The sequence below is a fragment of the Bradyrhizobium sp. USDA 3364 genome, from assembly GCF_054056355.1.
This window is the reverse complement of sequence record NZ_JBSRYG010000002.1, coordinates 165295-221229: the sequence shown is the minus strand read 5'-3', so window position 1 is coordinate 221229 and position 55935 is coordinate 165295. Positions and strand designations below refer to the sequence as shown.

Below are 55935 nucleotides of genomic sequence, written 5' to 3'. Positions count from 1 at the left end.
CGCCGGCAGCTTGGTGTATTTTTTGTCGGCTCGATATGCGGCGACAGCCCAGTCAAACGATCCGACGAGCGCGCGATCGATGACGTCCGGATCGGTTTCGCCGCCGGTTCTCCAGCTGTCGAACAGGGGATTCAGGTAATCGTCGCAACGCGCCTTCGCGGCGGCATAGTCTGTTCCGAGTTTTTCGCTGGTGAGCGGGCAACCGCGCTTGCGTGCCCAGCTCGGCGCATTCCAATAGTAGCGCACGATCCCGTTGGAAGGCCTCGCCTCCATGTATTTGGGCCATCCGAGGGGCTTGCGCTTGCGCATCAGATCAACGCTACTGCGTCCTCCACAATATCGGCGCCGGCGATCGCCAGGCCGTGACGATTTGCGATGACCTGGTCGAGCTTCGCACGATGCCACTTCGGCGAGCATTTCGCCTGACGGCTTGATGCCGGGGGATAGATCCCGAGCTGAACTTTTGCGAGGAAAGCCTCAACGCTCGGCTCATCACAATATGCCGCTGCCGTTGCCGCGCGCATCTCGAGGGGCCACGCGCCCTGGCTGATTTCCGCAGGTCGCCCGCGCGTCATTGCCACCGCTCCTCCCGAAGCGACGTAATCTTTTCCTCATATTCGGCAACCGCCTTTTCGACGTCTGCACGAGCAGATCCAGCGGCGGAGATCATCATCTTTTTCATGCGAGGGAAAACGTGATCGAAGATCGGCCACGCGCGAATCTGGATCGCGGTCTCCTCGTGCGGGCTATCGGCGCCGACCCACCTGCTGCCGTGGAAAGTCAACGTCATGGTGCCGGGATAAAACGAGGTACCAGCGCGATCGTGCAGCATCGCGCCGTATGGACCGGCATAGGGCGCCAGCGCCGCGAAGGCGGCTTTTGGTGGCATGCCGACGTTCTTGATCAGAGATCCTGCTGCGCGCAGGAGCATGAGATCGCGAAGCTGAAAGTGAGTGGGGCGGCCGCGGCCACGCATTTTGTGCGGAAATGGATTATATCGCTTGAGGTAGTTCGCGAGCTCGGCATCGGAGAACAGGCCGACGATCTCGGCGGCTTCAGCCGACGTAAAGCTCCAACCCTCGATATCGACGTAGCCCATTGACAAAATCCAATTCGGTCACAGTGACTAATTGATAGGACAATGTGACCGAACCTGCAAGGGAGGCATGGGGGGTTAGCTGGGGATTTTCCACTGCATCCGGACGCCCCGTGCGTCATGCCGATATGGCTCTCGAGTTCAAGGAATTCTCCGCGCTCAATCTCGCCGACCTGGCGCGCGAGATGGCTTGTGGCAGCTATGTCGAGGGCGCGCCGCACCAGTTCCGTCATGGTCTCATGCTCTCCAGGTTGGCCGGGACATCCCTCCCCACGAGCCCGATCGACGCTGGCCGTGCCGACGTTGAGCATCGCAGCGGCCGCTCTCGCGGAAATTCCATCAATTGATGGAATATGCGGCTCGACCGGATCATCCCGGCGCGAAGCTCCTTAGAAAACCATTTTCGGCAGCCCTGGCTGCTGGCAAGGGCTAAATCATTGAACGCCAAGGTGCCGGCGCGCTCGAGCAATCAGGTCCTCGTATTTTCGCAGATCGGCCAGCTCCGCGCTCCCCAGCCCGATCGAGCAGCGGCGCATATTTTGCTCCGTGCAGCAGGATCACCTCCGAAACCAGCTTGATCGCGCCGAGTAGGCGATCGAGGCTGCGCAGATTCTGCGCAGCCTCGACTCGGACGGCCGGTCATGTGCGTCACAACCAGCATCGCGGCAAGGGTGTCCAAATTGAGATACCCTCGTCTTGCGAGGTTTAGACTAGTTCACGAGCCGCCGTCGGCTCGCGATAGACGTCGCCCTCCCACGCGCCGGCGAGATCGCGGCTGCCGATCAGGTCTCCGACCAGGCTTAAGATGAATTTGGAGTCCATGGTGTCGCTCAACTCGTCCAGGGCGTCGCCCTGCCAAAGTACGTTGAACAGCACTACAGCCTTTGCGCGGAGTCCCTCGATGGTCGTGGCTTGCAGCTCCAGCATTTCTTCCTGAAGGGATGAAAGCTGCTCAAGGAGAGCTTCGGATTTTTCTTGTAGCCTCGGTATCCCGAGCTTCCGCTGCAGCTTGGCATCTCTGCGCTCCCAGTGTTCGAGCGCTCGCTCCCAACGTTCGAGCGCGGCCATCAATTCGTCAGCCCGCGCCTGCTGTTTGGTGTCCCGCACTCGCGTCCAGAAGCGAGCCGCTTCGGACGCAGGCCCCCTGTTCGCATGGTCCCAGGCGTGGCTCTCCTCGCGCTGCCAATCTTCGTCGGTACCGACGAATTCCCACCGCATCAGCGGGTTGTCGCGGAGCTGCTCGATGTCGCTATTCAGGCACCAGACGCGCCCGGGAGGTCCGAGCGGGACATCATCGCCCCTGTCGTAAGTTACTGGATCACCAGGCTGCCAAATCAGCGCTGCCGGGCGCATGGGCTTCCGTTCCGGCGTGTAGGCTTGCTGGGCCTCATTTTCCTGCTCGACAGCTGCGTCGTAGAGTGCCTGGATCTCTGCGATCCGCGGGGCGAGCTCAAGGAGTCGCCGGTCGGCATTGGTGACGCTCGCCGAATGGGCGATCGACGAAGTAGCAACGATCGGAAGCGTGGCAACTGAACGCATAACAACTCTCCTGGTTACGCCCGACACGGACTGTGCGGGTGCGCAAATTTGCGCACCCGATGCGACGTTCTTTTGATGTGCCATGGATGGGTTCTCGGTTTCGGCTTTCTAGGGCCGCAGCCGGTGGCGGACCGGCAGCCGGGAGCTAGAAACCAGCCGAGAGACTGGCGGCGACGCTTTTAAGGGTTTCCCCTCTGGACATGGCGCGGCCCTCCCGGCCATATTGGCCAGGTCGAGGCGCACGCCAATGCGCCACCACTTCAGCCGCCGTCATCCCGACGCCAATCGGGACGCATGCTGACCAGGCATGGTGCGGCTATATCTCGGTCCGGGTTTCTAGGCCCACGGACAGATTCGTTGATTTGCAGCCGATTGCCAAGCCCCTCCGGGGAGGCTTTCGCGCGCAAAGTCTCACGTGAGACTTTGGGTTTTGTGACCCACCAGAACAGACGTTCCGGGAAAGTGGGTCAATCAGAGGCGAATTGTGAAGCGATTTCAGCGAGCGACCCGCCGCGGTGCCGATCCACGGCGGATTCGAAGGTCCCGGATTGTTCTCCGAACCAGCGCCTTCTAGAGTTGTGGGGGAGGAGATTGAACGTGGACATGCGTGCAGAATGGACCGTCGCCCTTCAGCGCTGGGCTGCGAACAACGACAACGTCAGCGAGCTATGGCTGTTCGGAAGCCGCACGAAGGGGACTGCAAGCGCGACGAGCGATATCGATATTGCGCTGCGCCTGATGCCAGCCGACGGCAAGCACGATTGGGCACTCGGCATTTTGACCCGTCCTGGTCGGTTCGACCGCACCATGACCCGAAGGGCATGATCGCTCTTTGCCAGCCGCACCATTCTCAGGCTGATGCGGGCGCCTTCACCACCGCGCAGCTCCGCGAAATGAAGCGACCGCGCCCGGCCGGCGTTCGCAGGGGTGTGTTTAACTGGAAGCGGGAAAGTACGACCGTTAGAATTGGCGGTGGCAGTTTCTTCAGTGTCGAGACACGGTTCTTCGCGTCGTGAGTTGGGACGTTATCTGGTTCACCCGGTCGAGTGACGGGTATGATTTAATCAATTTCGATCTCTTCGACCGAGACGGATGGCCAATCTTCCAAATGCGCGACAACGACTGGATCGTATTTCCGCGCTATTCCGACCTAGAGGCTCCGCCCTCCGGCCGCCGTCTACAAATCAGATCGCGCGATAATGAGGTGGCGCTCGATCTGGAGTTCCGGGCGGCTGGAGAAAGCGGCGCAACGTGCGAGATCTCCGGCAAACTCGTTTGGCCTCGGCAGTTCTCGTTCGATGCCAGGGGCATACATTTGCCCGGTGGTAACACGATCTCCGGCAGCACCGCATATGCAGTTCCGGTGGCCGTCCATCTCTTCGGCAACCCGCTGCCGATGCCACCGATGCCGCTGATCCCGTGAGCGGACCGGGCTGGGCTCACAGCCCACCGCCGCCGACGCCGCCGAGCGCCGGCGCAGCCGCATCAGGGCTGCTCTTGCCCGTCGAACCGGGCCCGGAGGTATTGAGCTGGCCTGCCAGCTTGATTGCCTGCTTGGCCTCCTGGACGATGCTGAGGAGTTCCGAGCCGGCCTCGACGATCAGCTTCGCCTCGCCGTGCACCTCGGCAGATCCGGTCAGCGTGGCGGTGACCTGGCCGCGATCGTTGCCGACGCCCGTGCCATAGGTCATGGTGGGCGTCAGCTCGGGCGCGGCGTAACTGTCGCCACCAATTCCCCAACGGCGATCATCTTCGAGGAAGCGGTCCCGGTAGGCTTGCCGAATGGTTTCGCCGTGCCGGCGCCTGCGCTTCGCAGTTTCGGGATCGCTCGGCGCCCACCAGGTGCCGCGGCCTTGGTCGCCGCCCGTTAACCACCATGCGCCGGCGGCCGCCGCGCTCGGCACGAGCAAAGGCAACGGAATCGCGCGCGCACCTGCGGCCCAGATGCTGGCGCGCGCGCCGGTACCGACGCCGGCGCCCGTGGCGACGGCCGCAGGCACTGCAGCGGCGTTGGCGACCTTGCCGCCCAGCGCGGCAGCCGACAGTTCGGCCGCCGCAGCTGATAGCGCGCCCGCCGAGGTATCGAGCGCGACAGCTGACGCAGGCAGCCCGAAACCCGTCGTGAGGTTGTAGAGCAGGCTTCCGGTCGCGAGCGCACCGCCGCCAAAGCCCGCCGCCAACGCGCCGCCGCCGATCCATTTGGCAGCCTCCGGGTGCTCCTTCTGAAAGCTCGCCAGGCTCTCGCCCCAAGAGCCGAACGACGACGCAAGGCCCGACAGCACGCCGGCGGCATCCTGCATCACCGGACTGGTCAACGTGCCGCTGAAATTGGCGAGCGAGGTCGTCAGCGAATTCAGCGCAACGAACGGATCTGACTGGTTATTGCCGGTGGCGCTGAGCCCCTGCGCCTTATCGTAGAGCTGGGCGTGGTTCTGAAAACTTTGTCGCTGCGTGATCAGCTTCGACACAAGGTCCGCAGCGCGGCCGCTCGGGAACATGCGCCGCACCTGCGCGATCTGCGCATCCTGATCGGTGATTCCCGCCTTCTCGAGCGCAGGCAACAGGTGCTCATAGACGTAGCGGTCGGGATCGGTCTGCGCCAGCCGCGCTCCGGCGACGTGCCGGCCGGGCTTCATGCCCTTGATCTCGCCGGTCTTGGTGGTCTCGAAATCATCCTTGTTAGCGAGCCCGAGGTTGACGAATTCCTTGGCCGCCGAATGCAGATTGCCCTGGAAGCCGCCGGTGATCTGCTTGACGAACTGGTCGATCGAGACGCCGGTGGTCGAGCCGCCGAGCTCCTGCGCCAGCGACATTGCGGACGTGTTCAGGAAACGATCCGACAACGTCGAGCCCGACGCCTTGGTGTACTTCGCGAACTCGTAGATCTGTTCGGGAGTGATGGTCTTGCCCATCACCTGCTGCGCCTTGATGAAGCTGTCGAGGTAATGCTCGAACTTTGCAGGATCCTGCGCGCGGCCGAGCACCTCGGCGCCCTTGAACGCGAAGCCCAGACCTTCAGCCATATGGCCGCTGCGATCGAGCGCATTGACCGCGGAGTTCGCCTTGATCGCGGTCGGCAGCAGCTCGTGCGCTTCCTCGGGATGCAGCACGATCGAGCGCAGCTCCTTGAACCGCACGCGCAGCGCCGTATCTGTCGATCGCCGCCATCTGCTTCTGCACGCTGTCCATCGACTTCGCGAGACGGTCGACCGCTGCTGACGCTTTCGCCGATTTGGCGATGTTCTCGACCTTCTTCGCGATCTTGTCGAAGACGGCGCCGGTCTTGTCCTCGGCGGAGATGACGGCTTTGGCTTCGATGATCTTGGCCATGATGAAATCCTTAACCGACCATGCCGTAGAGATTGCCTCCGGGGGATGGCGCGGTGATTGTGATGCCGCTATTGCCACCGCAGTCGAAGCTATTCGACGCGGTCGGAGATCCCGTGCAAGAAATGCCGACCAGGGCGCAATAGGTGCCGATCGATCCACTGTGCGTGAGAGAGGCGGCCGATCCCACGCTGGAAGGCTGGATCAGAATTTGCGAGCTGGACGTGCCCGCGCAGTTCATCGCGGTGATCGTATTGGTACCGGATGTTGGGAGCGAAATGTAGTTCGGCGGACTGACCGAAAGCGTTCCGATCGTGTTGGCCCCCGAGATCGTCAGGCCACCGCCGCTGGTCCCCGCGCTAACCGATATCGTCCCATAGGTGAGGCCGCCACCGGTTAAGGTTCTCGCTCCATTACCGGCGAACACGATCGTTGCGGATGACCCGATGAACGTGAGATTAGTCGTTGTTCCCGCGTTCCACACCCCGTTCCCGTTGATCGTGTAGGTTGCAGAACCAAGCTTGATCGTGCGCGCACCGCTGCCGCTGATGTTGAACGTCTGGGACGTGTTGCTGCATGTGACGTTGTTGTTGTTGACGCTGTTGTCCCATGTTCCGGTGAACGCTCCCATAGCGATCGCCTGAAGCGTGATGGTGCCGCCGAAGTTGAGCGTTACCGTGCCGCCGCCGCTCAAAGCGTCGAAGGTCACGAAGTCGGCCGAACCAGGGACCGACTGCCCGCCGGTGCCGTTGCTCGAGGCCGCCCAATTGGTGGTGGTCGATGAATCCCATGTTCCGGTGCCGCCGACCCAGAACCGCGACGCGTTGTGGACGGTCAGCCCATCGACGATGTAGGAGTGGTCGCCGGAGATGTCGAACCGGTACCAGATCAGCGAGTGATCCTCGACCGGTTCGACGCTCGCGATCCGGACCGCGTTGTCCGCGTCGTCATAGATCTCGTCGCCAACGACGAGGTCACGCGCGTGGCAGACATTGATGCCGTTGCGCCAGACGCTCTGCTCCCGGAACAGCAGCAGCGAGCCGTTGATCCGATACCAGGTGAACGGTGGCACCTCGTCCTCGACCTGCCACCAGCGGCACCATTCGGCGTAGTCGACAGGCTCGATATTTTCGATGGCGTTGACAATCGGCGTACCGGTCGAGAGATCGAAGGCGCAGACATCATCGCCGTTTGCCAGGGCAACCGGGCTCTTGTATCCGTCCGGCGTTAGAATCAAGGTCATGTTCATGGCCCCGGCGTGAACGAGCGGATTGCCGAGGCGGCCCGTGCCTTCACGGCAGCATAGTCAACCGAGTTGACGTACCAGAACGTCGCGAGCGCTGGCATTACAGCCCTCCGAGAGCAAGCCGCGCGTGCACGAGCCCGTCACGCTTCGGACCAGGCAATGAGCTCGCCAGGCCGAGCACGGCGCGAGGATCCGCGTCAGCGCGGCGTATGACCTGGAAGGTCGCCGCGCTGACCGCCGCCTCCTCATGGCGCTCGGCCTCGAGCAGATCAGCAAACAGCGTCTTGAATTGCTCGCCGCGCGCATCGTCGGTTAGCGCGTGGCCGTCGTCGGCGATCGCGTCGATCCGGCTTTCGGCAAGCGCGATCAGCTGATCCTTCAGCAGCAGCGCGACCAGGCAGAACCCGTCAGGGATCTTCACGTCCGCCTCGCGCATCAGCCGGATGTTCCGCATCGGCCAATCGATCTCACGGTCAATGTGCTCGATCACGGCGTCAAATCCCGGCTCGCCACGCTGCGCGAGCGCCTCGATCCGCTGCCGCACCTGCTCCTTCACGACACTGGACGGATATGGCGCAGCGTCGGCACGGCGGATATCGGCCTGCAGCTCGCGAATGCGCCGCCGGCGCTGCTCGATCACCTCGGACGTGACGTCGCGCAGCTTGCCAAGGGTCCCGGCATACTCGCCTATCACGATCGCTGGCGGCAGGGCGCTCAGCCAGGCGCCGATCGAGGCCTGGACAGTGCTGATGGCGTTGCGACGTGCGTTGTAAAGTTGCTGACGTTCGTCGAGCTGCCGGCGTTCTTCAGTCAGCGCGGCGAACTCGTTCTCAAGGGCCTTGATCTCGGCTTCGCTGGAACGCGGCGGTGCTGTCGACACAATCTCGCCGGTCCGCAGCAAGGAACTGGATCTTTCGGCTGCCACCAGCTTTTCGGTCATGTTGAGTTCGATGGCCGAAACACGGCGACCCATCTGCGAATTTTGCCGCAAATCCAACAATTGAGGTTCGATCTGCTGGAGGCGCAATCTGATACGCGGAAATCGCTCGGTGATGTCGCGGCTGAGCACCCAGACTTCCTCTCGCTCCTGGTCGAGCGCCAACCACTTTGCCCGCGCGCGCTCCGGCAGTCGGTTCAGCAATTCCCGCGAAATGTCCATGTTCAATCTCCTTCTGTGCTGCTTGCCGGGTGGCACGCCGGATCCTGATTCTTGGCTCGCACTTTCGCTGCCGCGGCCATATCCTTGATCGCCTGGACGACGGCCTCCCGTTGGCCGCGTACGATGCGCTTCAGTTCTTGAAGCATTCCGCGCTGACCCTCTCGATTTCCGATGGCGGTGAGACTCTCGGACTGGCCGATCAACCCATCAAACACCTCGACGAGCCGCGTCGCGGTCTCGCCAATGACTTCATCGATGTCATGGAGCGAGATTAAATTGCCGCGGGCCCGCTCGAGCTCGATGAACTTGAGATCCGCGGCATAAGCCTTCTCGCGAGTCTGTTCGTCGCGAAACCGAGCGCCGGCCTGGCCGCGCGCCGGCGACGTCGTTGCTCTTGCTGTCGCTGCACCGGCCTCACGCGCGGCGTTACCGACTTGACCGATCGCCAGGTCATATTGCGCCAGGTTGATCAGCTTCGCGTTGCCTTTGCCGGGCTTCACCGCGAGCCGACCATCCGCGACCAGCGGCGCAATGCGCGCCGAGATTGCCTGCTTGGAAACACCCTTGCGCTCGGCAATCTCCGAGACGCTGAGCCAAAGGCCATCTTCCGGCGGCTGAGGTGGAGGAGCGTCAAGTGTCACAGCGTCAACCCGTCAAGTGCGTCAATGCAGATTTCGAGCCCGTTCAACTGGCGGACCCCCGGCCCCGGCTCGGGTCGCGGTGGGTGGGGGCTTTGGAAGGACCCGCGGGCGGCCCAGGGAGGAACGGCGAAACTCCCCAGACCGCTCCGCGTCCGGCGGAGGGCTCGCTGATCAGCCCTCGACGCCAAGCTACTGCCCCTGCCTCAGCAGGCGATCGACTGCTGCATTCAGGCCATCGCTTGTCGAGATTGGCGGCCGGTGAGAGCTGGCCTGAGTGGCCTGCTGTTCGCGGCGAGCGGCCAGTCGATCCACGGCAGCATTCAATCGGTCACTTGGCGAGAGGGCGGCCGAAGCAGCTTCGGCCGGCGCCGGTGCGAGCATGAGACCGCGTTTGGCTAAGGCGCGGTCAATCGCGGCGTTGAGCCTGTCGCTCGATGTCTCGGTCATCAGATCGTATCCTTGGGTTTGCGTAGTGCCAGCTGACGGTCAATCGCGGCGTTGAGGCCTGTCGATCGAAGGTCTTCACCCGCGCGCATTACGTCGGCGGGGTCGAACCCGACCTCGATCATCGGGTTGGGAATGTTGCCGTCGAGGCGTGAGCGCCGTGGCGTGATGACCGCGGGTACGATCTTGAGCGCTGCGATCGCGATCGAGGCCGGCATGTCTGTCTCGAAGGCCAGTTTCATCGCGAGATCTCTCCGCCCCACGGCCTCGGGGCTGGAGAGGATCGCGCTCTGCCGCTCTCTGGCCGCAGCAACTGCTTCTTCGGCCGCGGCCTCGGCCGCTGCCTTGGCCTGCTCAGCGCCGATTTCCTGCCCCAGCGCGAAAGCGATTTCGCGCGCCCGCTCGAGCTGCTCGCCTGAAACTCGCGTTGCATCCTGCGAGATGCCAGCAAGCTCGAGAACCCTTGCAACTGCCGTCGACATGCACCGCTCCTCGTTTCGATGGGATCAATCGGGACGTGATTCGGTTGGCCACGAATACCCGGAGCTCGTGGCCAACACTCTCCGGATTGTTCGATCGCTCGGCACGTAGTCCCGCACTTTCAGGATCGCCCAGCATGCGGCGCGGAGCGTGCCGGTCTGCGCCGGGCAGCGCTCTTCGGTGCGCTCTCGTAGCCACGCAGAGGCCGAGTACCGTGACAGCGCTGCATGGAGCTGCTCGGCCTGCGAAGAAGGGCTCGCCGATGGGTAGAACTGAACAGCCGCAAGCCAAATGAGGCGGTTGCGCTGCTCCTCGATCAACTGCGTCGGGACGCGTCGCTGGCCAGGCTGCGGCTTAGCACCGATCAGCTTCTCGAATTCGCCGTCACCCTTGAGCCACGCGGCCAGAACGTCCGCGAGTGCGGCCGCATCGGGATTACCGCTGCGACGCAGCTCCGCCAATCCGGCCCTGACGATCGTTGCAACGCGCGCGGTGCTCATGGTTCAGGCGAGGCTCAGCGAGCCGAGAACGCTCGCGATCCGTTCTTGCGTCAGGGTGCCGGCTCGCTCCTGGGCGCTCAGCTGATCGCGAGCGCTGTCGCTGAGCGAACCGAACGCCAGCCAACCCGCGGCGCGATCGCCGCGACCGAGCTTTTCGGCCACCCGTGCCTGGACCACGGACGCGTGCTCGGCGCTGGCCGAGGAGGGGCGTGGCTTCGCCTGCTGGAAACCCCTCGCTTCCTTGCCAAGCCCTGCCGGACTTTCCACACGACGGCTTGAAGAGGGTAAGGGAGAAGTGATGGTTGTATGATGGTTCTTATGGGTGACTACAGAGTCACACCCCCCTGTGACTGGCAGACGCACCCTTCGCACCCTCGCGGCGGGCCGTTTCCGCTCAGGGGGGTGTGTCTGCGGGTCACACCCCGGCATCAGCAATTGGTAGTGGTGTTTGTCGCCTGGAGCACCCGGAACGATGCGCACGTAGCCGGCTGCGACGAGTGCCGGCAGGCGTCGCAGAACGGTTCTGCGATCGCAGGACGCCTCGCGCGCAATCTGCTTCATCGACGGCCAGCAGAAGCCGGTGACGTGGTCCGCATGGTTTGCGAGCGAGATCAAGATCAGTTTCGCGTAAGGGTCGTCCCGGAATTGGCAGTCCAATGCCCAGGCGACTGCTTGAATGCTCACGACTACGCAGCTCCCTCGTCGGGCGCCGACGCGGTACAAGCTGGTGCGAAAACTTCGGTGATGAAACGCTGCCGCGCCACGGCCCCGGCAGCCAGCCAGGCCGCGCGCAGTAAGACGATCTGCCCGGCGATCGGGGAAGCAGCTGCCATGCCGGCGCGAGTGCGTTCAGAGATCTTCGCGCGGATCGATGGATCGGCCATCGCCGCTTTGGTGGCGGCGGAAATCTGCGCCCGCCGCTCCTCCGAAAGGGGCCCGCGGGGCTTGCCCGGGATTTTTGACATTTCCAAATTCTCCTTTCCGTTCAATCCGGGAACGAAAGGAGGATTTGTCAGAAAGTGCCTTGTAAGACCTGCTGTCTCAGCGGCCTCTTAATCAGCGGGTCCCAGGTTCGAGCCCTGGTGCGCCCACCATTGGAAAATCCTTATTTTCCAAGCCCTTCGTGGAGAAGTCGCCGAGAACAAAATGGGTCTCGTGTGCGACGTTTCGGTGGCCGAGGCCGGCTGCGCGACTTGTCCCTTGTTTTCTGAATCTTCATGCCATTCGTATGGCGCACTGATCCGATGGTAAAGGCCGATTACGTGCTCGTCGTAGAATAGGATCCTGGGGCGAGCAAATCGGACATCCGCACCATGAGAGTAGGTCATACCGCGTGTTCATCGCCAGCAGGATATGGATGCCCTCACGATGCTGCGGATCGACCGAGCGAGGCGGTGATCGTCGAACCCCAGTGAGCCGCGGCCACTCGGCATGAAGTTGGTCGATCACGAAGGTATGTGTGTGCTGATAACCACCGGCGGCCCGCTCGGCCCCGGCTACGTGCGGGTCGTCCGCCGGCAATGCGCCGTGCACATGTTCGAGAGCGTCGGGGTCGTATGACGGCCACAGACACGCCGCCATCGCCACGGCTAGACCGGCGATCACAGCCAAGGCAATGAACGTCGCCGGCATCCCGATCTTGGCGCCGAACCAGCCGGCGACCGGATATGTGACCAGCCAGCAGACGTGGGACAGCGCAAACTGAGCGGCGAAGACGGATGGTCTGTCCTGAGGCTGCGACGATCGCCGAAGCAGACGCCCCGACGGCGTCTGCGTCAGCGAGTAGCCAAACCCCATGGCGAACCAGACCGGCAGCAGGATCGCGTAGCCTGGCACGATCGCGCCGAGGAACAGGCACGCGGTCAGCAGACTGGCGCCGGCCATCATCGCCCGCCGGTCCGGAATGTCGTCGAGCAGGCGCGGCAGCCCGAGCGCGGCCACCATGGAACCCAGGCCGAACGCGGCCAGCGCGAGAGCGGTTGCGCGCTGCGTCAAGCCAAATCCCGCCTGGACGAGGACGACGGTGTTGACGATCACCATGGAGCTTGCCGCTGCGGCTGCGAGGTTGAGCGCGAGCAGACCGCGCAGGCGCGGCGTGGCGAGATAGATGCGCAAGCCGCGCGTCGTCCGGTCGTAGATGCCCCGCCGTTCCACCGCCTGCGGGCTGGGCAACTGCACCGAGACGACGAGTGCCGCCGAAGCAAGGAACCCGACAACGGTGCCGGCGAACAGCGCATGGAAGCTCACGACGCTCAGCAGCGCCGCCGCGAGCATCGGGCTGACGACGCTTTCGAGGTCATAGGCGAGACGCGAGAGCGACAGGGCGCGGGTATAGTCGCGCTCCTGCGGAAGCACGTCCGGTATGGTCGCCTGAAAGGTCGGCGTGAACGACGCCGAGGCGGATTGCAGGATGAAGATCAGGACATAGACTTGCCAGACCTGGTTTACGAACGGCAAGGCGAGCGCGACCGCCGCCCTGACCAGGTCCAGCGCCACCAGCATGCCCCGACGCGGAAGGCGCTCGGCGAAGGCGGTCGCGATCGGCGAGACGCCGACATAGGCGACCATCTTGATCGCCAGAGCCGTCCCGAGAACCGCACCGGCTTCGGCGCCGGCGAGGTCGTAGGCGAGCAGCCCAAGAGCGACCGTGGCAAGGCCGGTGCCGATCAAGGCGATGACCTGTGCTGCGAACAGATGGCGATAGGTTCGGTTTGCAAGGACTGCCAGCATGCCTGCTACTCCGCGGCGTGATCGCGCGTGAAGGGATGGGCGGGAGTAACGACCGGTACCGGCGCCTTGCGGGCAGCAAACCGCGCATAAAGTGCCGGCAGGACGACGAGGGTCAGCAGCGTGGCGGTCAGGAGGCCGCCGATCACAACCGTGGCGAGCGGCTTCTGGACCTCGGCGCCGGTCCCGGTCGCAAGCGCCATCGGCACGAAGCCGAGGGAGGCAACGAGCGCGGTCATCGCAACCGGACGGAAGCGCGTCAGCGCGCCTTCGGTTATGGCGTGCTTCGTATCGTCCCCCTGCTCGATCGCGTGACGGATCTGCGTCAGCATGACGAGGCCGTTGAGCACAGCGACGCCGGACAGCGCGATGAATCCGACGGCGGCGGAGATCGAGAACGGCATGCCGCGCAGCCAGAGCGCCGCGATGCCGCCGGTGAGCGCCAGCGGCACCGCGCTGAAGACCAGCGCCGCGTCCCGCGCCGAGCCGAGAGCCCCGAACAGCAACATGTAGATCAGGACGAAGACGCCTGGCACGACGAAGACGAGCCGCTGCCGCGCGACTGCGAAGTTCTCGAACTGGCCACCCCAGGCGAGATAGCTTCCGGCCGGCAGCTTCACTTGTTCGGCGACCTTGGCTTGCGCTTCGGTCACCAGCGATCCGATATCACGGCCCCGGACCTCCGCCGTCGCCACCACCCGCCGCTTGCCGTTCTCCCGGCTGATCTGGTTGCAGCCGACCGTCTGCTCGAACGACGCGATCGTGCGCAGCGGGATGGACGCCCCCGGCGCGTCCGCGTTCGCGCGCGGCAGCGGGACGGGCAGCTCCTCGAGCGAGGGGATGTCGTCCCGCAGCGCATCCGGCAGCCGCACCACGATCTTGAAGCGGCGATCCCCCTCGAACACGAGGCCGGCGTCGGTGCCGCCGATCGCCGTTGCGATCAGATCCTGCACGGAAGCAAGGCTCAAGCCGCGGCGCGCGATCTCGCCCTTGTCGATCTTGATCTCGAGGAACGGAAGACCGGAGGTCTGCTCCGTCTTCACGCTCTCGGCGCCGTCGATCTTGCGGACGACGTCGGCGATCTGGCCGGCGGTCTTCTGCATCCGTTCGAAGTCGTCGCCGAAGACCTTCACGGCGAGGTCCTCGCGCACGCCGGCGACGAGTTCGTTGAAGCGCATCTCGATCGGCTGCGAGAAGCCCACCTTGTTGCCGGGGAGCTTTCCGGCCCGGGTCTCGATCTTCTTGATCAGGTCCTCCTTCGTCATCGAAGGATCGGGCCATTCCTCCTGGGGCTTGACGATGATGTAGGTGTCGGACGCGGACGGCGGCATCGGGTCGGCCGCGAGGTCGGGCGTTCCGGTGCGCGAGAAGACGAAGGCGACTTCCTCCAGACCGCTGATCTGCTGCTCGATCAGGAGCTGCATCTTCTGCGACTCCGCAAGCGCGGTGGAGGGTACCCGCTTCACTTCCATGACGATGTTCTTCTCGTCGAGGGTCGGCGTGAACTCCTGCCCGAGACGGGTGAACAAGGCTGCCGCGCCGACGAACAGGAGCGCGGCGGCGGCAATGACGGGGAAAGGCCGGGCGATCGACCACCCGAGCAGCGGAGCGTACCAGCGCTTGAGCCTGCGGACGATCACATTCTCCGTCTCGTTCACGGGGCCGCGAATCGCGATGGCGACCGCGGCCGGCACGAAGGTCAGCGACACCACGAAGGCCACGGCGAGCGCGATCATCACCGTGAGCGCCATCGGTTCGAAGGTCTTGCCCTCGACGCCGGTGAACGCGAGCAGCGGCGTGTAGACCAGGATGATGATGATCTGGCCGAAGACGGATGGACGGATCATCTCGGTGGTGGATGCCGTGACGGTGTGCAGCCGCTCGTCGAGCGACAAGGTGCGACCGAGCTCACGCTGGCGTTCCGCGAGATGCCGCAGGCTGTTCTCGGCGATGATGACCGCACCGTCGACGATGAGGCCGAAGTCGAGCGCTCCGAGACTCATGAGGTTGGCGCTGATCTTCCCTCCCAGCATCCCGCTCGCGGTGATCAGCATCGTGATCGGGATGACGAGAGCCGTGACCAGCGCAGCCCGGAAGTTGCCCAGCAGCATGAAGAGAACCGCGATCACAAGAAGCGCGCCCTCGGCGAGATTCTTCGCCACCGTATGGATGGTCGCGTCGACCAACTGCGTCCGGTTGAGCACCGTTCGGGCGAAGATACCGGGCGGCAACGTCTTGCTGATTTCCTTGATCTTGGCATCGGCCGCGGCCGCCACGGTGCGGCTGTTGCCGCCGATCAGCATGAGCGCCGTGCCGAGCACAACCTCCCGGCCGTTGACGCTGGCGCTGCCGGTCCGAAGCTCCTTGCCGATGGCGACGTCGGCGACGTCCTTGACGCGGACCGGCACGCTACCGCGCGTCGTCACCACAACGTTCTCGATGTCCGCAATGGTCTCCAGCCGACCGGCGGCCCGGACCACGTAACCTTCGCCATTCTGCTCGATATAGTTCGCGCCGCGACTGGCGTTGTTGGCCTCGATGGCGTCGACCACCTGCTTGAATGACAGGCCGAAGCCGATCAGCCGCGCCGGATCCGGCTGCACCTGGAACTGCTTGACGAAGCCGCCGATGGCGTCCGCGCCGGCAACGCCGGGGACGGTCTTCATCTGCGGCCGGACGATCCAATCCTGCACGGTCCGGAGGTAGACGGTCCGCTGGAAGTCGTCGGCCAGCCGCTCGCCTTCGGGCGTGAGATAGCTGCCGTCGGTCTGCCAACCGGGCTGCCCATCGCGAACGGGCGCGGAGGCGCCGGGCTTTTCGTATTCGACCGCCCACCAATAGATCTCGCCGAGGCCTGTCGAAACCGGTCCCATCCGGACCTCGACACCTGGCGGCAGGCTGGCCTTCGCCTCGTTGAGGCGCTCGGAGACAAGCTGCCGCGCGAAATAGATGTTGGTGCGGTCCGAGAACACGGTCGTGATCTGCGCGAATCCGTTGCGCGAGAACGAGCGGGTGGACTCGAGCCCGGGCATGCCGGCGAGCGCGGTCTCCAGCGTCACCGTGACCTGCTTCTCGATCTCGACCGGCGTCAGCGCCGGCGCGACCGCGTTGATCTGCACCTGGACGTTGGTGACGTCCGGCACAGCATCGATCGGAAGCTTCGTCAGCGACCAGAAGCCGGCCGAGGCCGCGGTGAGGGTTACCAGCAGGACCAGCCAGCGGCGGCGGACCGAGAAGGCGACGATCCATTCGATCATGTTCAGTCCTCGTCGCCGGGCTTCGACAGTTCGGCCTTGAGCGGGAAGGTGTTCGAAACCGCGACGATCTCGCCCGCTGAAAGGCCCGAGACGATCTCGACGATCGCGCCATCACGTTGGCCCAGCACGACGTCGCGCGCCGCGAAACCGTCCTTAGTGCGGACGAACACGGCCTTGCGCCCTTCAACGGTTTGGATTGCGGCAAACGGCACCACGACTGGCGCCTGGCGCTTCTCGACGGCGATGGCGGCCGTCACGAACGAACCCGGGCGCCAGCGTCCGTCCGTATTGTCGAGCGCAGCCACGACCCGGGCCGAGCGGGTCTCCTTGTCGAGCAGTGGGCTCACAAAGATGATCCGGGCGATGCCGGTCTTGCCTGATCCTCGCAGCGCAATTTCGACGTCCTGGCCCTCCCTGACGAGGGGCAAATCGGTCGACGAGACAGACAGCTCGATCCATACCCGGCTCAGATCGACGATGACGAAAAGCTCAGTCTCCAGGGCGTCGCGGCCCATCGCGGTTCCGAGTTCGACCCGACGTTCAACGATGCGGCCGGAGATCGGTGCTCGGATTGTCTGGCTGCGCAGTGTGCCGTCCGGCGCTTGCGGCAACGCAGCGATGTCGGCGTCGGCGATACCGAGCGCCAAGAGCTTCTGACGGGCGATCCCGAAGCGCAGTACTGTCTGCGCCGCCGCGTTGCGCGACTTGATGTATTGCTGCTCGGGGATCGCGCGGCCCTCCCACGCCAATTTGTCCCGTGTGGTGAGGTCCTGCTGCAGTTCGTTGTTGAGCTTCGCGGCGAGGTACTCGCTCTTTGCGTCGGCGACCTCACGGCTCTCCAGGACACCCAGAATTTCGTCTTTCACGACGTCGTCGCCGATGTTCTTCCGCAGTTCAGCGACGGTTCCGGCCAGCTTGACGGAGACGTGCGCGACCCGTCCGGAGTCCGGAACAATCGCGCCCGGCACCGTCACGCGCTGCGCGATGGAAGCCGGGCCAGATTGTCCCAGTTCGATCCCGGCCAGCTTGATGCGTTCATCGTCGATGGCGATCGTCGCTGATTTCGGGTCGCGCCCTTGCTCGGCGGCATGCGACGCCACCGGACAGGCGAGCGCAAGACCAGCCAGTGCGGCGAGGAAGGCGAACGAAATCGCGATGTGGTCCCGGGGCATTGGAAACTCCGCTCACAGATACCGCGAGATCGCCTTGAACTCCGCCAGGACGGCCTTCGTCGACCTGCCGGTCCCACCGTTGGCCGCAGCGTCGAGGCAATTGTCCACGTGATCGTGAATAAGGGCCTTTTTGGCTTCGGAGATCGCCTTCTCAACGGCATAGAGCTGCTGGGCCAAATCCAGGCACGCGCGGCCATCGTCAAACATCGCGATGACCTTCTGGAGATGCCCGCTGGCCCGCTTCAATCGCTTGACGATCTCCGGGTGGCTTTCGTGAATGTGATCTTTGCTCATGGTCTGATCCTATCCCCGAGGGGGGGATACTCCTTACCCGAGGTCCGAGCAACAGGTCATTCGCAAGGCAAATCGACGCAGACTTTGTATCGGAACAGATCCGCGAGGGCTCGGCTTTTCGCCTATCGGAGGAAGTAGTTCGAGAAGCTCTGGGTTGCGCGCCAGCGTCTCGTCATTGCCGTGTGCGCATGTCTTGTCATTGATCTCTTCTGCTACTATTCGCCCAGGTCCGTCCGGCATGCGCTCGTCGCCTTCAGCGCCGTACCGCTCGCGTTGACGGGCGTCATTGTCGTTCTTTGGCCGCGCGGCATGCTGGGAGTCACCGCTCGTAATGCTGTTACAGATTCGGTCGGTGATAGATTGCGGCCCACCGATTGCCCATGCCCATGCAATCTCCGACGGGGCTCTGATGCGTGATCCCGCCGTCGTGATGACCGCGCTGAGCGCGTGGCCTGATTCGTTCCGATAGCGTTCGCCTCGGGACGGGCGCCGAGGTAAAAAGCCGCTTGCCACCGTCTGCTGACTGCAATGATTTTGGGCTGTTGCCGCGCTCTATTTGAGCTTCGCCGGGACGAACGGTCGTCAAGCGAGCCAACCAAGGAAGCGGCGTGTAACGGGCGGCCGAATAGCCGGCAGCCCAGCTAACTTGCCCCTTCTGCTGCAATTCGATCGAGACGTAGCCGGTGCCGATGATCGGTCAGCAGGCGTGCGCCACCAAGGACGGCGGCCAGCGTTCCGAGGCCGGTCCCGCCGGCGATCAGGAACATGATTAGCAGTTGATATTTTACTGCATCGGCCGGCTCGACGCCCGCGAGAATCTGGCCAGTCATCATCCCCGGCAAAGAAACGAGGCCGATCGCCGCCATGCTGTTCATGATCGGCATAAAGCCGCTCCTCAAGGCGTCCCGTATGATCGGCAGCAGGGCCTGATACCGGGTGCCGCCGAGTGCCAGACACGCTTCCACGGCGGCCCGTTCGCGCACCAGGCTATTCGTCAGCACGTCCAAGCCCAGGCTTATCCCCGTCATAGTGTTGCCCAGGATCATGCCCAGCAAAGGCAGCGCGTAGCGCGGATGATACCAAGGATCGGGGCGTAGTTCCGTCAGGAGTGCGAACATCGTGACGGTACCGGCGGCAAGCAGCGTGCATCCGGCACCCAAGCCGTACTTCCAAACGCCCGGAAGACGCCGCTTTTGCCGCGCGACGATTTCCCGAGATGCGAAGAGAACCATGATGACAGCCGCAAGGGCTGTCCAAAAGGGCGACACCGCAGCAAACAGGAACGTCAGCACATATCCAACGAGGACAAGCTGAACCACCATGCGCACGGTCGCGATGGCCAGTTGTTTCTCAAGCTTGAGACGGAGAACAAGCGAGAGAACGCCGTCCATGACGACGAGGAGCGCGGGCAGGGCCAGATCACCGTACGAAAGCTGGATGTAGGTCACGGCCGGTCTTCCTCGATGCCACCATCAGGGCCCATCGCGAATATCCTTGATCCCACGCGGCGAGCTTGAGCGTTGTCGTGCGTGCTCCAGATGACGCTCGTTCCGTTCGCAATGCGTTCGGCGATCAGGGATTCCACGGCCGCGGCGGATGCCGAATCGAGCGCCGAAGTTGGCTCGTCCAGCAGAAGCACCCGCGATCGCAGCATGAGCGCCCGCACAAGCCCCAATCGTTGTCGCTCGCCGGTCGAAAGTCTTTGGATTGGCCAAGGTCCGCAGTCGTCCGAAAGCCCCAGGCGCGTGACCAGCGGTAGGGCATCGTCCCAGGCCGTGAAGTGCTCTTGCACGGTGTCGGACCACCAGCCGGGCTCGGCGGCGAGATAGGTCACTCGCTTTCGCCAGGCGGGAGCGGACATCGCCTCTCTCAGCGTACCGTCAAGCTTGACCGTCCCTTCGTTGGGATCGAGGTCCGCAATGGAGCGAAGCAGCAACGTCTTCCCCACCCCGGAAGGCCCCTGCAGGGCAACGCATTCGCCGTCCTGCAAGTCGAAGGAAACGGAGATGTGCAGGCGCTTGAGCCCGCTTACCGTCAACATGCGTCAAAGCTTAAGCTGCAGCCGATTGGCAACGCGCCTGGCGATCTCCGCCGGCGCCTCGTCCGGGTAGGGATGCACCGAGCTGGCATTGATCTCGCCGAGCACGTAGCTGTCGCTCCCGTCCGCCTGCGCCGGGCCAAGCATGAAGTCGGCGTCCCAGATCGCGGGCAGGTCATCTCGCGCAATATCCAGCAGGGAGGTTAGCTGTGGCGTCCACTCGTCTTCCATCAACCGCCGCAGCCGCTGGAAGCGCGGGTCTGCGTTGGATGAGTAGCGCCGCGGGCCGGCCTGCGAACGCGCAGCTGCCGAGTCGACCAGGGCTTTGACTTTGTGATGGCCGAAGCCGGCGCAGCGATCTCCTGCCATGTAGCAGCGGACCACACCCTCGTTCAGGCGAGGCTGGAATGGTTGGTCAACTACGCTGCCGTTCTCGAAATACTCCCCGCAGCGACGGACAAAATCATCCAGCGACAGTTCCTCGGAGACATCCTTGGTCGCGTCCAGCACCCTGATCATAGAGGAAGTCGGGAGCTTCTCGACCTTCCAAACGCCCTGGCCGCCGTTGCCCCGGTTGCGCTTGATCACGCGCGGACCGGCGGCGAGCCGCGTCGGCAACTCGTCGCGCATCGCTTCGGCAGTTTGATATAGCGCCGTGTCGCTTCCCCATCCCATCGACCGGGTGCGGTAGAGGACCTCCTTGGTGCCCATCTTGAGGATGACATCGGGATGGGCGCTCACCCACACGCCCTGCGCGGCGACGTCGCGCAACAGGGCGTCGAGTCCGGCGCGGTTTCGACCGTCTTGCAGCGGATTTACCCAGACGAGCACGCCGTCCGCTGCGAGCAGTTGCTCGCGGACGGCGTCCGCGAAGCTCTCGTCGTAGATCGCGGGCCGCGCTTCGACGCCGACGGCGGCGAGCGCTTCGAATACGTCAACGAAGCGGCCGTTTTTCGAGGTCGCGTCTCGACGCGCGGCGGCATCCCCGCGCGAGAGGATGGCGACGGTACGTCGGCGAGAGGGGGTCTCGGTGTCCATGCGCAAGCTCCACGTGTTGCGTGTTGCGCAGAGCTTGGACCGAAGTCTCACGGGGAGTCTGCCTGTCCCCTCCATGACACTCTACGTGAATTTCTCCGGACGTTTCAAGACCGTGGCTATAGAGCCCATTTTGGGTTTGACCGATTCCGTGCCGGCAAACCTTGATCCAGCTCAACGGCTTTGTCCGGGGCGCCGGATCGTGAGCCATGAACAAGGTTGACGATCCAGAACACAGACGCCACCGGCCCAAGCCAGAGCCTTCACGGCTGGAGGAGGCGCTTCGGATTGTTGAGGAGTACGCAAAGGAGCTGCGGGAGATTGTCAAGAAACTCGGTCCGCGGCTCAACTGAACTAACCGCCCGCATTCGGTTCCTAACGTGGAATGAACTCTTTGTGACGTCGGTTGGAGGGTTCCTTGATCCAGCCGGGTAGTCTCAGGTTGACAGCCTAACCACCAAGGCATTTATTCGCGCTACGGGGATGTGCGATCTCCCCGCGAGGCGACATGCCCAAGAATCGCGTCCTGATCACCAAGGGCGCAGCATGTCATCATATACCTCGATTTCATCCGACAAACTCTCTCCCCTCATAGGCACGGCCAGCGTGCCGGCACTCATCGATGTTCGTATCGATGAAGACTGCACGGCCGACCCTCGCCTGATACCGGGCGCGGTGCGTCGTTCCCATCGCGACGTTCAGGACTGGGCCTCAAGCATGATGGGGCAGTCGGTCGTCGTGGTCTACGACAGCCGCGAATCTGAAGAACCCTGGGGCAGCACAACACAACCAGGAGAATGACCATGCCGAAACCCAAACTTTCCCACCTCATCCTCGCGCTCACGCTCGCGGGCGGCGCCATGCCCGCCCATGCCCTCTCGCAGGACGAACTCGTCGCGAAGCTTCAGGCCGCCGGCTACGCGAATGTCAGCGACATCAAGTCGACCGCCGAAGGCACGACGGCGAAAGCAACGAAGAACGGGAAGCCCGTGCGGCTCGTGATCGATAGCAGCGGCCAGGTCAAGGAGCAGGACTGAAGGTCCCGCTCGGTCCATTGCCGCCCAAAACCAAAAACGGAGAGATCATCATGATGAGAACAGCTCTGGCGCTGTGCGTGGCCGTCGTGTGGCCGGGCGCAATACTCGCGTCACCGGCCGACCTCGATGAGCAACCGCAAATGGCCATCGCCATGCCGGCGGCGATCGTTCCGTCGCCGGCAGGCGAGACGCTGCGCGGCGTCGTCAACAGCGTCGACCAACGCAACGATACGCTGGTGATACGCCTATCGGCGGGCACGACCGAACCGTTCAGAGTGCAGGACGGCCTTATTTTCAATGCCGTCCGGTTCGGCGATCCCGTCGAGATCTCGGTGCAGACCATCTCGGGACTCCGAACCATTGTCGGGCTCTCGAAGGAATAGAGCTGCGCTTTGACGCATCAATGCAGGTTCAAGGAGCAATCCAATGCGGAACATGATTTCGGCGCTGGTCGGGATCGGCGCCTGCTGCTTCGCCACAAGCGGAAGCGCACAAAAGATCGATTGGCAGGTGTTCGCCGAGCCATTCATCTCGTCGGCCCACGCGCAGACCGTCGACTGGCAGAAAGTCGATGACACGCTGGGCCGAAAGCCGGCCGTCTCGGGCGACGTGCATCGCTACGGCTTTCCGCGCAGTGATCTCACGGTGACGCTCGACGGCGTCACCATCAAGCCGGCGCTGGCGCTCGGCGGATGGGTCGCGTTCAAGCCCATGCATGACGGCGTGATGGCGATGGGCGATCTCGTGCTGCTCGAGTCCGAGATCAACCCGGTGATGCTCAAGATGATCGGCAACGGTCTGCAGATCACGGCCGTGCACAACCATCTGCTCGGCGCGAGCCCGGCCACTTTCTACATGCACGTCGCCGGTCATGGCGACCCGGTCAAGATCGCCACCGCGATCCGCGATGCGCTTGCCGAGAGCAAGACGCCGCTCAAGGCCACGGCGCCGCCAACGCCGCCGCCGGCCATCGATCTCGACACCGCACAGCTCGACCAGATCATCGGCGTCAAGGGCCAGGCCAATGGCGGCGTCTATCAGTTCAACGTGCCCCGTCGCGATCCTGTCACCGAGGAGGGCATGCAGTTGGCCCCCGTCGGCGCGATGGGCGTTGCGATCGGCATCAACTTCCAGCCGACCGGCGGCGGCAGGGCGGCGATCACCGGTGATTTCGTGCTGACAAACGACGAAGTGAACCCGGTGATCATGGCGCTGCGAACCCACGGCATCGACGTTACCGCGCTGCATAGCCACATGCTGGATGAACAACCGCGCCTGTTCTTCATGCATTTCTGGGCCAATGACGACGCCATCAAGCTCGCCAAGGGCCTGCGCGCCGCGCTCGACAAGACAGCCAGGACGAAGAGCTGAGCTCGATGACTTGCACAGGTGATCGCGTATGATGAACATGAATAAGGCGATACTCTCGAGGCGACGCGCCGACGACTGGCAGGTTGCGGCCGGACGGCGAAGACTGATGAACCGTGCTCTCTCGCGGCGATCAATCCTTGCGGCCTGCGCAGGCCTTGCCGCCATCAGCCCGGCGGCGGCGGGCACCGACAATGTGAAAGCCAAGGCGGAGATGTGCGTGGCCTGCCACGGCCAGAACGGCATCTCTACCACCGAGAACGTCCCGTCGCTCGCCTCGCAGCCCGATCTCTTCCTGCAATGGCAACTGGTCTTCTTCCGCAGCGGCGCGCGGAAGAACGAGACAATGGAGCCGATCGCGGGACAGCTCAGCAACGAGGACGTCCGCGATCTCGGAGCTTACTTCGCCTCGCTCAAGGCCGCCGATGCCTCGAGCGCAAAGGCGCCGGACGATCACCCGGAGTTGGTCAAGGCCGGCCAGCAAGCCGCTGCCGCGGGACGTTGCGCCTCCTGTCACGGCGATAACTATGCGGGAAACAAGGCTGCAGCGCGTATCGCGGGCCAACGCGAGGAATACATCGCCAAGGCACTCCACGACTACAAGGCGGGTGCCCGGACGGGAGGCGGCGTGGCTGCAATGGCGGAAGTTGCCTATCCACTCAGCGACGACGACATCACAGCACTTGCTCACTACCTTTCGCGCCTTTGATCCAAGCGCGCAAGGCATTCTGATGATCGGTGTCTCGAACATGCAAGCCGCCAGTGCGATATCGACGCATCGTTTCAACCTTTGGAGGGACTAATGACCATCAACACCGAGCGCCGAAACTTCATCGCAGCAGTCGGCGCCGCCACAGCTTCAGCAGCCGTCCTCGGCGCAAACCAGGCCGTCGCCGAAGCCAACCCACACACTGGAGCCAAGGCCATGTCCTATCAGGCAAAGCCGATGCCGTTCGATCCGAAGTCGATCACCGGCATCTCGGAAAAGATTCTCGTCAGCCATTACGAGAACAACTATGTCGGCGCAGTGAAGCGGCTTAATGCCATCGGCACGCAGCTCGCTGAACTCGACTTCGCCAAGGCACCGAATTTCATGATCAACGGACTGAAGCGCGAGGAGTTGATCGCAGCGAATTCGATGATCCTCCACGAGGTCTATTTCGACGGCCTCGGGAGCGCGGGCAAGCCCAGCGGCACGCTCGCCGACGCGATTACGCGCGACTTCGGCAGCATGGAGCGTTGGCGAGCGGAATTCGCAGCCATGGGCAAGGCGGAAGGCGGCGGCTCGGGTTGGGTGATCCTTGCCTACTCGCCCCGTGACAAGCGGCTCGTCAACCAGTGGGCGGCCGATCACACGACCACGCTTGCCGGCGGCCGCCCAGTCCTGGTGCTCGACATGTATGAGCATGCCTATCACATGGACTTCGGCGCTGCCGCCGCCCGCTATGTCGACATCTACATGGAAGCTATCCGCTGGGACAACGCCGCCAGACTGTATGAGCAATACGCGAGGGAAGCTTGAGGGGACGCCGGTGAAAGAGCCGATGGATCGGATCGACGCAACCGCGGCGAGGGCCGACGCTCCAGCCTGTCCGGACGGAGAGAATGTGCGAGCCACCGCGCGTGCGCATCGGACCATCGTGATCTGTGGAGACGCGGCGCAGGTGAGCGCCGGCTTTGCGCTCGCGCTCGACGCCATGGATGCCAATGCGGAAGTGTTGATGACATCCATCAAGACGAGAGGAGGATCGACATGAAACGAAGCTGGATCGTGCTCGGCAGTGGCCCGCTTCTGCTGGGAATAGTCGGTGTCGCCGTGGTCACGGCTCAACCAAGCAAGGACCCGGTCTTGATCCCCGGGGATCAACCCGTCACCGAGGAACAGGTCCGACAGAAGCTGCAATCGGACGGTTGGTCGAATGTCCAGATCATGCGCGAGGGGAGGTACCTCGAGGCCATGGGTTCGAAGAACGGTCAAACGGCGAAGCTTATGGTCGATGCGCAGAACGGGAGACTGCGCGCCGTCGACGAGGATGACGACGACTGAGCAAGCAAGAGGTTGCTCAGCGGAGGCGCGGTTATCCAGATTCGCGCGAAGGCGATCCGCGTGTCCCCGCCGTGCAATATCCTCGATGAATCAAGGCGTACCGGACTTCTGCGGCGTTGACAAATTCGCTGGGTTGCCGTTACTAAATTTGTACGGGGAAGCGATCTCCCCGCGAGGCGACATGCCCAAGAATCGCGTCCGACTTTCAACAAGGACGCCGCATGTCTGATCTTTACCAGCAGTTTTGCAAACTCTTCCAGAATCTGATGGCCGGTCCGCTTGGCCAAGCGCTTCAAGCCGTGTCGGAGGCGGACCATAGGCGCCCGGCATTGATCCCGATTGCCGTCGGGCCGAGTGCACCGCGTCGCCCAAGTACGAAGCGGCGCAATCCAGCGGTGTCGTCGATGCGAAGCGTGGCGCTGGCTCTCTGCGTGTTGGCGGGCTTGCTGGCGAACGAGGACTCTGCTCAGGCGCAAACTTGCAAGGTCTGTGCCGAGCAGCGTGCGGCATGCATGAAGAACTATGCCGGGCCGGCCTGCAAGACCGAGTACAAGATGTGCCTCAAATCCTGCAAGAAGTGACAGCCGCCAAGCTGAGCGGGCCCCGCGTGACGTGTCTCGTCGCTACACTCGCCGCCTTTATCGGGGTCTTGGATACCCTCGATGCGGGATTTGCTGCGGCGCAAGGCCTCCGGAAAGTAGCGGCTGCGCAGATCCGCGCCAGGTTCGTTGGTGTGCAACTGACCGACGAGGTGCACTACCGCTTCGTGTTCGAGCGGGACGGTACGCTGAGGAGCGTGTCGGCGGGAACAAAGAAGCGCGGCCGATGGACGATCGAGAAGGATCAGCTCTGCCTCTATCTCGGGGAGTCCGACGACGGCTGCTATGACGTCGCCCAATCCGGCCGGACATTCACGCTGACGCCAACGGGACCGGGGCTCCCCGCTGACGGCATTCTTGAGCCCATCTCGGATCCGCAATGAGAGTCAGAGCTTCTGCTACGGAGTTTCGCAGGTGACCACAGCAACAGATTCGCAGCGCAGTCATTTGCCAGAACTGGCACGCTATTTCCTGCGCCTCGGCTTTCTAGGCTTCGGCGGCCCGGTCGCGCTCGTCGGACAGATGGAACGCGAACTGGTCGACGGCAAGAAATGGCTGACCAAGGAGCAGATGCGGGAATCGATTGCCATTTGCCAATCGCTTCCGGGGCCGCTGGCGATCCAGGTCGGCATCTACGTGGCATGGCTCCGCGGCGGCTTTTGGGGAGCCTGGGTCGGCGGATGGTGTTTCATCCTGCCCAACTTCGTCATCGTGGCTGCATTGGGAGCCCTTTACGTCTATCTCGGCGATCTCCAGCCGGTCACCGCGATCTTCTATGGCGTCAGCCCCGCGGTCATCGCGCTCATCCTTCATTCCTGCTACCGGCTCGCCAAGCTAGGCATGGAAGACTGGTTGCAATGGGCGATCGCGGCAGTTTGCCTGGCCGTCACGGTCATCCTCCAGGCCGAGGTCGCACTGCTGTTCATCGGCGCGGGGATTGTCGGGATTATCTATTACGGCAACACCAAGCGCCCTCCGGTCGCCCTGCAAATCGCGGTGATTCCTGCCGCAGCGCCGGCGGCTGCGCCGGTGGCGACCGGCTCGACGATCGGAAAGCTGCTGCTGTTCTTCCTCAAGGCCGGCTCGCTGACATTCGGCAGCGGCCTCGTCATCGTGCCGTTCCTCGAGCAAGGGCTCGTGCAGCAATACGGCTGGCTCAACGAGCGCGAATTCCTGGTGGCTGTCGCGATCGGCATGATGAGCCCCGGGCCGGTCGTGATCACGGCGACCTTCGTCGGCTATCTGGTGGCGGGATTCTGGGGCTCGCTGATCTCCACGATCGGCATCTTCCTGCCGTCCTTCCTGCTCGTCCTGATCGTGGCGCCCTTGCTGGCGCGGCACCGCAAGAATCCGAACGTGCAGGGCTTCGTGAAAGGGGCCTATGCGGCTGCAATCGGGACGATCCTTGGCGCGTGCTTCCTGCTCGGCAAGATCGCGATCGGCGACTGGCTGACCGCGCTGGTCGGCATCGTCTCGCTCGCCGTGCTGTTCCGCTGGAAGATCAGCAATCCCTTGCTCATCGCCGTCACTGCCGTGGTCGGGCTTATTGCCTATCCGATTCTGCAGCCGGCATGGGTGCTGACCGGGTTAAAATGAGATGGCGACGATGCGGACATTGAGATGGCAGGCTCGAATGTGGCTGCGCTTGACGGCCGCTCTCCTGGTGATCCTGATGACACCGGTCCTGCCCGCGCTTGCAGATGACACGATCGTGTTTGTCTGCCAGCACGGGGTGGTGAACAGCCAGATGGCGGCGGCCTATTTCAACAAGGCCGCACGGGAGCGCGGGCTGTCGTTCAGGGCTGTCTCGCGCGGCATCGACCTCTACCGGTCGGTGCCCGTGCGAATCCAGGACGGTCTTGCGCTCGACGGTCTGGAGGCGGCCAACACGCCGCAGCAGCTGACCGTGGACGACACGGTCGCGGCGGGCCGCGTGGTGGCGTTCGATCAGATTCCGCCGGAGCAGCGAGGGAACGCCAATGTGACCTACTGGTCCGGCATTCCGCTTGGTATCGATGATTATGAGACCACCCGCGACCAGATCGTGGAGCGTATCGATGCGCTCATGCCGATGCTGGCGGCGGCAGCCCAATCGACCGGTGACAAAGCTCCCCTCAAGCTCGAAGCCAAGATCTTGCTCGGCGATGTGCGCGGCCGGATCGATCATCTGGCTGTCGACCTGAAGCGGCAGCGAGTGTTCGTGGCCGAGCTTGGCAATGACAGCGTGGGTGTTATCGACCTGGCCGCGCACAGCCTGCTCCGAACCATTACCGGGCTGAACGAACCCCAAGGTGTCGGCTATGAGCCATCGACCGACACGCTCTATGTAGCCAACGCCCGCGATGGATCGGTGCGGCTGTTCGAGGCCAACGACTACAAGGTGACCGGACGAATCGAACTCGGCAGCGATGCGGACAACATCCGGATCGACGCGGCAGCCAAGCGCGTTGTCGTCGGCTATGGTGACGGCGGTCTGGCGGTTCTGGACCCGCCCACCCGCGCCAAGGTCCGAAGCATACCGCTGAAGGCGCATCCGGAAAGCTTCCAGCTTGAGCCCGACAGTGGACGCATCTTTGTCAATATGCCCGACGCGCGGGCGGTTGCGGTGGTCGATGGCGGCTCCGGGAAGCAACTTGCCAACTGGCCTTTGGACAAGGGCGGCAATTTCGCGATGATCATTGATCGCGACCGCAGCCGCGTCCTTCTGGCGTATCGCAGCCCCGCCGAACTTGCGGTCTTCTCGACGGATGGCAAGCCGATCGCGAACGCAGAGACCTGCGGCGACGTCGACGACCTCTTCATCGATGCGAAGCGCGATCGTGTCTATGTGAGCTGCGGCGCCGGATACGTCGACGTATTCCAGATCGATGGGGCGGCCTATCGACGGATCGCACGCCTGCCGACGGCAACGGGTGCGCGGACGTCTCTCTTCGTGCCGGAGATGGACCGTCTGCTCGTGGCGGTCCGTGCGGGCCCCGCGGGGCCTGCCGCGATTTGGGTGTTCAAACCGATGCCTTGAGATCGATTTCGACGGGAGGCGACGCATGCATAGACGTAGCCGAGGCTCTGGCCATTTCCCGAGATATCTTGCCCGTGACGTCATATTAGCATTCAGCCTGTTCGCGTTGTCCGCTCCGGCAGCAGCCTATCGTCCCTTCGACGGCACCGATGCTGCGGTAGCCAAAAAGGGAGAAATGGAGATCGAACTGCAGCCGGCAGGACGTTTGCGCGATGAGAGTGGAACGAGCCTGATCGCGCCGTCCTGGGTCATCAATTACGGCCTGACCGAGGACTGGGAAGCCGTCTTTGAAGGCCAGGGACAAACGTCCCTTTCCCCGCCGGGACCGACAAGCCTGACGGCCGCCGGCGCATTTCTCAAGCATGTGGTCGTGCCCGGCAGCCTGCAGGATAAAACTGGTCCAAGCGTCGCAACCGAGTTTGGCGTTCTACTGCCGGACAGCACCGGCAACTCGGGTGTCGGTGCAAGCTTCGCCACCATCATCTCGCAGCGCTGGGATTGGGGCACCATCCATCTGAACGCCGAGACCGCTGTGACCCGCGACCATCATGGCGATGTCTTCCTGGGTGCGATCATCGAAGGACCGTCGACGTGGACAGTGCGTCCCGTCGCCGAATTGTTCTACGAGAACGAGTTCGGAAAGGAGGAGACATTTTCGGGGCTGGTCGGGCTGATTTACCGCGTCCGGGACGATCTCAGCTTCGACGTCGCAGTCAGGCACGCGCTCACCGGCGGACACCCGGTGAACGAGGTGCGCGCCGGCCTGACCTTTGGTTTTCCGCTGACCTTTTTCGGAGGTCAGGCCGCGCGACAGTCGTCGCCGATGCTGCCTCGGTAAATTATTTGGCGATCCGGAGGCGCTGGATGCGCACGCCAATAGCGGCCGACCGTCTGGTGGTCATTGTCCGTTGCATGGCCGGCGGACATGCAGCCTCCCATTAGATGGATGTTCCATCCAAGTGCGCGTGACCTCGCTCGGGGGAGCGCGATCTATACAGCGCACGACTTTCTCGAAGTGATCGATCATGATGCAAGCAGGCGCATCCCGACGCTTCCGGATTTCCGGGCGTGGCTGGTGCAGTCGCCGACGACTGCGAAATACTCACCACCAATCGTGGCGCGGCGACGATCACCCGGCTGGGCGCTGCGATCTTCGAAATCAAGAGCATCTTCCCGTCGTCCCAATGGGGCGGCTATCGTCAGGCAGAAGGGCATCGGGACCGTCGCCTGTATTGGCGACGCCCGGCAGCGCCCGTCACCCAGGGATCAACCTGAAGGACATCACCCAGCGGGCAATCGATCTTCCCGGCCGGCCGCGTTGGTGCGTCTCGGACGCGGCCGCCGAGCGCGTTTCTCTCTGTATGACGGCCCGGTAGCCAGAGCTCGACGATGTCGTCCATTGGCCACTGCCATCAGGCGGCGCGCATGGCCTCGACGTCTTCGCAGAGATTCAATTGGAGGCGTTCCAATCTACTGCCTGCCACGCTCACCAGCATTGGCAGCGGGCTTACTTCCCGCTGCCGCCCGCCCGAAGATGGTCAGCCGGCAATCTGACGAGCGCTCAGATCCATTCTCGAAGAATTCAAATCCCGATCTAATTCTCAACTAATTGTTCAGCGGCAAATTGCCACCTTGCGTGCTTTTCCGGTGGCTCAATCGCGCCGCCGCGATGCTCGTCGCGAGCACTTGGGGGACTTCGATATGCCAAAAAATTCTGTCTCATCGCTATTCTGTCCGGAGAATGCCGGCGTGCAGCAGTTCTCTTTCGTGTCGCAGCGGAGGTTTATTTCGCTCATGATCGTCGCAGCGGGAGCAGTCATCGGGACGGGTTTGAATTCAGCTAAAGCTGCTTCGGATACTGACCCAGCGAGCAGAACTCACACTGAAGAATTGCTGCTGCAAAAGATCGAGGCGATGGAGCGGCGGCCGTGTCGCTGCTCGGCGGTCGAGGAAGGTCGGCCCGCCCGTGAGCGTTCCGCTCTTGCTGAAACGTCACATGAAGCAACAAGGCGAGCCGCGAAGTCGAGCAATGACCTTGGTTGTTCGCGCGAGCGCTCTGATCGGCTTGCGCAGCGAGACATGAGCATGTTCGCAATAAATGTGGCGCGCGAAAAGGAGCAATCGACATTCGACCAAGGGCGAGGCGATCAAGGCTGAGACCATCAACCGCCTTCGTTAGAGCCGTTGGCTGGAAGCGAGGCGACAACTACGGCGTGCAGACGGCGACGGCTCATGAGGCACACGCCGGCGAGCACCGCACGTGCTCCTTTCGAGCTACATGGCCCAAGCCGCTGCATCTTTGATCAAACTTTAAAGACTATCGATGCGAGCAGTGGAATATTCCCCGCCGTAAACGGATCGGCGCCGAGGAGATCGGCCACGGGCAGGTCGGCGCCACGGCTTCTCAGCTGGTCGACGACCTCGTCGATCGAACCCTTGAGGTCAGCCTTGGCGTAGAGGTTCGCGTGCTTGCCGAGCAGCGACACGGCCGAACCGTCCGAGACGAGCTCGATATCGGCATAGCCGCCGGTCGTGGTGGCCCGAAACTTGTCGGGCCGGCTCAGCGAGAGCTGGCCGGAGCTGTCGAACTGGATCTTCTGCACCTGCGGCGTGACGACCTCGATCTCCGTGTCGTAGGTCAACGAGATGTTCTTCTGGCCCGCGACATAGCTCGACATCGCCTTCGGGATTGCCGGCGCATCCTGCGCGCTCGCAGGCGAGGCGCAGGCCACAGCAGCAGCCATCACCGATGCGGCCGACAGCCTGCGCGCGGGTAGAACAAAACTCGACGACATTATTGTCTCCTTGTTGCTGAACGATCATTCGGAAGGACGTCCCGTCGGACGTCCTCCGCATCCGCCGATGGCCGCACCTGCTTGTTCGTCGCAAATAGCGAGGTGATGCGCGCTACTTCTCGTTCTTGAAGAGCGTGTCGATCGCCTGGATGACCTTCAGATCGGGGTGCGCCTTGCAATACACGATCACTTCGTGCTCGCCGGACTTCGCACGCGTGATGTGCGCGTAGTGTTTCTTCGCAAGGCCGTTGTACCAGCCGCTGTACCAGGCCGCGAGCATGTCGGCATCTTCCTGAAAGGTGCCCGCGAGCTGCGCACAAGTCAGCGTCTGGACGTCGATATAGCCCTTCGCGTCCGCGTAGGCGGACAGCGGCGTCTGGGCCTGGGCCGCTGATGCGGCGAGTGCGATCGTAGCCGCAGCGGCGGCAAGAGCGATGCTTTTCATCAGATTATCTCCAATCATTGTGTCATGCGGATCCGGCCAGAAACATTTCCGCCGGGCCACGTCCTATCGTCTGAACTTGCATTGAACGTCCGTGCCGACACGACCTCCTTTCATTTGCCGCGAGCTTCACTCGGACCAATAGAGTTTCTGGCAGTTGCTTTCGAAGGACTCAGCGTTGGCGCTCATTCCCAAGGAACCCGCCACCGCGACGGAGCGGCACCACCACTTGTGACATTCCTGCTGCCGGTTCGGGGGAACGCGCTTGCGATGCAGTTGGCAGATCGTTGCATAGACCACGGTCTTGGTCCGATTGGCACCCGCGTTCCAAAATTTGCCGCCGGAACCACCAGCGCGATCGCGCAATGCATCGCGCACGTTGGGGGTATAGCCGCGGCCGAAGCGCGCTGCTGCGACAAGAGGCATAGAGAAGGTTCCGCTGTTAAAACACATAGTTCAACCATGACTTCATGCGCAGCAAAATTCGCCGGATCACCGCGACGAGAGTCCAATGGTCGCTGTAGACGGCAACCTGAGCCACGGTGCCCGCGGGCAGCTGATAGGCGGATAAGTCGTCGAGGATGGCGATGTTGACCGACGCGAGACCGGGAGACTTTGCTCGATCTTCGGGATTCAGCAGCATGCCTGTCGCCTGCAACTGTCCTTGCGACACCGCATCGACCAGCGTCTCGACCTTTCCGCGGAAGACGCGGCCGGGCACGGCATCGAAGGCAATCTCCGCCTCTGCTCCTGTGCGGAGCCGCTGCACGACGGTTTGCGGAAAGGATGCCGCGAAGACCCTGTCGTCGCTATGGATGAAGACCATGGCCGGCGCATTGGACGTCACCATGCCGGGCCGCAAGAAAAGCTGGGTCACATAGCCTTCGGTCGGTGCGACGACCGTGGTCTGGTCGAGGTCGTACTGGGCGTCCCGCAAGTCCGCCGAAAGCCTGGCCACTGTCGTATTGACGCCGCCGACGTCCGAGGTGAATGCCAGCCTGGCCTGTTGCTCGGCGGCCTCTGCGCCTGCGACAGTTTGTCTGGCGGCATCCAGATTGCGTTGCGCGGTGTCGAGGGCGGCCTGCGCGATATCCCTGGCCTGGAACAACTGCGATTGACGATCGTAGTTCGATTGCGCCAGTGAAAGCTGCGCCCTGGCCTTCGCGGCACCGGCGGACGCCTGGTCGAGCGATGCTTTAAGCTGCTTGACGCCCTGTTCGGCCTCGGCAAGCGCCGCCCGCTTCTGGTCGACCACATATTGATAGGGCGCCGGGTCGAGTTTGAGCAACGGATCGCCCTTCTTGAGCGGCACGTTCGGCTTGACCGGCACCTCAACCACACGCCCTTTCACTTGCGGGATGATCGGCGTGGTGAAAAAGTAGAGCCGGGCATCGGTGGTGAAGGGATGGTTGTAGTTCATGCCCGCGAGCAAGCCACCGACGACGACGACAGCGCCGATGACAGCGGTTGTGATCGACCACCTGCTCAACGAAACGCCAAGGATCTTGAAGATTGCGACGCAGATGGCAGCGTAGATCAGCAAAAGCAGAAGGGCCATGGGTCAACCTGGATGATGAAGCTGCTGCTCGAGCGCGGCGACGCGCATGTCGAGTTGCACCACGGCATCCGAATTGGCGGAGGCGCAGGACAGCCCCCAGCCGCGATCGGGGCGATAGGCCATCGCCCAGATCCACAAGAACGGCCACAACACGCCAAGCGTGAACAAGCTGACCCACGTTGCTGCACCGATCGCGTCCTGGTGCGGATGATTGCGCCGCTTAGCGATCTCGTAGGGAATGCCCCAGACGGCCACGACGCCGTAAACGACGAGGAGCAATACGATGATCAGAATGACGAGAGCGACGTAGTCCAAGGTCACGGCTCTTCTCCGCGGATCGAAGTGATCGGAATGGCACTACAACAATCAGACCATCCCGATTGACTTTCGTAGCCGACGAATTGCTACCGACAATAATCCCAGAAGCCCTGGGTGCGGGATGGGTCGGTGTAGTACCAGCACATGCCGGGCGCCGGAGCTGCGCCGGCCCAGGCTGCTGCAGTCGCTGCTGAAACCATGCCGATAGCTGCTCCGGCCGCAATAGCTCCGCCCCTCGGCCATCCATACCAGCCGGGCCTCGCCCACGCACCGCCACCTCTTACAACGGTCCTGCCTCGAACCGCGACGTTGCCGCGCGGTCCGACCACGGCAGTGCGACCGCGATATGCGCCGCCGCGGGGCCCTACGACCGCACCGCCACGATGAACCACGGCACCACCGCGCGGTCCTCTGGCCGCGCCACCACGATGAACCGCTGCGCGGACTTCGATGGTCCCGGGGGGCCTTGCGGCGTACTCGCTTATTGCCACAGGGCTAAGCGGCGCTGCCTGCACCGTCTTATCGTTAAACATTATCGCAGTGATTGCGATCGTGATCGCAAGCACGGAGGTTGCCAACTTGTCAGTTCGCAGGTCGTATTGCATCATCGGACCTCGTTCGTTGTGTTTCAAACAAATTTCAATTCGACTTCTCGAAGTCGCTAGGCTTCCAGCTAAAGTCGATGCCCGCCTTCTCCGGTCCGTAGAGCCGCAGGATCGCGAAGAAGCCGCGGCCCGGCGCCGTGGGCAGCCAGTTCGCTTCTTTCCCCGCCGGCGCTTTCGGGCCGATATACAGGTCCGTCGTCCCGTCGGAGTTGAGAGCAGGCTTGTCTCGCGAACCGAGAGAAGGGAAGCGCCGTTCCTTGGTCGCCAAACCCGATCCATTCTCGGCCTCGTAGAGCGTCAGCGACCAGAACAAGTTGACCGGAGCGTTGGGCGGCAGGGTCACTTTGTAGGAGACGTCTCCCGACAACGGATCGCCCTTAGAGTCGTGATACGCCATCCAGTACGATGCACCCTTGCCCGGGATCTGCGAGACCATGCCGGGGCTCACCGAATAGTAGTTGGTGAACATCCAGGCGCGCTGCTCGATGTCGGTGAATCCGTGCTTGGTATTGCGCCAGGAGAGATCGAGCGATTTCTCTGGTCCGGGCTGAGCTGCGTTGTTGAACGGATTGGCCCAGTGCCGGTCGGGCCAGACCAGGAACGACTCTCCGTGCACCTTCTCGTTCAGGCCGATCACGCGGCTCATCTTGTAGCCGGTCTTCGCCGCGGCATCGAGGATCGCGCGCGTCTTGTCATCAGGCTTGAACGGCTCGCCGGCGATCAGGCCGATATTTGCAAGAAGCCCAAGGCCGTCCGGCCCGGCGAGGTTCCTCCCTTCATGGTCGAGTAACCATTTGACCTGCTCGAACGCACTGAAATCGGAGCGCGGCAACAGGTTGGCGGCAACACCGGAGGCGTTCGGGTACACCATCGGCTTGCGTTCGGCCTGCGGCAAGTCAAGCGGATATACCTTCGCCTGCTCCATCAGTTCGACCGTTGGAGTCAGATTCCCTGGGTCTTGATAGAATCCGCGCAGAAAGATGAAGAGATTGTTGGTCCCCGAGCGGTAGACATAGTAACCCTTTGGCACTTCCTTCTTGTAACCAGGCGGCAGAACGAGGAACTTTCCACCCTTGCCTCCGTCGGGGCCAGGCAGGCCGACGTCGCCAAAAAATTTGCCGCCGTCGACCGGGATCGGGCGCTGCCAGAAGTCGAGGAGGATGCCCTGGAGATTTTTAGGCGCTTCGAGCACGATCGGGCCGGTCTCGCCCATATCCACATAGCCCATGGCATAAAGCACGTCGGAATTCGGCGTCGTCACAAGCGTCTTCGGATCGAGTCTATCCTTCCAGATCGGAAGAATGTTGTATCCCGCGCCGAACGCCTTTTCGGATCCGAATTTCATGCCGAGCGTGTTGAGCAGCGGCATAGCCCATAGATAGGCCTGCGTAGCTTGCTGGAACGCAAGTTCGTCCATCAGTGTCTTGGCGGACTCCGGCGTCGGCCGGTTCTGTTCGAACGGCAGGTCGGCAAGTGCGTTGAAGCGGCTGGATTGGCCGCGTGCCGGCCCGATTGCGACGAGTGCTGCAAGGACAAGGGCGGACAGGGATAGGGGGTTTCGAAGGTCTCTTTTCATATCCGTGCTCTCCTGGGCGTGTTCCGGACGTCGGGCGCTTGCGCTATTTCGCCAGCACCATGGGAGGCGCCTTCCACTTTGCCGCGCTCTCTGCTTCACCCGGACCGTAAACGCGCTGCACAGCAAAGAACGGGGCGTCGGGCGCGGGCAACCAGTTGGACTCCCTGTCGGGACCCGGCGTGTCCTTTTGGATGTAGATCGTCACGGAGCCGTCGGCGGCGGTCTTCAGACCTTTCGTTTGGCTCCCGATCGAATATCGTTTGATCGGGTTGGGAACGAGCAGGCGCTCGGGAAGCCCGTACATCGTGATCGACCAGAAGTATTTCGCCTTCGGCAATCCGCCAGGCGCGAACGTCACCGTGTACTTGTTCTTGCTGGTATCGAGCGGCTTGCCGTCGGCGTCCGCGGCCCAGGTCTGATAGACCGCCTGCTCTGAAAGATTGCCCCATTGGCCCATCACCACGCCGGTCGTTCGATTGAGATAGTCGCCGTCGAACATTGCGCGCGTGTAGAAGAGCTTCGAGGAATCCAGCGTATTGTGAACGTTCTCCTCGATTGCCTTTTTGGCGTCGGTGACACCTTCTTCGACGGCCTTGCGCGATCCCGCGTCCATGGCGGCAAGATCCCAGGGCTTGCCAGGTGCAATACCGATCTTGGCGATGCGATCCAATGTGGGCTTGTCCTGCGCGTTGGGCACAGTGAATGGCAACATGAAGTTCACGTAGCGGAAGATCTCGGGGGTTGCTTCGACACCCGGCACCCAAGCCGGGAAGTTGAGCGCCGGAGCCGGTGCCGGCGCGGGCCGGCCGAGGTAGGCCGACAAGGGCTGCAACTTGATGCCCTGCTGGGTCTTTTCGAGGTTGGATACGTCGTCAGGACCCGAGACACCGGTTCGGGTCAGCGTGCCGATAAAGTCGGACTCGCCGCGGATGACCCGCTTGATGCCGCGCGGTGTGGGGCCCTCCCAACGGGGTGAAACGAGGAGATAATCACCACCGGCATCGCCGTCACGGACGGCGCCCGGATTGTCGAGTACGAAGTGCCACATATCCATCCATTCGGTCGTAAGATAGCGGCCGTCGGTTTTTGGAAGGGTCAGCACCCAGGGTTCGGCGCGAAGGTCCAGCTGAGCCCAGGAATACGGCGTGTCGTTATTCGGCGTGACGATGTCCTTGTTGTCGGGAGTCGACGTGCCGTAATGTCGGTATTTGCCGAAACCGCCGACATACTCCTTCGCCTTGGGATCGACCGCCTGAATGTACGCCGTGTGGTATTGCAACGCGAGCGGATAGGCGAAGATGTAAGCGTCCTTCGCGATGGCTCGGACCTCCTCCGGCGCGATGGTCTGCGCGTGAAGGTTACTGATCGGGGATATGGCACCAACGGATGCCGCAAGGCAAATTGCGATCGGCGCCATGATCGTTTTCAATGACATCTTTCGTCGTCCTGTCACGGCTTCAGTGAGTCACGAGGTTGAATTACCCTTGTTCGATCCGATCAGTTGACCATCTCGAAATCCGGAAGCTTGAAAGTCTTGTCGAAGAATGGCTGTTCCGGCGCGTAGAGGCGGAAATATACGAACCAGCCGTCATCTCCGACGGTCTTCATGTGGTTCTTCTCATACCCCTTGGGCGCCTCGGGGCCGATGAAGAGATCGATACTGCCGTCGCTGTTGTAGGTCAGATCCTTCATTCGGCTGTCGAGATTGGCGCTGCGGATTTCCGTGCCGCCGTTGTCGTAAGGACGCCGCGTATTCTCGCTGTACAACGTCAGTGCCCAGAACTGGCCGACCGGTACCTTTGCCGGAACGTGCAGCTTGTAGAGCTTGTCGGCCCGCAGCATGCGGCCGTCGCTGTCGCGCTTGGTGGTCATGTAGACCTGGCCAGCCCCCGGGGTCGGGTTGACCATGCCCTCGGAGCTGGCGACCGCTTCATAGAACCAGGTCGCGCGCTCATCGAGCTCGACACGCGTCTCCGTTTCCTGGGCGATGTGGAAGTCGAAGCTCTTGTACCAGCTCGTCCCGTTCCAATAGGGCTCGGCGAAGCGGGGATTGACCTGCAGGTTGCGGGTCATCAATTCGCCCATGGCAGCTCCCTTGAGAAGGACAACCTTCTGTCTGACGTCTGGCTGGAACGGCTTGCCCTTCTCAATTCCGAGCGGCTTGACCATGGCCATCCAGGCCTTGTCGACTTCGCGAACAGGTTCCTCGCCGACAATGTCGGCGAGCTTTTTCCAATAGCCGAGACCGCGCGGCGCGGTGGCGCTCCACTCCACGTCCTTGCCCTTGATGAAACGACTGGTGCCGAGCGCGCCGCCGGCGCGGCCCATCTTGTACGTGGACGTGAACTTGTCGAAGTATGCGGGATCGCGGTCGAGAATGCGAAGGCCGATGAAGATATTGTTGGTCGCACTCTGATAGACGTTGACGCCATCCTTCTTGTATTTCGTCGGATCGTCCTCGGGGCCGACGACAATGTAGGTTGCGCCTTTGCCCTTGTCCGGCCCGGTCAGCCCCAGATCGGAGATCGGTCGCTGCCAGAAATCCAGCACGCCGCCCGCGGTCTGACCGGGAGGATATGCAATCTCGACCGGGCCCGACTTGAGATTGATGAAGTTGAAGATGTAGGGCGTCGTCAGATTTCCGGTGACGATGCCGCGCTTCTCCTTCAGGGATTCGAGGACCACGAAATCGGTGTCGCTGGTCACACCATACGCCTTGCGTTCATTGTCACGCCACGTCGTCATGCTGACCAGCGGCATGCTCCAGATGTAGGATTGGGATGCCCGCTGATAGTCCATTTCGTCATAGAGGCGGTTCGACGCGGCATCGTCGAAATAGCTGTCGGTGAGTTTGATGTCGCCGATGGGCGTTTGGATCGTCTCGTCGCCATGAAGCTTGGCATCGGCGAGCTCGTCGGCCCGGGCTGGCGGCAGGGAAGACACCAGTGCAAGGACCGATGCTGCTGGTATGCCCAACGAGAAAATCGGATGCCTCGGCATGTCTCTCTCCTGTCGTGTCGTTATTAGAAGCGCCTTGCCTTCGATGCTCTTGGTGACAGAACGTCCCGCTCAAAGCGACGATGGCGAGGCTCTCCTGGACATCGTGGGTTCCGAAGGCTAGTCGACGAAGATCGGCTGTCTACGTAGTTCGTGCCAATCTTGTTACATCCATGTGTCCTTACGCAGCAGCGAACGACCAAGTGCGAGCGTGGCACTCGGATTTTCTCCAAAAAGTTGCCGATAGTTACGTGACAAACGGCCTAAATCACTGCCCATCCGCCAATTGTGCGCTGCGTCGGACACCGTGTGGGTGCCTGAGAGCGAAATCAGCTCTCTTCTGATTTGATGCAATCGCAGGCGGCGAACGTATCTTTGAGGCGTGTCACCGAGGACCTCCGAAAACACCCGGTAGAGGTTGCGGCGTGATGTCCCGGCCACTTCCGAAAGGATATCGACTGAAATCGGCCGATCGAGATTTCTCCTGATGTATTCGCGTGCGGTTAACACGATCTCTGCGGCACCCCCAGGATGGACCTGCCCCCTCCGGATCTGAGGAAAGGTCGCATAGTGGTTCAGCACTACGCATAGCAATTCGTTGCCGATCGTTAGCTTATTGCCACCGGTGGGGCGCGGCTCAAAAAGGCAGTTCACCTGCTTCTTCAGCCGAGCTAGCACACTTAACTTCAAGGGCCTCGAATGAAGGCCGGACTGGCTCAACAGCCTGGAATCCAGGCCTACTCCCTGCCGGGAGGCTTCCTTTCTCAGTTGTTTCGAAGTCAGGGTCGCAGCAACGTACACGCAGCCGGAGCAGACGATATCGCATTCCTCGCCAGGCTGGAGAGCTCCGACATCTCCTTCCTCCAACTCGCTCAACCAGAGACGAGATTCCGGGCCAGTTCGGAGAACCACGCCCAAGGTAATGCCGGTCGGTGAAAAGGAGCCTCGTATCGCGACGTTGCCCTCGATCGAGCCGCTACTAAAGACGATGCCGTCCCGTGCCGCGAAGGCGAGGCTTCCACCAACGCGCGATCCGGCCATCTGGATAGCTTCAAGATCGGCGCCCCAGATCGCGTTGCCCAGATCATCTATCCGGCGAATGTCGAAGCGGTGCCACGTTTCGATGATGGCTGACAAGGCCCACCTCTTGGAATGATCTCGAGGCAGGATAGGAAAACGAAGTCGTGTCTTCTACGTGGTTAGTGCCATTCTTCAATATCGCCTTGAAAAGGTGGCAATCGTTTCGCTCGGTCGCTCCCCGAACAATTCGCGATACCAGCCTGACATCCGTCCGAGATCGCTGATGCCCCATTGATTTGCGATGAGTGCAATCGTGCAGGTCCTTTCGGCCTCGCTTGCGAGGTCATGTCGGATACGATGAAGCCTGAGCCTGCGGACGTAATGGTGCGGCGCTTCGTTCAAAATGTCTTCAAATGCGCGAAACAAGGTCCGGCGAGACGTGTATGCAGCCGCGGCAATCTCGTCGACCGACATCGGTTCACAGAGGTGCTCCTGGATGTAGACCCGGGCCCTCTCGACGATTTTGCCATGATGACTGGAGTGCCTCCCCACGTTTCTGTAATGCGGCGGACGGGCCAGATGCGCGATAACAGCAGCCAACATTTTTCTTCCGACCGCATTGCAATCGCGGACAGCACAACCGTCGTGAATGCATTGGAATGATCGCCGGAGTTCTGTCAGCGGCCCGGACGCAAGGTTGCGGGCATGGACGCCTGTTCCCCCAAGAATATGTCGGTCCAAAATGAGGTCTTCCTTCGCGGCTTCCCGTTCAAGCGTTTCCGCTGAAGCCGTTATTGTCGCATAGAGAGAGCCCGACGTATAAATCGAGTCATGCTCGTCGCCGGGAAAGAAGACACCGACATTGCCCGTCTCAACTTCGTTCAGCCAGTGGCGTGTGCCAGGCTCGAGCCTCAGGCCCACGCCGATCGTGATCATGTCCTGAGACAACGGCCCAAACAGTGCGACCCGGCCGTTGATCAGTCCGCTGGTGCAAACGACCCCGTCCGTTTCTGAGAATGCGAGGCCGCCCGAAAGCTGCCCCGTGGACATCTGTGTCGCTTCTAAGCCGGCCCCGAGCACAGCGTCGCTCAGGTCCTCGATTTTCGCGAGCGGCACGCGGGTCCAAGTTTCAGCAGGCTGCATTTTCGCGCCTCCATCGACAAAGTTGCGCAAACCGGCCTTTGGCCCGCGAAGCAAGCCGTCGCCCGGTTGTCACGACCGCCAGCCGGCTGAAGATAGGCGAGCATGCTCTGGCCCGGCCATTGCGCAATATGTCTCATGCTAAGCGTTAATCTCTGCAGCCACAACCTCCACGATCTGGCTCTCGTTTGGAAATCTCGAATAGTCGTGCGGTTGAAATTCCGTCAACGGGCCGACGTGACAGGTGACATTGCGATCCGCGCCGTTGCTCTACGGCGTGCGCAGCTCTCGTGACGGCCGCGAGCACGATCCATCGACTGTGATTCAGATTCCCGTCCCCGTCTTGATCGAACAAGACGTTTTCGACCGCGTTCAGGCTAAGCTCGTCCGAAGCAATCCCAAGGCCACGCCGCCGCGCGTGATCAACAGTCCCTCGCTCCTCACGGGCATCGCAGTTTGCGCTTCTTGCGGCTCTGGAATGACGCGCACGGGAACGACCAATAGACAGGCAAGATCCTATTCCTACTATTCGTGCGCGGGTTGCCAGAAGGGCAAGACGGTCTGTAAAGGTCGCCACATACCAGCTGCGACCTTGGACGACATCGTGCTGAGCAATTTCAAGCAATGCGTCCTGGCACCCGACCGCATTGTTGAGCTCCTGAAGTCGCTGATCGAACGCCAAGCGGCGAAGAGCGAGTCCGCCGACCACCGTCTGCTCGGACTGCAGAAAGAGCTGAGCGACGCAGAAGATCGGCTGAGGCGACTCTACCGCTCTATCGAAGAGGGCATCGTTGAGCTGGATGACATCCAGCGGGAGCGCACCGCCTCCCTCAAAGCGCAACGCGAGCGAGCGAAGGCCGCTCTCGACCACGCCCGGGCTAGGCGCGGCATGGTGGCGACTATTGACGCCCAGAAGATCGACGCGTTCGCGCGGCTGATGAACGACAAGCTAGACACCGGCGACCCCAATACCCGTAAGGGCTACATTCGGTCGATCGTCGACGCGGTCGGGGTCGACGATGGCGCCATTCGCATCTTCGGCAGCAGGGACATCTTGCAGGCCGCCATTGCGGGCAAACAGACCGAGAACGGAAATGTTCGTGGTTTTGTGCGCAAATGGCGCACCCGACACGATTCGAACGTGTGACCTTTGCCTTCGGAGGGCAGGGCGCGATGCCGCCGATCGCGGAATACGCCTTTCGATCCGACGGGTGGTTCAGAGTAACGGACAATCCACCGAAGCATTATGACCGTGCGACGAAAGCCCGTTTTCGGTCGGATAAGCCCAGTGGTGCGACCAGTAAGTCATTGATTGTCCCCAACCCCGGGGCTGTCTCTTAATCAGCGGGTCCCAGGTTCGAGCCCTGGTGCGGCCACCAAGCTTTCATAGCTTAGGTTCGCCCTCGTAACGGTCGTTCCGACCAGCGTCGTGTCTTTTCCGATCACCGCGCGCTGGTGTTGATCATCACAACATTTCTGGTTCTTCGAGCTCAACTGCGTGCGGGTGCATTTCGCGTTGGACCGGGCATTTGTCCGGAGCGTGTCCGTGCCGACCACACGTTCAGCACCGGTTCGAAATTGACTGACTTCATCAGGACGGATCCGCAATCACCACGCTGACCGGCCGGGATTCGCGCGGTTGGAGCGATGCGCGGGACGCCGGGCAGGGCGGCGGGGGCGCGCCTGTGAGGATGGTTGACAGGGGAGATCGCCCACTTTAATCACCTCGCTAATTAATCAATTAATTAAAGCTCGAAACCCTAGGGAAAGAATCCGCCTGATGCCGGCCGGCCAACGAGATCCGAAGCTGCTTGCCCCGCGCGGTCGCGGCTCCACTCGGCTGAGCACCGACGCGGCATACGCCGATCCCCGCCTTCAGATCCCGCGCGCGTGGACCGCACCGCGTCGCGCGCTGGGTCGTGACGTCGCGGATCGGCACCGTCCACTCAAACCAGAGTGGACTTCGTTCACCCGTACGAAAAATGAGGAGTGAGGCGTAAACGATGGGACGTCGATCTGAAGTACTGATGGCGCAAGAGACTGAGGGCTCGGACAACCGCCGCGTGATCCAGGTGGTGTCGCGCGCATTCGACATCGTGCGTTGCTTCGAAGGGCGAAGCATCCGCCTCGGCAATCGCGAAATCGCCGATCGCTGCGGTCTTCCCCGATCGACGGTCTCCCGTCTCACGCTGACCCTTACCCAGATCGGCCAGTTGATCTACCTGCCGCACGAGCAGAAATATGCGCTCGGTCCCCACGCTGCCGCGCCCGGCGCCCCGCTGTTTGCGGAGAGCGACAAGCCCGCCTGTGCCGATGAGCAGCAGCTCCGGAAGGTGCCGCGCTTCGGGTATTTCGACGATCAGCGCAACTCGGTTGCCGAGCCGCTTGCGGTGACGCCGCTTCACCGCTGACGCTTCGGCTTGTCCTGAGGCAAAAGATACGGCGGAAACGGCCGGAACCAGCGGCACGAACGCTCAACGAAATATCTGACAGGAAGGGAAACGCATGTCTGAGGCATACATCATCGACGCGGTTCGCACGCCGCGCGGCATCGGCAAGCCGGGCAAGGGCGCGCTGTCGCATCTGCACCCGCAGCATCTGGCAGCGACCGTGCTCGCCGCGCTCAAGGAGCGCAACAAGCTCGATACCTCGACCGTCGACGACATCATCTGGTCGACATCGACCCAGGAGGGCAAGCAGGGCGGCGATCTCGGCCGCATGTCGGCGCTTGCGGCCGGCTACGATATCAACGCCAGCGGCACGACGCTGGATCGCTTCTGCGGCGGCGGCATCACCTCGGTGAACCTCGCGGCAGCCTCGGTGATGTCGGGAATGGAAGACTGCGTCATCGCCGGCGGCACCGAGATGATGAGCTATCAGCAAACCCTCGCCGCCGAGCGCTCCAAGGCCGGACAGCCGGCGCGGATGATGGGTTCGGGCAATCCGGCGCTCGACGAGATTCACCCGCAGTCGCACCAGGGCGTGTGCGGCGATGCCATCGCGACGCGCGAGGGGATCAGCCGGGAGGCCTGCGATGCCCTGGCGCTGACGAGTCAGCAGCGCGCCAAGCGGGCGATCGATGAAGGCCGCTTCGCCAAGTCGGTAATCCCCGTCCTCAACGACGACGGCAGCGTCGCGCTTGGTCGCGAGGAATTCCCGCGTCCCGAGACCACCGCTGAGGGCCTGGCTTCGCTGAAGCCGAGCTTCGAGCAGCTTGCCGATTTCGATCTCGGCAATGGCACGACCTTCAAGAAGCAGATCCAGCGCCGCTATCCCGGCCTCGAGTGGAAGGGCGTGCATCATGCCGGCAACAGCTCGGGCGTGGTGGACGGCGCCGCCGCGGTGCTGATCACGTCGAAGGAATATGCCGAGAAGCATGGCCTCAAGCCGCGCGGCCGCATCGTCGCCTATGCCAACCAGGGCGATGACCCGACGCTGATGCTCAACGCGCCGGTTCCGGCGGCCAAGAAGGTGCTCGCCAAGGCCGGCCTGACCAAGAACGACATCGACGTCTGGGAGATCAACGAGGCCTTCGCGGTCGTTGCCGAGAAATTCATCCGCGACCTCGAGCTCGATCGCGAGAAGGTCAACATCAACGGCGGTTCGATCGCGCTCGGCCACCCGATCGGCGCCACCGGCTCGATCCTGATCGGCACCGCGCTCGACGAACTCGAGCGGAGCGGCGGACGTTACGGTCTGGTCACCATGTGTGCCGCCGGCGGCATGGCGCCGGCTATCATCATCGAACGCCTCTGAGCCGAAAGGATACGACACATGAAACTCGATTCATCGGTCGCCGCCGTCGTCACCGGCGGCGCGTCGGGCCTCGGTGCCGCCACCTCGCGCGCGCTCGCGGCGCAGGGCGTCAAGGTCGCGATCTTCGACTTCAACGAAGAGAAGGGCGAAGCCATCGCCAAGGAAATCGGCGGTGTGTTCTGCAAGGTCGATGTCACCTCCGACGAGCTGGTCGATGCGGGCTTCGCCAAGGCGCGCGCGGCGCACGGCCAGGAGCGCATCCTGGTGAACTGCGCCGGCACCGGCAACGCGGTGAAGACCGCGGGCCGCGACAAGAAGACCGGTGAGCCCACGCACTTTCCGATCGACGCCTTCAACCGCATCATCCAGATCAACCTCGTCGGCACCTTCCGCTGCATCGCGAAGTCGGCGCAGGGCATGCTGTCGCTGTCCCCGCTGGAGCACGGCGAGCGTGGTGCGGTCGTCAACACGGCGTCGGTCGCGGCCGAGGACGGCCAGATGGGGCAGGCGGCTTACTCGGCCTCGAAGGCCGGCGTCGTCGGCATGACCCTGCCGATCGCGCGCGACCTGATGGCCGAGGGCATCCGAGTCAACACCATCTTGCCGGGCATCTTCAACACGCCGCTGCTGCAGGGCGCGCCCGAGAACGTCAAGGCCGCGCTCAGCGCGTCGGTGCCGTTCCCGAAGCGTCTCGGCATGCCAGAGGAATATGCGCAGCTCGCGCTGACCATGATCACCAACGGCTACTTCAACGGTGAGGACGTCCGTCTCGACGGCGCGATCCGTATGGCTCCGCGCTAGGCAACTGCGCACGGCAACAGGAGACCAAAGCGATGTCGGAAGAAACTCCGGTCCTCACTGAAGTCCGCGGACCGATCCTGATCATCACCCTGAACCGGCCGGAAGCCAAGAACGCCGCCAACCTCGCCCTGTCCAAGGGCGTGGCCGCGGCGATCGACCGGCTCGACGCCGACGATGCGCTCAGTGTCGGCATCATCACCTGGCGCCGGCGGTACGTTCTGCTCGGGCATGGACCTCAAGGGGTTCCTGAAGGGCGAGCGGCCGTCGATTCCCGGCCGCGGCTTCGCCGGCCTCACCGAGGCGCCGCCGAAGAAGCCGCTGATTGCGGCCGTCGACGGTTACGCGCTCGCCGGCGGGATGGAGATCGCGCTGTCGTGCGACATGATCGTCGCCAACCGCAACGCCAAGTTCGGGATCCCCGAGGTGAAGCGCGGGCTGGCCGCGGCGGCCGGTGGACTGATCCGGATGCCGCGCCAGATGCCGCACCGCGTGGCAATGGAGTTCGCATTGACGGGCGAGTTCTTCGGCGCCGAGCGCGCCTATCAACTCGGCATCATCAACCGCGTGACCGACGGCCCGGCCCTCGAAGCCGCGCTCGAGCTCGCAGCAGCGATCGGCGCCAACGGCCCGCTTGCCGTGAAGGCATCGAAGCAGGTGGTCGTCGAATCCCGCCTCTGGCCGGAAGACCAGATGTGGAAGAAGCAGCAGGAGATCGTCGGTCCGGTCTTCGTCTCCGAGGATGCCCGCGAGGGCGCGGCTGCCTTTGCAGAGAAGCGCGCGCCGAACTGGAAGGGCAAGTAACGGATCGACCGTTTCGATGATGGGGCGTCGGTTTTGTTGAAGCAGAACCGGCGCTTTCCTTTGAGAGCTCTATTGGGTGATTGATGCGCAGCTTTACCGAAGACCAGGTCATTTTCCGCGACTCCTACCGCAAGTTCCTCGCCAGCGAGATCGCACCCCATATGGAGGCGTGGCGGGAGGCGGGCATCGTCGACCGCAGCGCGTTCAAGAAGGCCGGCGACCTCGGCTTCCTGATGATCTGGCCGAAGGAAAAATACGGCGGAATGGGCGATGAGGATTTCCGCTACGAGCAGATCATCATCGAGGAGACCGCGCGCTCCGGCTGCAAGGGCTGGTTCAACACGCTGCACAGCCGGCTGGTCGGCTCTTACTTCAAGCGCTTCGGCACCGAGGAGCAGCGCGACCGCTTCCTGCCGAAATGCGTCAGCGGCGAGACCATCCTGGCCATCGCGATGACCGAGCCCGGCGCGGGCTCGGACCTCGCGGGCATGCGGACGACGGCGGCGGACAAGGGCGATCATTTCCTGCTCAACGGCTCGAAGACCTACATTTCCAACGGCATCAATTCCGACGTGGTGATTGTGGCGGCCAAGCTCGCGGGCGCCGAGAAGAAGCACGCCATGGTGCTGCTGATCGTCGAGCGCGGCATGGAAGGCTTTGAGCGTGGCCGCAATCTCAAGAAGATGGGCATGCCGGCGCAGGACACCGCCGAGCTGTTCTTCAACAATGTGAAGGTGCCCAAGGCCAACGTGCTGGGAGAGCCGGGCAGGGGCTTCTACTATCTGATGGAAGGCCTTGCCGAGGAGCGGCTGATCTCCGCGGTCGGATCGATCGCCAATGCCCGCAAGGCGTTCGACATCACGCGAACCTATGTGATGGACCGCAAGCTGTTCGGCCGGCCGCTGGCCGAGCAGCAGAACACCCAGTTCCGCATGGCCGAGATGGACGCCGAGATCGACCTCGTGCAGGTCTATGTCGATCACTGCGTGGCCGAGCACAATGCGGGACGCCTGACCAGCAACATGGGCGCCAAGGCCAAGATGATGTCGTCGGAAGTCGAGTGGAAGATGCTCGACCTCGGCGTGCAGCTGCACGGCGGCGCGGGCTATATGGATGAATATCCGATCAGCCGGATGTTCACCGACGCGCGCGTCAACCGGATCCTGGCGGGAAGCTCCGAAGTGATGCGGCTGATCATCGGCCGCGATGTCTTCTCCGAGCACTACAAGAGCATTCTGGATTAGCCGGTCGTAGCGACTGGCCATCCGGCGGGCTCCGCGCGTCAGCCGCGCGCCTGGCGCAGCGGCTCGCGCGCATGCTCCTTCGAACGCATCAAGGCGTCGACGAAGATCGGCTCCCAGGAGCGGATGTGGCTGCGGAGTAGCGTCGGCAGCGCCTCGGTCTCGCCGGCGAGCGCGAGTTCGATCAGCCGGTAGTGCTCGGGCACCGAGGCCTGCTGCCGCGCGTGGCCGGCGCGCGAGCTGATGCCGTAGAGGCGCATCTTGTCGCGCAAGCCCATCACCATGTCCGTGAGCAGTTCGTTGCCGGCGGCTGCGATGAACTCGCGATGATAGTTGCGATCGGCTTCCAGATAGAGCTGGACGTCGTCGGTCTCGACGGCCCTGGCGATCTGGTCGGCCCAGTCGCGCACGACCGGTAGATCCTTTGGCGGATTGCTGGCGACCAGCACGGCGGCGTGCAGCTCCAGCACCTCGCGCATGTCGAACAGATTGCGCAGCTCGGTCAGCGTCGGCTCCACGACCTTGAAGCCGCGGTTGCGCATCGGCTCGACCAGGCCGCCGCGACTGAGCTCGAGCAGCGCCTCCCGCACCGGGGTCGAGGAGACGCCGAGGCTCGCGGCGAGGCTCGGCACCGAATACATCGTGCCCGGCTGGCTCTGCCCGGAAATGATCTCGGCGCGCACCCGCTGCAGCACCTGTTCTCGCAAATTCTGGTCCATGGGTGGACGTCGTCGCCTCTCGTTGGAACTCCGATTCGTCCCCTGATTATTACTTAGCCTTGACGGGACCGGTAGCGTATGACGTAAATATGTAACGCATTACTTAAGCGCGTCATATGGACTGACTGGATATGAGACGGCGGTGAAACAGCGGCTACCCGGCTATTGCACGCTTTGTCGCTCGCGCTGTGGTGCCGTCACCGTGGTCGAGGACGGGCGGCTTGTCGGCGTAGAGGTATTAAATAACCATCCAACCGGTGGCGCGCTCTGCGCCAAGGGCCGCGCCGCGCCGGAAATCGTCGCCAGCCCGCGCCGCCTGACCGTCCCGCTCAAGCGGACCCGGCCGCGCGATGCCGCCGATCCGGGCTGGGTCGAGGTGACCTGGGACGAGGCGTTGACCGAGATCGCCGACCGGCTCCGCGCGATCCGGGCCGAGAGCGGCGCCGAGGCGGTGGCGTTCGGCGTCACCACGCCGAGCGGCACGCCGATGGTCGACAGTTTCGAGTGGGTCGAGCGCTTCATCCGCGGCTTCGGCAGTCCCAACCTGATCTACGCGGTCGAGATCTGCGGCTGGCACAAGGACTATGCGCACGCGCTGACCTTCGGCCGCGGCATCGGCTTTCCCGATTACGACAATGCCGATGCGATCGTGCTGTGGGGCCACAACCCCGCGCGCACCTGGCTCGCGCAGGCGACGCGGATCGCCGATGCGCGGCGGCGCGGCGCCAAGGTCGTGGTGATCGATCCCAAGCCGAACGGTTCGGGTCAGCAGGCCGATCTCTGGCTGCGCATCCGCCCGGGCGCCGATGGCGCGCTGGCGATGGGGGCGATCCGTCATCTCATCACGACCGGCAATTACGATACCGACTTCGTCGATGCATGGACCAACGGATCGCTGCTGGTGGATCGTGCGACCGGCCGTTTCCTGCGCGCCGACGCGTTGTGGCCGGATGGTGCGCCCGACGCTTTCGTTCGTCTCGATGCGTCGGGCGTGCCCGTGCCTTGCGACACCCGCTATGCGCAGCAGAGCGATGGCCAACCGCGCGGCGCGTTGTCGATCCGGACGCGCGACGGCCGGGTGATATCGGCGGCAACCGCATTCGAACTGCTCGCCGAGCGCGCAGCGCCTTACACGCCGGCGCGCGTGGCGGAACTGACCTGGCTGCGTGTCGAGGACGTCGATGCGTTCAACGCGCTGCTCGCGGCGCGGCCGCGGCTCGCCTATCATTCCTGGACCGGCGTCGGCCAGCACACCAACGCCACCGCGATCGAGCGCGCGATCGCATCGCTCTACGCGCTGACCGGTGCCTGCGATCGGCCCGGCGGCAATCGCTGGCCGGTACCGCCGCCGACGCGCGCCCTCAACGACTACAATATTCTGCCGCCGGAGCAGCAGGCCAAGGCGCTGGGCATTGCCGAACTGCCGCTCGGCCCGCCGGCGAAGGGCTGGATCACGGCGCGCGATTTCAGCCGCGCCGTGCTCGAGGGCGAGCCTTACAAAGTGCGCGCGCTGGTCGCCTTCGGCACCAACTTCGTCGTCTCGCAGGGGCATTCCGAGCGCAACCGTGCGGCGCTGAACGCGCTGGAATTCCAGGTTCATATCGACATGTTCATGAACCCGACCGCGGAGAGCGCCGATTTCGTGCTGCCGGCGAGCACGCCGTGGGAACACGACGCGCTCAAGATCGGGTTCGAGATCACGCAGGCAGCCGTCGAGACCGTGCAGTTTCGCCCACGCATGGTCGAGCCGGCCGGCGCGGTGAGGGCCGATTACGAGATCGCGGCCGCGCTCGCGCTGAAGCTCGGCATGGGCGAGCTGTTCTTCGGCGGCGACATCAAGGCCGGCTGGAATTATCAGCTGGCGCCGCTCGGCATCGGTGTCGAGGATCTGCGCGCGCATCCCGAAGGACGCCGCTTCCCGCAGGCCTTCCGCGATGAGAAGTATGCCGTCGCGCGCGAAGACGGCACCGCGGCGGGCTTTGCGACGCCGACGCGCCGTGTCGAGATCTATTCGGAACTGATGCTGGGACACGGATATGATCCCTTGCCCAATCATGTCGAGCCGGTCGGCAGCCCGCTCACGACGGCCGCGGACGAACGCTTTCCGCTCGTGCTCTCCACCGCCAAGAGCGGCTGGTTCGTTCACTCTTCCTATCGGCATGTCGCCTCGCTGCGGCGGAAGTCGCCGGACCCGGCCGTCGAGATCAGCCCGCAACTCGCCGGGCGGCGCGGGCTCGTGGAAGGTGACTGGGCCGTGGTGGAAACACCCGGCGGTGCGGTGCGCCTGAAGGTGCGCCTCAACGCGGCGCTCGATGATCGCGTCGTCGTCGCCGAATTCGGCTGGTGGGAAGACTGTCCGCCGCTCGGGCGCGATCGCTCGGCTGAGGCAGGCATCGGCACGCGCAACATCAACGCGGTGCTGCATGACGATGCGCGCGATCCCGTCAGCGGCTCCGTTCCGCTGCGCGCGATCGTCTGCGATATCAGGCGCGACGGCGTGGCCAGCCGCGGCGTCTGGAGCGGCCGGCGGCGGTTCGTGGTTGGCGAGCGCCGCATCGAGGCCGACAATGTCATCGCTCTCAGCCTGCTGCCGCGTGACGGCGGCGCGCTGCCCGACTTCCTGCCGGGACAGCATGTGATGATCTCGCTGCCCGGCGCGACCGAGACACGCGCGTATTCGCTGACCGGATCGGGCGATCTGCCTGATGCGCTGTCGATCGCGGTGAAGGGACGATTCTTCGATGAAGCCAGCCGCGCCGACTCGCCGTTCTTCATGCCCGATCGCCTGCATGGCCTCGCCGTCGGCGACGAGGTCCTGCTGGAGCCGCCGGGCGGCATCTTCACGCCGCCATTGAAGGGGTCGCGGCCGCTGGTCTTCCTCGCCGCCGGCATCGGCATCACGCCCTTCATCAGCCATCTCGAGACGCTGCAACACGTCGCGCCACAGCATCGCGTTGCCGAAATCCTGCTGCTCCACGGCTGCCGCAGCAGCCGCGAGCATCCGTTCGCGCTGCGGCTCGCGGAACTGGAATCCGGCACGCCGGCGCTGACGCGCGCGACCTTCTACTCGGCGCCGTTCGCGGAGGATCCGGTCGGCACGCATTCGTTGCGCAGGGGGCGGGTCGATCTCGGGCAGGCCAAGCCGCTGTTGGCACTCCGGCCGCTGGTCTATATCTGCGGCTCGCCGGATTTCGTCACGGCGCAGATCGCGGCCGTGACGGCGCTCGGCGTGCCGCGGTTCGATATCTTTGCCGAAAGCTTCGTGTCGCCGCCGTCGGTGCCGAGCAATCTTGCGCCGCGCACCGTTCGGCTTGCCAACAGCAAGCAGAGCTTTTCGTGGGGACCGGAGCAGGGGACGCTGCTCGACGCGGCGAGTGCGGCTGCTGTCGTGCTGCCGAGCGGCTGCCGCGTCGGGCAGTGCGAGAGCTGCGTGGTCGAGGTCATCGACGGGGAGTTCACGCATCTCGGTCCTGTCGATGTCAGCGAGGGGCAGTGCCTCGCCTGCCAGGCCGTGCCGCTCACCGATCTCACGCTCGCACTTTGATGACCAAACACGATTGAAGGCTAACCGCATCACCGGAAGGGGATCAGATTGATGACGAATGCAACGCACGATCAAGCCGTGAGCCTGCGAAAACCCGTCGCGGACAACATCATCGCGCGCCTTTCGCAAGCCCTGGTGGCGTTCGCGGAGCGCTGGTTTCCGGATGCGTATGTCTTCGTCCTGATCGCCGTGATTGCGGTTGCCGCAGGCGCGATCCTGCATGGCGGTTCGCCGCTCGCGGTCAGCCGCGCGTTCGGCGACGGGTTCTGGAACCTGATTCCCTTCACGATGCAGATGGCACTGGTCGCGATCGGCGGCTATGTCGTGGCGATGTCGCCGCCGGTCGCTTCCGTGCTGGCGCGGCTTGCGAGCGTGCCGAAGACCGGGCGCGGCGCGCGGTGGTCTTCGTCGGCGTGCTCAGCATTTTCCTCTCGCTGCTGAACTGGGGCCTGAGCCTGATCTTCTCCGGCCTGCTGGTGCGGGAGATCGCGCGGCGCACCGACATCAGGCTCGACTATCGGGCGGCTGGCGCGGCCGGCTATCTCGGGCTTGGCTGCGGCTTCACACTCGGTATCACGTCGTCAGCCGCGCAGCTCCAGGCCAATGCGGGCAGCATCCCGGCGTCGCTGCTGCCGATCACCGGCGTGATCGGCTTCTCGGAAACCATCCTGACCTGGCAGAACATGGTCACCGTCGCGATGGTGACCGTCGTGTCTGCCGCGATCTGCTACTTCACGACGCCTGCGCCCGAACAGGCGAAGACGGCGAAAGATCTCGGCGTTGCGCTTGGCGATGACCGGATCGAGGTCAGGAAGCCGGCGCGTCCGGGCGACTGGCTCGAGTTCAGCCCGCTGCTGACGATCCTGATCGCTGTCCTCGCCGCCGGCTGGCTGTGGCAGACGTTCCAGTCAGGCAATCCGCTGATCACGCTGTCGGGGCTCAACACCTACAATTTCGTCTTCCTCATTCTCGGCATCGTGCTGCACTGGCGCCCTCGCAGCCTGATCGAGTCGTTCTCGAAGGCGATGCCGAGCGTTTCCGGCGTGCTGCTGCAGTTTCCGTTCTATGCCGGCATCGCGCAGATCCTGACCAAGGTGCCGAACAGCAGCGGCACGACGTTGTCGGACACGATCGCGCACTGGTTCGTCGGCGCCTCCAGCAATTCGACCGTGTTCTCGTTCCTGGTCGGGATCTATTCGGCGCTGCTCGGCTTCTTCGTGCCGTCGGCCGGCGGAAAATGGGTGATCGAGGCGCCTTACATCATGAAGGCGGCCCACGATATCGGCGCGCATCTCGGCTGGACGGTGATGGTCTACAACATCGCCGAGACGCTGCCGAACTTCATCAACCCGTTCTGGATGCTGCCGCTGCTCGGCATTCTCGGCCTGAAGTCGAAGGATCTGATCGGCTACACGTCGGTGCAGTTCTTCATCCATTTCCCGATCGTGATGCTGCTGGCGGCGATCCTGATGGCGACCTTCACCTATCACCCGCCGATCCTGCCCTGAGCGATGATGGCCGGGTCCGCACCCCGGCATCACCAAAACTGTGCTGTTTTTCCGCCCGGCGCGAACGAGGCCTCGCGCCGGGCGGTCATCTTTGGATGGTCATTTCATTGACCGCCGTGCGGTTCGGCCGGATATTGATGCGCGATATCCGCGTTGTTCAAGGTCACCACCATGAGAGAACACCACCGCAGCCTGACGTGCGACATGCGAAGCCGCATGCAGCATCGCTGCGTCTCGGCGGCGACCGGCGTCTGTTGTTGATCGCTTCGACAAATCCAAAGCATCAGACAATCAGACAGGAGCGCCGTCACTCGGCGATTGAGCACGCATGTCCCAGGCCCAGGCTTATGTTATCGAAGTATCGGATCGAACCGCGGGGATCGTCGTCAGCGACAGCCGTGGCTTCTGCTTCTTCTCTTCGGATCGCGCCTTTGACGGTCTCGACGGCGGCTACTTCGGCTCCGCGCGCGCCGCGGAGCGCGCGGTGCGGGCACACTTGCAGCAGCGCGGCGAGGCCCGGAGTCGCGCGTAGTCCGTTGAGGTCAGTCCTCAGGACGCCGCGGCGAGCGGCGGCGAGATCACCTGCGGGGCCTCGGACGTCAGCGTGGTGGTCGTCGCCAGCTGGAAGCGGATGCCGTGCAGGGAATAGGTCAGCGGGATGCCGCGGAAATCGTCGTGGAAGGCCCGGATTCGGCGCGCCAGCTCGCCGGCGCTGATGCCGGCGGGAAGCTCGCACATCTCGCGATACATCTGCCGCGTGCTCTTGATGCCGCACCAGGCGATGCCCAGTTCCCTAAGCGGCGAGGGATCGCGAGCAAGATCGCGCGACATCCGCCAGAACAAGTGGGCTAGCCGGACATAGGCAATCTGCTCGAGCCCGCGCACGCTGATCTTGTCGGGAACGATGAAGGACTCGACCCCGACGATGGGGCCGGAATCGACACGCGCAGCCATCACATGGGCGGTCGCACCGAACGTGCGGGCGCCGTCATAGAGCGCGAAATGCGCCGGCGCCCAGCCCGGATATTGCGGCGGGCCGGGATGGAAATTGTAGGCGCCATGGCCGAGCGCCGCCAGAATGCTTTCAGGCACGATGACGCTGGTGGTGAACGCCAACAGCCGGGCTTCGCGCAACACCTCGGGCTCGATCGCCGCGAGCTCTTCGGCCGTCACCGCGCAGCGGAACGACAGCGCCGGATTGTGCGCCTTCAACAGCTCGGTAAGCGCAAATTGCTGACTGGCGACGCCGGTGAGAAGGATGATGGTCTTCATGATGTCGATGTCCTTCTCTTGCTTTGTCGTTCCGCGGTTTATCAGCCGCGCTGCCCGGCCATTACCACGACGCTACCAGCATCGCGGGATTGGCCGACGGTGCGGAACAGATCGGCCGGAAGCCTCTGCCACGGCGCAATCTCGATGATGCGATTGTTTGCGCTTTTCGCCGCCGACTTTGCCGCGCGGATATCGTCCTGCCAGGGGCAGAGCGTGAGCTCGAGCCGGCCGAACCCGCCGCAATCGGCCGCGAAAGCGCCGGTCACCGCCTCGATGCTGGCTGCCATCTCGCGCGCGTCGCTGGTCGCGATATCGCGCATGATCACCGTGATTGCATCATTCGAGGCCGCCTGCGATTGGACCACGATCATGGCGTCGCGGCCGCCGCTGCGGCTGGCGCGCCGCGCGGGGCGCATCGCGACGCCGAACTCCGCATCGGGCCCAAGATCGCTGCTGTCGGTGGCCAGATTGTGAACGACCGTCGTGTGGCGGGGCGTGCCGACGTCCTCGAGCGGGGCATGGTACGAGCGCGGCAGCCAGACGGTGTCGAGCGCCATCTGCGACGATGTCAGGTTCCAGGCCTGGTCGAGCAGGTAGCCCTCCCAGACCGCGGGATAGGCGGTCGCGATGTGATGCCAGTTGCGCAGCAGCGCTTCGGCGGCCGGGGTGCGGCCGAGATAGAGGGTGCGCGCCGACATCTCCCACCGGTTCCACTTGTGGAGCGCGACGTCGCAATCGAGGGAGGATGGCAGCAGCGGCGGCTCACTGAGCAGCGCATTGGCTTCGATGAAGAGCAGCGGCTCGCGGTGCGCCTGCC

At 63.2% G+C, this 55935-nt stretch carries 59 protein-coding genes, 1 tRNA gene and 2 pseudogenes (2 of these 62 cut by a window edge); 29 read left to right on the top strand and 33 right to left on the bottom strand.

Going from position 1 to position 55935, the window contains the following annotated elements:
- The 3 genes in view from ACVILL_RS01325 to ACVILL_RS01315 are tightly spaced (each overlapping or abutting the next) and all read right to left on the bottom strand, a layout consistent with a single transcriptional unit that may run on beyond the window.
- A protein-coding gene (locus tag ACVILL_RS01325) for a hypothetical protein (RefSeq protein WP_456727487.1) crosses the window boundary here: on the bottom strand, positions 1 to 309 show its start. 924 nt of this gene lie to the left of the window's left edge; only the first 309 of its 1233 coding nucleotides appear in the window; the start codon lies at positions 307 to 309; the stop codon falls past the left edge of the window.
- Positions 309 to 575: a hypothetical protein gene (locus ACVILL_RS01320; RefSeq protein ID WP_456727486.1), complete on the bottom strand. Its 267-nt coding sequence runs from the start codon at positions 573 to 575 to the stop codon at positions 309 to 311. Before ACVILL_RS01320 ends, ACVILL_RS01325 begins: the two co-directional genes overlap by 1 nt.
- Positions 572 to 1099 carry a hypothetical protein gene (locus ACVILL_RS01315; RefSeq protein WP_456727485.1) on the bottom strand — a complete coding sequence of 176 codons (528 nt, stop codon included), beginning with the start codon at positions 1097 to 1099 and terminating at the stop codon, positions 572 to 574. The genes ACVILL_RS01320 and ACVILL_RS01315 overlap by 4 nt, the downstream gene beginning before the upstream one ends.
- 110 nt (positions 1100 to 1209) lie before the next feature.
- On the opposite strand from ACVILL_RS01315, the gene ACVILL_RS01310 reads away from it, so the two are divergent.
- Positions 1210 to 1443 carry a hypothetical protein gene (locus ACVILL_RS01310; protein ID WP_456727484.1) on the top strand — a complete coding sequence of 78 codons (234 nt, stop codon included), beginning with the start codon at positions 1210 to 1212 and terminating at the stop codon, positions 1441 to 1443.
- 358 nt (positions 1444 to 1801) lie between these two features.
- Here ACVILL_RS01310 and ACVILL_RS01305 read toward each other — a convergent pair whose 3' ends face one another.
- On the bottom strand, positions 1802 to 2635 hold the full coding sequence (locus ACVILL_RS01305) for a hypothetical protein (protein ID WP_456727483.1): 834 nt from the start codon (positions 2633 to 2635) through the stop codon (positions 1802 to 1804).
- A 603-nt stretch (positions 2636 to 3238) separates the two neighbouring features.
- Between ACVILL_RS01305 and ACVILL_RS01300 the strand changes: the two genes are divergently transcribed.
- Positions 3239 to 3460: a nucleotidyltransferase family protein gene (locus tag ACVILL_RS01300; protein WP_456734138.1), complete on the top strand. Its 222-nt coding sequence runs from the start codon at positions 3239 to 3241 to the stop codon at positions 3458 to 3460.
- A gap of 187 nt (positions 3461 to 3647) precedes the next feature.
- On the top strand, positions 3648 to 4058 hold the full coding sequence (locus ACVILL_RS01295) for a hypothetical protein (RefSeq protein WP_456727482.1): 411 nt from the start codon (positions 3648 to 3650) through the stop codon (positions 4056 to 4058).
- Positions 4059 to 4074: 16 nt separating this feature from the next.
- Here the strand turns inward: ACVILL_RS01295 and ACVILL_RS01290 are convergent, their stop codons facing one another.
- From ACVILL_RS01290 to ACVILL_RS01215, 16 genes are all read right to left on the bottom strand, one after another.
- The gene (locus tag ACVILL_RS01290; protein ID WP_456727481.1) at positions 4075 to 5772 is read right to left on the bottom strand and encodes a hypothetical protein; all 1698 of its coding nucleotides are present in this window, start codon (positions 5770 to 5772) and stop codon (positions 4075 to 4077) included.
- 203 nt (positions 5773 to 5975) lie between these two features.
- Complete coding sequence (locus ACVILL_RS01285; protein ID WP_456727480.1) at positions 5976 to 7211, bottom strand: hypothetical protein; 1236 nt, start codon at positions 7209 to 7211, stop codon at positions 5976 to 5978.
- Positions 7212 to 7308: 97 nt separating this feature from the next.
- Positions 7309 to 8367, bottom strand: coding sequence for a hypothetical protein (locus ACVILL_RS01280; protein WP_456727479.1), 1059 nt, complete (start codon positions 8365 to 8367; stop codon positions 7309 to 7311).
- 2 nt (positions 8368 to 8369) lie between these two features.
- Positions 8370 to 9008 carry a hypothetical protein gene (locus ACVILL_RS01275; RefSeq protein WP_456727478.1) on the bottom strand — a complete coding sequence of 213 codons (639 nt, stop codon included), beginning with the start codon at positions 9006 to 9008 and terminating at the stop codon, positions 8370 to 8372.
- Between the two features lie 189 nt (positions 9009 to 9197).
- The gene (locus ACVILL_RS01270) at positions 9198 to 9455 is read right to left on the bottom strand and encodes a hypothetical protein (protein ID WP_456727477.1); all 258 of its coding nucleotides are present in this window, start codon (positions 9453 to 9455) and stop codon (positions 9198 to 9200) included.
- Positions 9455 to 9934, bottom strand: coding sequence for a hypothetical protein (locus tag ACVILL_RS01265; RefSeq protein ID WP_456727476.1), 480 nt, complete (start codon positions 9932 to 9934; stop codon positions 9455 to 9457). The genes ACVILL_RS01270 and ACVILL_RS01265 overlap by 1 nt, the downstream gene beginning before the upstream one ends.
- Before the next feature lie 24 nt (positions 9935 to 9958).
- The gene (locus tag ACVILL_RS01260; protein ID WP_456727475.1) at positions 9959 to 10432 is read right to left on the bottom strand and encodes a hypothetical protein; all 474 of its coding nucleotides are present in this window, start codon (positions 10430 to 10432) and stop codon (positions 9959 to 9961) included.
- Positions 10433 to 10435: 3 nt separating this feature from the next.
- Positions 10436 to 11116, bottom strand: a complete 681-nt coding sequence (locus ACVILL_RS01255) for a helix-turn-helix domain-containing protein (RefSeq protein WP_456727474.1) — start codon at positions 11114 to 11116, stop codon at positions 10436 to 10438.
- Between the two features lie 2 nt (positions 11117 to 11118).
- Complete coding sequence (locus ACVILL_RS01250) at positions 11119 to 11397, bottom strand: hypothetical protein (protein ID WP_456727473.1); 279 nt, start codon at positions 11395 to 11397, stop codon at positions 11119 to 11121.
- Positions 11398 to 11647: 250 nt separating this feature from the next.
- A complete protein-coding gene (locus tag ACVILL_RS01245; protein ID WP_456727472.1) occupies positions 11648 to 13162 on the bottom strand; it encodes an MFS transporter in 1515 nt (504 codons plus the stop codon).
- 5 nt (positions 13163 to 13167) lie between these two features.
- Positions 13168 to 16416: an efflux RND transporter permease subunit gene (locus tag ACVILL_RS01240; protein WP_456727471.1), complete on the bottom strand. Its 3249-nt coding sequence runs from the start codon at positions 16414 to 16416 to the stop codon at positions 13168 to 13170.
- A gap of 2 nt (positions 16417 to 16418) precedes the next feature.
- Positions 16419 to 17588 (bottom strand): efflux RND transporter periplasmic adaptor subunit, encoded by a 1170-nt coding sequence (locus ACVILL_RS01235; RefSeq protein ID WP_456727470.1) that lies wholly within the window; start codon positions 17586 to 17588, stop codon positions 16419 to 16421.
- 12 nt (positions 17589 to 17600) lie between these two features.
- Complete coding sequence (locus ACVILL_RS01230) at positions 17601 to 17882, bottom strand: metal-sensing transcriptional repressor (protein ID WP_456727469.1); 282 nt, start codon at positions 17880 to 17882, stop codon at positions 17601 to 17603.
- Positions 17883 to 18523: 641 nt separating this feature from the next.
- Positions 18524 to 19330, bottom strand: coding sequence for an ABC transporter permease (locus ACVILL_RS01225; RefSeq protein ID WP_456727468.1), 807 nt, complete (start codon positions 19328 to 19330; stop codon positions 18524 to 18526).
- Positions 19327 to 19923, bottom strand: coding sequence for an ABC transporter ATP-binding protein (locus ACVILL_RS01220; RefSeq protein WP_456727467.1), 597 nt, complete (start codon positions 19921 to 19923; stop codon positions 19327 to 19329). Before ACVILL_RS01220 ends, ACVILL_RS01225 begins: the two co-directional genes overlap by 4 nt.
- 3 nt (positions 19924 to 19926) lie before the next feature.
- On the bottom strand, positions 19927 to 20958 hold the full coding sequence (locus tag ACVILL_RS01215) for a Cj0069 family protein (RefSeq protein ID WP_456727466.1): 1032 nt from the start codon (positions 20956 to 20958) through the stop codon (positions 19927 to 19929).
- Positions 20959 to 21164: 206 nt separating this feature from the next.
- Between ACVILL_RS01215 and ACVILL_RS01210 the strand changes: the two genes are divergently transcribed.
- From ACVILL_RS01210 to ACVILL_RS01135, 16 genes are all read left to right on the top strand, one after another.
- Positions 21165 to 21308, top strand: a complete 144-nt coding sequence (locus ACVILL_RS01210; RefSeq protein WP_456727465.1) for a hypothetical protein — start codon at positions 21165 to 21167, stop codon at positions 21306 to 21308.
- A 193-nt stretch (positions 21309 to 21501) separates the two neighbouring features.
- Positions 21502 to 21756 carry a hypothetical protein gene (locus tag ACVILL_RS01205; RefSeq protein ID WP_456727464.1) on the top strand — a complete coding sequence of 85 codons (255 nt, stop codon included), beginning with the start codon at positions 21502 to 21504 and terminating at the stop codon, positions 21754 to 21756.
- Positions 21757 to 21758: 2 nt separating this feature from the next.
- Positions 21759 to 21992, top strand: coding sequence for a hypothetical protein (locus ACVILL_RS01200; RefSeq protein WP_456727463.1), 234 nt, complete (start codon positions 21759 to 21761; stop codon positions 21990 to 21992).
- A gap of 50 nt (positions 21993 to 22042) precedes the next feature.
- Complete coding sequence (locus ACVILL_RS01195) at positions 22043 to 22375, top strand: hypothetical protein (RefSeq protein ID WP_456727462.1); 333 nt, start codon at positions 22043 to 22045, stop codon at positions 22373 to 22375.
- A gap of 43 nt (positions 22376 to 22418) precedes the next feature.
- Positions 22419 to 23363 carry a DUF1259 domain-containing protein gene (locus ACVILL_RS01190; protein WP_456727461.1) on the top strand — a complete coding sequence of 315 codons (945 nt, stop codon included), beginning with the start codon at positions 22419 to 22421 and terminating at the stop codon, positions 23361 to 23363.
- 106 nt (positions 23364 to 23469) lie between these two features.
- Positions 23470 to 24069 carry a c-type cytochrome gene (locus ACVILL_RS01185; RefSeq protein WP_456727460.1) on the top strand — a complete coding sequence of 200 codons (600 nt, stop codon included), beginning with the start codon at positions 23470 to 23472 and terminating at the stop codon, positions 24067 to 24069.
- A gap of 93 nt (positions 24070 to 24162) precedes the next feature.
- A complete protein-coding gene (locus tag ACVILL_RS01180) occupies positions 24163 to 24882 on the top strand; it encodes a superoxide dismutase (protein ID WP_456727459.1) in 720 nt (239 codons plus the stop codon).
- 22 nt (positions 24883 to 24904) lie between these two features.
- A complete protein-coding gene (locus ACVILL_RS01175) occupies positions 24905 to 25117 on the top strand; it encodes a hypothetical protein (RefSeq protein WP_456727458.1) in 213 nt (70 codons plus the stop codon).
- Positions 25114 to 25407 carry a hypothetical protein gene (locus ACVILL_RS01170; RefSeq protein ID WP_456727457.1) on the top strand — a complete coding sequence of 98 codons (294 nt, stop codon included), beginning with the start codon at positions 25114 to 25116 and terminating at the stop codon, positions 25405 to 25407. Before ACVILL_RS01175 ends, ACVILL_RS01170 begins: the two co-directional genes overlap by 4 nt.
- Positions 25408 to 25628: 221 nt before the next feature.
- Complete coding sequence (locus ACVILL_RS01165) at positions 25629 to 25988, top strand: hypothetical protein (protein WP_456727456.1); 360 nt, start codon at positions 25629 to 25631, stop codon at positions 25986 to 25988.
- Positions 25964 to 26389, top strand: a complete 426-nt coding sequence (locus ACVILL_RS01160) for a hypothetical protein (protein WP_456727455.1) — start codon at positions 25964 to 25966, stop codon at positions 26387 to 26389. Before ACVILL_RS01165 ends, ACVILL_RS01160 begins: the two co-directional genes overlap by 25 nt.
- Positions 26390 to 26420: 31 nt before the next feature.
- Positions 26421 to 27602 (top strand): chromate efflux transporter, encoded by a 1182-nt coding sequence (chrA, locus tag ACVILL_RS01155; protein WP_456727454.1) that lies wholly within the window; start codon positions 26421 to 26423, stop codon positions 27600 to 27602.
- A gap of 37 nt (positions 27603 to 27639) precedes the next feature.
- On the top strand, positions 27640 to 29025 hold the full coding sequence (locus tag ACVILL_RS01150) for a hypothetical protein (protein WP_456727453.1): 1386 nt from the start codon (positions 27640 to 27642) through the stop codon (positions 29023 to 29025).
- A gap of 25 nt (positions 29026 to 29050) precedes the next feature.
- Entirely contained in the window at positions 29051 to 29863 is an 813-nt protein-coding gene (locus ACVILL_RS01145; protein ID WP_456727452.1) for a hypothetical protein, read from the top strand.
- Between the two features lie 230 nt (positions 29864 to 30093).
- Positions 30094 to 30300, top strand: a complete 207-nt coding sequence (locus tag ACVILL_RS01140; protein ID WP_456727451.1) for a hypothetical protein — start codon at positions 30094 to 30096, stop codon at positions 30298 to 30300.
- A 474-nt stretch (positions 30301 to 30774) separates the two neighbouring features.
- A complete protein-coding gene (locus ACVILL_RS01135; RefSeq protein WP_456727450.1) occupies positions 30775 to 31182 on the top strand; it encodes a hypothetical protein in 408 nt (135 codons plus the stop codon).
- 146 nt (positions 31183 to 31328) lie between these two features.
- On the opposite strand, the gene ACVILL_RS01130 is transcribed toward ACVILL_RS01135, so the two are convergent.
- The 10 genes from ACVILL_RS01130 to ACVILL_RS01085 form a co-directional block, all read right to left on the bottom strand.
- Positions 31329 to 31820, bottom strand: coding sequence for a DUF2092 domain-containing protein (locus ACVILL_RS01130; RefSeq protein ID WP_456727449.1), 492 nt, complete (start codon positions 31818 to 31820; stop codon positions 31329 to 31331).
- A gap of 112 nt (positions 31821 to 31932) precedes the next feature.
- Positions 31933 to 32265 (bottom strand): HdeA/HdeB family chaperone, encoded by a 333-nt coding sequence (locus tag ACVILL_RS01125; RefSeq protein ID WP_456727448.1) that lies wholly within the window; start codon positions 32263 to 32265, stop codon positions 31933 to 31935.
- 126 nt (positions 32266 to 32391) lie between these two features.
- Positions 32392 to 32688, bottom strand: coding sequence for a hypothetical protein (locus tag ACVILL_RS01120; protein WP_456727447.1), 297 nt, complete (start codon positions 32686 to 32688; stop codon positions 32392 to 32394).
- A 16-nt stretch (positions 32689 to 32704) separates the two neighbouring features.
- The gene (locus tag ACVILL_RS01115) at positions 32705 to 33820 is read right to left on the bottom strand and encodes an HlyD family secretion protein (protein WP_456727446.1); all 1116 of its coding nucleotides are present in this window, start codon (positions 33818 to 33820) and stop codon (positions 32705 to 32707) included.
- Between the two features lie 3 nt (positions 33821 to 33823).
- Complete coding sequence (locus ACVILL_RS01110; protein ID WP_456727445.1) at positions 33824 to 34141, bottom strand: DUF3302 domain-containing protein; 318 nt, start codon at positions 34139 to 34141, stop codon at positions 33824 to 33826.
- A gap of 636 nt (positions 34142 to 34777) precedes the next feature.
- Positions 34778 to 36160, bottom strand: coding sequence for a DUF1254 domain-containing protein (locus ACVILL_RS01105; RefSeq protein WP_456727444.1), 1383 nt, complete (start codon positions 36158 to 36160; stop codon positions 34778 to 34780).
- Between the two features lie 202 nt (positions 36161 to 36362).
- Positions 36363 to 37754, bottom strand: coding sequence for a DUF1254 domain-containing protein (locus tag ACVILL_RS01100; RefSeq protein ID WP_456727443.1), 1392 nt, complete (start codon positions 37752 to 37754; stop codon positions 36363 to 36365).
- 62 nt (positions 37755 to 37816) lie between these two features.
- A complete protein-coding gene (locus tag ACVILL_RS01095) occupies positions 37817 to 39319 on the bottom strand; it encodes a DUF1254 domain-containing protein (RefSeq protein WP_456727442.1) in 1503 nt (500 codons plus the stop codon).
- Between the two features lie 162 nt (positions 39320 to 39481).
- Positions 39482 to 40453, bottom strand: coding sequence for a helix-turn-helix domain-containing protein (locus ACVILL_RS01090; RefSeq protein ID WP_456727441.1), 972 nt, complete (start codon positions 40451 to 40453; stop codon positions 39482 to 39484).
- 75 nt (positions 40454 to 40528) lie between these two features.
- Positions 40529 to 41479 (bottom strand): helix-turn-helix domain-containing protein, encoded by a 951-nt coding sequence (locus tag ACVILL_RS01085; protein ID WP_456727440.1) that lies wholly within the window; start codon positions 41477 to 41479, stop codon positions 40529 to 40531.
- Positions 41480 to 41741: 262 nt separating this feature from the next.
- Here ACVILL_RS01085 and ACVILL_RS01080 point away from each other — a divergent pair, with 262 nt between their 5' ends.
- From ACVILL_RS01080 to ACVILL_RS01050, 7 genes and pseudogenes are all read left to right on the top strand, one after another.
- A complete protein-coding gene (locus ACVILL_RS01080) occupies positions 41742 to 42623 on the top strand; it encodes a recombinase zinc beta ribbon domain-containing protein (protein ID WP_456727439.1) in 882 nt (293 codons plus the stop codon).
- 126 nt (positions 42624 to 42749) lie between these two features.
- Positions 42750 to 42855 (top strand) — tRNA-Ser (locus ACVILL_RS01075).
- Positions 42856 to 43479: 624 nt separating this feature from the next.
- A pseudogene (locus tag ACVILL_RS01070) lies at positions 43480 to 43743 on the top strand (helix-turn-helix domain-containing protein); the annotation flags it as partial.
- Between the two features lie 238 nt (positions 43744 to 43981).
- Complete coding sequence (locus tag ACVILL_RS01065; protein WP_456727438.1) at positions 43982 to 45232, top strand: acetyl-CoA C-acetyltransferase; 1251 nt, start codon at positions 43982 to 43984, stop codon at positions 45230 to 45232.
- A gap of 18 nt (positions 45233 to 45250) precedes the next feature.
- Positions 45251 to 46033 carry an SDR family NAD(P)-dependent oxidoreductase gene (locus ACVILL_RS01060; RefSeq protein ID WP_163156503.1) on the top strand — a complete coding sequence of 261 codons (783 nt, stop codon included), beginning with the start codon at positions 45251 to 45253 and terminating at the stop codon, positions 46031 to 46033.
- 183 nt (positions 46034 to 46216) lie between these two features.
- Positions 46217 to 46834 carry a crotonase/enoyl-CoA hydratase family protein gene (locus tag ACVILL_RS01055; protein WP_456727437.1) on the top strand — a complete coding sequence of 206 codons (618 nt, stop codon included), beginning with the start codon at positions 46217 to 46219 and terminating at the stop codon, positions 46832 to 46834.
- A gap of 83 nt (positions 46835 to 46917) precedes the next feature.
- On the top strand, positions 46918 to 48078 hold the full coding sequence (locus ACVILL_RS01050) for an acyl-CoA dehydrogenase family protein (RefSeq protein ID WP_456727436.1): 1161 nt from the start codon (positions 46918 to 46920) through the stop codon (positions 48076 to 48078).
- A 38-nt stretch (positions 48079 to 48116) separates the two neighbouring features.
- Here the strand turns inward: ACVILL_RS01050 and ACVILL_RS01045 are convergent, their stop codons facing one another.
- Positions 48117 to 48794 carry a GntR family transcriptional regulator gene (locus ACVILL_RS01045; RefSeq protein ID WP_456727435.1) on the bottom strand — a complete coding sequence of 226 codons (678 nt, stop codon included), beginning with the start codon at positions 48792 to 48794 and terminating at the stop codon, positions 48117 to 48119.
- 142 nt (positions 48795 to 48936) lie between these two features.
- Between ACVILL_RS01045 and ACVILL_RS01040 the strand changes: the two genes are divergently transcribed.
- The 3 genes and pseudogenes from ACVILL_RS01040 (at position 48937) to ACVILL_RS01030 (ending at position 54378) form a co-directional block, all read left to right on the top strand.
- Positions 48937 to 52338, top strand: a complete 3402-nt coding sequence (locus ACVILL_RS01040) for a molybdopterin-dependent oxidoreductase (protein ID WP_456727434.1) — start codon at positions 48937 to 48939, stop codon at positions 52336 to 52338.
- A 51-nt stretch (positions 52339 to 52389) separates the two neighbouring features.
- A pseudogene (locus ACVILL_RS01035) lies at positions 52390 to 53846 on the top strand (short-chain fatty acid transporter).
- A gap of 328 nt (positions 53847 to 54174) precedes the next feature.
- Positions 54175 to 54378: a hypothetical protein gene (locus ACVILL_RS01030; protein ID WP_456727433.1), complete on the top strand. Its 204-nt coding sequence runs from the start codon at positions 54175 to 54177 to the stop codon at positions 54376 to 54378.
- Positions 54379 to 54395: 17 nt separating this feature from the next.
- Here the strand turns inward: ACVILL_RS01030 and ACVILL_RS01025 are convergent, their stop codons facing one another.
- Positions 54396 to 55121 carry a formyltransferase family protein gene (locus tag ACVILL_RS01025; protein ID WP_456734137.1) on the bottom strand — a complete coding sequence of 242 codons (726 nt, stop codon included), beginning with the start codon at positions 55119 to 55121 and terminating at the stop codon, positions 54396 to 54398.
- Between the two features lie 38 nt (positions 55122 to 55159).
- Positions 55160 to 55935, bottom strand: partial view of a hypothetical protein gene (locus ACVILL_RS01020; RefSeq protein WP_456727432.1) — the 3' portion only. Its footprint extends 583 nt past the window's final position; 776 of the gene's 1359 nt are visible here — the last part of the coding sequence; its start codon lies off the right edge, out of view — the gene reads right to left on this strand; it ends in the stop codon at positions 55160 to 55162.

Excerpts from the sequence above, each read along its gene's own strand:
- ACVILL_RS01320 (WP_456727486.1), bottom strand. The coding sequence starts at position 575 with ATGACGCGCGGGCGACCTGCGGAAATCAGCCAGGGCGCGTGGCCCCTC.
- ACVILL_RS01315 (WP_456727485.1), bottom strand. The coding sequence starts at position 1,099 with ATGGGCTACGTCGATATCGAGGGTTGGAGCTTTACGTCGGCTGAAGCC.
- ACVILL_RS01305 (WP_456727483.1), bottom strand. The coding sequence starts at position 2,635 with ATGCGTTCAGTTGCCACGCTTCCGATCGTTGCTACTTCGTCGATCGCC.
- ACVILL_RS01300 (WP_456734138.1), top strand. The coding sequence starts at position 3,239 with ATGCGTGCAGAATGGACCGTCGCCCTTCAGCGCTGGGCTGCGAACAAC.
- ACVILL_RS01285 (WP_456727480.1), bottom strand. The coding sequence starts at position 7,211 with ATGAACATGACCTTGATTCTAACGCCGGACGGATACAAGAGCCCGGTT.
- ACVILL_RS01280 (WP_456727479.1), bottom strand. The coding sequence starts at position 8,367 with ATGGACATTTCGCGGGAATTGCTGAACCGACTGCCGGAGCGCGCGCGG.
- ACVILL_RS01270 (WP_456727477.1), bottom strand. The coding sequence starts at position 9,455 with ATGACCGAGACATCGAGCGACAGGCTCAACGCCGCGATTGACCGCGCC.
- ACVILL_RS01265 (WP_456727476.1), bottom strand. The coding sequence starts at position 9,934 with ATGTCGACGGCAGTTGCAAGGGTTCTCGAGCTTGCTGGCATCTCGCAG.
- ACVILL_RS01260 (WP_456727475.1), bottom strand. The coding sequence starts at position 10,432 with ATGAGCACCGCGCGCGTTGCAACGATCGTCAGGGCCGGATTGGCGGAG.
- ACVILL_RS01250 (WP_456727473.1), bottom strand. The coding sequence starts at position 11,397 with ATGTCAAAAATCCCGGGCAAGCCCCGCGGGCCCCTTTCGGAGGAGCGG.
- ACVILL_RS01245 (WP_456727472.1), bottom strand. The coding sequence starts at position 13,162 with ATGCTGGCAGTCCTTGCAAACCGAACCTATCGCCATCTGTTCGCAGCA.
- ACVILL_RS01240 (WP_456727471.1), bottom strand. The coding sequence starts at position 16,416 with ATGATCGAATGGATCGTCGCCTTCTCGGTCCGCCGCCGCTGGCTGGTC.
- ACVILL_RS01235 (WP_456727470.1), bottom strand. The coding sequence starts at position 17,588 with ATGCCCCGGGACCACATCGCGATTTCGTTCGCCTTCCTCGCCGCACTG.
- ACVILL_RS01230 (WP_456727469.1), bottom strand. The coding sequence starts at position 17,882 with ATGAGCAAAGATCACATTCACGAAAGCCACCCGGAGATCGTCAAGCGA.
- ACVILL_RS01220 (WP_456727467.1), bottom strand. The coding sequence starts at position 19,923 with ATGTTGACGGTAAGCGGGCTCAAGCGCCTGCACATCTCCGTTTCCTTC.
- ACVILL_RS01215 (WP_456727466.1), bottom strand. The coding sequence starts at position 20,958 with ATGGACACCGAGACCCCCTCTCGCCGACGTACCGTCGCCATCCTCTCG.
- ACVILL_RS01210 (WP_456727465.1), top strand. The coding sequence starts at position 21,165 with ATGAACAAGGTTGACGATCCAGAACACAGACGCCACCGGCCCAAGCCA.
- ACVILL_RS01205 (WP_456727464.1), top strand. The coding sequence starts at position 21,502 with ATGTCATCATATACCTCGATTTCATCCGACAAACTCTCTCCCCTCATA.
- ACVILL_RS01200 (WP_456727463.1), top strand. The coding sequence starts at position 21,759 with ATGCCGAAACCCAAACTTTCCCACCTCATCCTCGCGCTCACGCTCGCG.
- ACVILL_RS01195 (WP_456727462.1), top strand. The coding sequence starts at position 22,043 with ATGATGAGAACAGCTCTGGCGCTGTGCGTGGCCGTCGTGTGGCCGGGC.
- ACVILL_RS01190 (WP_456727461.1), top strand. The coding sequence starts at position 22,419 with ATGCGGAACATGATTTCGGCGCTGGTCGGGATCGGCGCCTGCTGCTTC.
- ACVILL_RS01185 (WP_456727460.1), top strand. The coding sequence starts at position 23,470 with ATGAACCGTGCTCTCTCGCGGCGATCAATCCTTGCGGCCTGCGCAGGC.
- ACVILL_RS01180 (WP_456727459.1), top strand. The coding sequence starts at position 24,163 with ATGACCATCAACACCGAGCGCCGAAACTTCATCGCAGCAGTCGGCGCC.
- ACVILL_RS01175 (WP_456727458.1), top strand. The coding sequence starts at position 24,905 with ATGGATCGGATCGACGCAACCGCGGCGAGGGCCGACGCTCCAGCCTGT.
- ACVILL_RS01170 (WP_456727457.1), top strand. The coding sequence starts at position 25,114 with ATGAAACGAAGCTGGATCGTGCTCGGCAGTGGCCCGCTTCTGCTGGGA.
- ACVILL_RS01165 (WP_456727456.1), top strand. The coding sequence starts at position 25,629 with ATGTCTGATCTTTACCAGCAGTTTTGCAAACTCTTCCAGAATCTGATG.
- ACVILL_RS01150 (WP_456727453.1), top strand. The coding sequence starts at position 27,640 with ATGTGGCTGCGCTTGACGGCCGCTCTCCTGGTGATCCTGATGACACCG.
- ACVILL_RS01145 (WP_456727452.1), top strand. The coding sequence starts at position 29,051 with ATGCATAGACGTAGCCGAGGCTCTGGCCATTTCCCGAGATATCTTGCC.
- ACVILL_RS01130 (WP_456727449.1), bottom strand. The coding sequence starts at position 31,820 with ATGTCGTCGAGTTTTGTTCTACCCGCGCGCAGGCTGTCGGCCGCATCG.
- ACVILL_RS01125 (WP_456727448.1), bottom strand. The coding sequence starts at position 32,265 with ATGAAAAGCATCGCTCTTGCCGCCGCTGCGGCTACGATCGCACTCGCC.
- ACVILL_RS01120 (WP_456727447.1), bottom strand. The coding sequence starts at position 32,688 with ATGCCTCTTGTCGCAGCAGCGCGCTTCGGCCGCGGCTATACCCCCAAC.
- ACVILL_RS01115 (WP_456727446.1), bottom strand. The coding sequence starts at position 33,820 with ATGGCCCTTCTGCTTTTGCTGATCTACGCTGCCATCTGCGTCGCAATC.
- ACVILL_RS01105 (WP_456727444.1), bottom strand. The coding sequence starts at position 36,160 with ATGGACGAACTTGCGTTCCAGCAAGCTACGCAGGCCTATCTATGGGCT.
- ACVILL_RS01100 (WP_456727443.1), bottom strand. The coding sequence starts at position 37,754 with ATGTCATTGAAAACGATCATGGCGCCGATCGCAATTTGCCTTGCGGCA.
- ACVILL_RS01095 (WP_456727442.1), bottom strand. The coding sequence starts at position 39,319 with ATGCCGAGGCATCCGATTTTCTCGTTGGGCATACCAGCAGCATCGGTC.
- ACVILL_RS01085 (WP_456727440.1), bottom strand. The coding sequence starts at position 41,479 with ATGCAGCCTGCTGAAACTTGGACCCGCGTGCCGCTCGCGAAAATCGAG.
- ACVILL_RS01065 (WP_456727438.1), top strand. The coding sequence starts at position 43,982 with ATGTCTGAGGCATACATCATCGACGCGGTTCGCACGCCGCGCGGCATC.
- ACVILL_RS01060 (WP_163156503.1), top strand. The coding sequence starts at position 45,251 with ATGAAACTCGATTCATCGGTCGCCGCCGTCGTCACCGGCGGCGCGTCG.
- ACVILL_RS01050 (WP_456727436.1), top strand. The coding sequence starts at position 46,918 with ATGCGCAGCTTTACCGAAGACCAGGTCATTTTCCGCGACTCCTACCGC.
- ACVILL_RS01045 (WP_456727435.1), bottom strand. The coding sequence starts at position 48,794 with ATGGACCAGAATTTGCGAGAACAGGTGCTGCAGCGGGTGCGCGCCGAG.
- ACVILL_RS01030 (WP_456727433.1), top strand. The coding sequence starts at position 54,175 with ATGTCCCAGGCCCAGGCTTATGTTATCGAAGTATCGGATCGAACCGCG.